The sequence below is a fragment of the Psychrobacter sp. PSi21 genome, from assembly GCF_054960615.1.
In genome coordinates this window covers 1-57,671 of sequence record NZ_JBHNYR010000017.1, presented here as the reverse complement: position 1 = coordinate 57,671, position 57,671 = coordinate 1, and the positions used below count along the sequence as shown (strand labels likewise).

The window sequence follows — 57,671 nt, the reverse complement described above, 5'->3', positions numbered from 1 at the left end:
TGAAGATATACAAGAGCAGTTCCCTTTAGATATCAATATAACTAAGCAAATTGCTGATGATGTAGGAATTAAGCATCCATCTCAAAAAGGTGAGCTCAAAATAATGACTACTGACTTTTACGTTATATCTAAAAACATTAAATCAGTAACGTCTCAATTAGCGCTGCAAGCTAAATATAGCAATCATTTAGATGATAATAGGACTATAGAGAAATTAGAATTAGAACGCAGATACTGGGAACAAAAAGATGTGGATTTCAAAATCATTACTGAAAAAGATATCCCTAGAGCTGTAACTGACAATATAAAATGGTTATATCCCTCTAAAAATACTTATCTGATTGCTATTGAAAAAAATGATTTTACTTTCTATTCAGAACAGATGATTAAAAATCCTACTCTAAAAATCATAGATTTTTGTAAAAAAATTGACTCTGCTTACGACCATCCTCTTGGTACAGCATTAAGCAAATTAAAGAATTTAATAGCCCATGGTTATATCAGCTTTGATATACGAAAAGATTACCGAAAAATCGTTTGTGCTGAACTATCCATAGTAGATAAGGTTTATTCTAATTACATAGACAAGGAGCTCAAACATGCTTCGAATTAATGATGTTTATGAATATAAGCAAACGAAATTCAGGTTATTGCGTGAAATAACATCTGGATATATTTGGATTAATATTGATGATAAATCCGCTCTGCCAGAGTTTATAGACCGACTAAGCTTGAATGTACTCATTGAAGAGGAGGCTTGTACACTGACCCAGGATCCTTATGAGAATTTACGTCTGACTAATGAACCTAGCGCCTCATCACGAGCAATTAAGCGAGATAATAATTATGCATTAATATCTCCCATAATATTAGACCCAGATCACTATGAGGCAAACGTTAGAGGCCCATTAATTAATGATGTCTTAGCTCAAAATAAAACTACTAAACAAACTTTATATCGCTTACTAAGGAATTATTGGCAGAGAGGACAGACTCCTAATGCTTTACTACCTATACGTACAAATAAGCGTAAAGATGGTAAGGAACGTCAAATAAAGAAGAAACTTGGTCGACCTCGTATTTATAGCGAAGGCAAAGGTACGATTATAACTGCTGAAGTTGCAAGGTTATTTAATATAGTCATAAATCGTCACTTACTAAACCAGAGTAAGCATACGATTGGCTATGCATATCGTAAGTTTCAATCAATTTATCGTTCTAAATATCCTCAAATTAATGACACAGAAATCCCTACTATTTGGCAATTTAAATATCATTACGATACTAATTTTAATACATTAGAAAAGCTCAGAAGCCGCACTAATGATAAGATATTTAATAAAGACATACGCCCGCTACACTCAACAGTAAATACACATATTCTAGGCCCTGGTTCAAAGTATGAAATTGATGCAACCATAGCAGACATTTATCTATTATCTGACTCTGATAGAGCTAGCATCGTTGGTAGACCAATTATTTATTTGGTAGCAGATGTGTTTTCCAGAATGGTGACGGGTTTTTATATAGGATTTGAAAACCCATCCTATGTGACAAGTGCACAAGCTATTAAAACTGCCGTGTGCGATAAAACAGACATATGCAAAAAATTTGGTATAGATATTTCTACAGAGGACTGGCCATGTATCGGCTTACCTGAATCTATACTTGCGGATAGAGGAGAGTTATTAGGTTCTCAAATTGAAACGCTTGAAAAAAGCTTTTCTGTAAGGATTGAGAATACACCTGCTTATCGAGGTGATTTGAAAGGTATCGTCGAAAGATATTTCAATACTATTCAAGCAAACTTTAAACCTTATACAACTGGAATGGGTGTAGTACAAGGCAAAAAAGAAGTCCGGAGAGGTGGACATGACTATCGCGTAGATGCCACTTTGACCATTTCAGATTTTACTAGGATTATTCTGAATTCCATTCTCATGCATAATAATTATCATCCCCTCCCTAGCTATGATAGAGAGGCCGATATGCCGCCTGATATGCCACTTGTACCAATCAAAATATGGAATTGGGGATTACAAAACAGATCTGGCCTATTAAGAGCTGTCGATGTAAGTAGCATTCATGTAGCTTTATTACCACGACATACAGCAACTATCTCGAACTTAGGTATAAAGTTGTTCGGTGTTTATTATACATGCTCCGAGATCTTGCAAAATGGCTGGTTACATCGCAAAGGTACTGTTAATAGACCTAAATCTATTCAGGTAGCATATGATTTAATTGATGCCTCAAAAATTTATATTTTTTATGGGGAAAATAGTCTAAATTATTGGGTTGGAACACTTGCTGATCGCTCAAGGGAGTTCAAAAACTGTAGTTGGTGGGAGGTATGGCAGGTTCAAAAGATACAAAAAGTAGCCAATTCAAAACAAGAAATAGAAAGCAGAATTGCTTTGACAGACTTAGAAGACAAAATACAGGCTATTTTAAAAGAGTCTGAAATGAAAAAGAATAACAGTAATGAATCTAAGAACTCCCGAATCTCAAAAATTAGAAGTAATCGAGATACAGAAAAAGCTTCAGAACGCCATCATCAAAAACAATCTCATCACATTAAAAACAAGACTCATTTGAAAGTAATCAAAGATGACTCTCCAAACTCCCGATCTGATGAAGAGCTGGCACTAAGCAATCCGATTTATACATCATTGTTATTTGAGGATGAATGATATGCTATCGCCAAACACTGTTACAGCAGACTATAGAAAAACGGATATACCTCGATACAATGATAATCCATTTATTGAAGCACTACCTCCTATCGCTGAACCGAAAGCTGTTATTGAAGCCCTTAGAAGTCGTGTTGATATCGTATATTCAGATAAAAGTGCAAGCCCTACCAAGAGAGCCCATTTACTCGTAGGACTGATGAATAATTTTTTTCAGCCAATTGTTCGGCATGTCCAACTCGAGAGTAAACTTTCTATCATGCTACGTGAAGGCTACGTTGGGAGAAATTTACGAAGTGGTGACTTAGCTCAGTCTCTACAAGAAGGCTATCGAAGAGTTAAAGATGGTGAATCAGAAAGCTTTCAGTACGGTTCGCTAGAATCCACAGCTAGTAGCTTAGCATTCATAGGTTGCTCAGGCAGTGGAAAAACCACCACAATTAATCGTATCCTTACTACCTATCCCCAGTGTATCTACCATACAAAACATAACTTCACTCAAATCGTATACCTAAAAATCGACTGTCCTCATGATGGCTCTCTAAAAAGCCTCTGCCTACATTTTTTTCGTGCTATTGATAATGCATTGAGCACAAACTACGAAAAAAGATATGGTCAAAAAAGAAACAGTATTGAAACATTAATGAATTTAATGGGGCAACTGTCGAACCATCATGCTATCGGCTTACTAATTATTGATGAAATCCAGCATTTGAGTATCAGTAAATCTGGCGGTGCCGAGAAAATGTTGAATTTTTTTGTCACGCTAGTTAATACAATTAATCTACCAGTTGTCATGATTGGTACACCTAAAGCCCGTTTTATATTTGAACAAGACTTTCGTTCTGCTAGACGTAGTGCTGGAATGGGTGCTGTGTTTTGGGAACAAATGAAACAAGGAAGCGCTGAAAACACTTCTCAGGAATGGCATTCATTTACAAATACGCTGTGGAAATATCAATGGCTAAGTCGAGCTGATACTGAGCTATCTCAAGAGATACGCGATGTATGGTATGAACTATCACAAGGCATTTTAGATATTGTCGTAAAAATATTTGTGTTAGCTCAATTTAGAGCAATAGAATCTGGCATTGAAAAAATTACAGTCAGAGTATTACAAATAACCTATGAAGAAGATCTAAAACCGATTCATCCAATGATAAAAGCCTTACAGTCAGGGGTCGCCAACCGTATCGCAGAGTATTCAGACCTTGTCATTCCAGAAGTTGATCAGAAAATACTACAGTTCCAACAGCGTATTAACGAAAAACTAGATGATATAGACGATGAGGCTGTTTATCAGGGTGATGAGTCAAGCACTAGGTTGCATCGTTTACTCAAGGATATAGGTTATGATTCAGAGCTGCTCCCTACTGTAGTGACACAAATCGTAAAAACACATTCTAGTGCCAAAACGCCACAGCTCCTTACTATAGCGATTCAACAGTTAACAGATTTACAGGCTCGTCCGTCAATACCAGATAAAAGTAATCACAGTAATATGCTAAAAGCACAAAAACCAAATCTTATTAAGAAGAATGAGTGGCAAAAACTTGATAAAAATGACCTTAGATTCCTATACAGCCAAAAGTCTAAAGCATTACCGTTCTATGACTACCTGAAGCATAATAATGAGATAATTTTCGACTTTAATAAGTGGTTAGAGGCTATCTAAAATGCTTAACTTTCCCATGCTTTATGAAGACGAGCTGATTTATAGCGCCATTGCTAGAGCTGGTGTCAGAGCTGGTATTACGAGCCCAAAGCAGCTGCTTGATGAAGTTTTTGATAATCGAAAAGTGATCGCCACAATTGATTTACCTAATCAGATATCTGCTATCGTAAAGTTATATCATAGCCATCAATACAAAATAGAGATCTTAATCTATAGCCACACCCTGTTTCCTATTTACGCATCATTTATTCCTGAAGATAGACGCAGACAATGCTTAGCATGGATGAAAGAAGAGTCACGCGGTTCCGTACATCTAGCAGTAGGACTAAACGCTTCCAGAGTACCTGCACCTAAAAAAGTACGTTACTGCCCTTCTTGTTTTAAGAAACAGCTAGAAATTTTGGGTGAGTGTTACTGGTCAAGACTATGGCAAATACAAGGAGTAAATTGCTGCCTTGAACATGGATCTTTAATAGATTCTGAGCTTGATTTTCGTCCTATTACACGGCATTCATACGTTTCAGCCAATTTTAAAAGTAATGTTGCCATTGTTCAACCGCATGCATCCGAAACAGATATTTTTGTCGCCCGTAAAGCCCTAGAGTTGTTAACCTTATCGCCTTTACCATCTCCTAGCTATGAACAATGGTCTCTGTTTTACAAAAAATTAGCCCTGTCGGCCAATTGTAATAGAGGCTCGGGACATATCGACTTTGATAGTATCGTAAATAAGCTATTAGATAGATGGAGTATCAGTAGTTTACGTCAATTTAACTTGCATGATTTAGATGCAGATAATAGCTGGTTACGTTCAATATTTCGTAAACACAGAAAAAGCTTCAGCTACCTTCAACATCTTATTGTCATTGAAGCATTTATTGGCAAGAACTGGCATTTTAAAAATATTATTTCGCATGTAAGTGCGCTGAATATAGAAAAAGAAGATGAAGTACTAAAACCTAGCGAAAAGTCTCCTTCAAACATCCAACTTAAACGCGACCAATGGCAAAACTTAGTAGTAGAGTGTCAGAAAAGCATCAAGCAAGCTCGACAAGAAGATGGTGGGTTATATGCTTGGCTCTACCGTCATGATAAACCATGGCTGCTTTCTTATAATAGGTCCCATCATAATAAACATATTGAAAACGGACTTAAACATGACTGGGGCAAGCGTGATAGATTGTATGTAAGGCAGCTAATAAACATCAAAAACATCCTAATATGGGATCTAGATAGCCCTAGAAGATCGAGTAACTGGTGGTTAAAGCAAGCCGAGACCTCTTCGACAGTTGAGAAGAATTTGGAAAAACTGCCTTTGGTCTCAAGCTTTCTCATTCGGTATAGTGAGAGTGTAAGCGACTATCAAATTAGGCGACTGACTCGGGTATACATATCTAGAATATCTAGCGGTGAGTCACTGTCAGACTGGATAATACTACGTGAGGCTGGATTAAGTGAGCAAAGGTTAACTGAAGAAGCTAACCGTTTTCAAAGATCAATAAGCCGTTTAATTGAAACAGAAAATTGGAATTTAAATTATGGAAATAGTGGGCCTACCTAGTGATGTGCTTTTGACTAATATAGGCTCTCTATCGAGAGGCGACGGTTACAAGGATTGGTTAATAACGGTAAACTATATCAACAGCAGAAATGAAAACGAATGGAAAGGCATAAAATTTAGCAATGCGCCTGCTCTATGTCGCGGCAGAATATACTCAAATGAATATGACGGTAGCAAAAAAGGACCTATTTTCGAGTTTACTATTGAAGATTTAGAATATTGGTCTAGTTTTGAGTATTTCCATGCTAAATATTTTGAGTCTCCTGCTCCAATTACGTTAAGTGCAGTAGGTACTCGTAATGTTTCAGCGGTATGTCATATCCCAAAATTTGAATTAGCCAGAGTTCTGTTTTTTTATAATGCATACTTAGCAACATCTGCACTTCAGGAGCGAGTTTTAAATGCCGATTTTAAGACCCGTTTTACTGATAAACGTCATGTCATTGAAGTGGAATCGTACTGTTCACTTACCCAAAAAGATTTTAAAGATGATGTGCTGAGAAGTCATTTAGCTTGGTTACTACTAAATAATGAGATGCGCCAAAGCTATGATAGTATCCATTGGCACCTAATGAAAGAAACCAGATCTAATGGTGACTACAAAAACTGGGTTTTTAATTTCACACCACCACCGCTTAAAAATATTAAGATCAGAGCTAAATTTTATGTAGATAAAAACGGTGTGTATCGAGTTAATGAAATTCTGTCTATTACCAATCTAACATCTAAAATTAATGCTGAGGTATACTTCATAGGAGAGCATTTCGTAGATAACAGACAGTCTATCAATCCATCGGCTAAGGAAGTAAAGGTCAAACCTCAAAATAGCGACAACTCACATACTATTGATGATGCCAGCAATGCTGATATTGATAGAAGCAAACAAAATATAATGACACCTCAGGTCGCCTTACAGTTTCAAGACCCTATTAAAACAAACATTGATTATCAAAAAATCAGCTCACGTAACGGTCCTAAACTAGCAGATGAGGAAGGTATTGATGGCGAACCCAAGACAGCTGTTGTATCCACTGATGAAGCAACTGTATTTGGCGACGTTCCTAAAGGCGATTTTAAGAATATCAAAGATATCTCTGATCAGACCGTTAATAATGCAAAAGACTTTGAGGCCATTACTTCTCTTTTAGAACGCTTTAAAGCTAAGCACTCTATCGATGATTTGGCCATACAATATCATGAGCTTCCTAAGGTTAAGTACTGTCGTAGGCACAGAACTAAAAGTGGACTTCCACGTATCATGATGGAAGCTAGGTTTCAGTACGCTAACCAAAGATTTTCTATTTTTGAGGTATATACTGTAGATATTGATAAACGCTTATCGACGCTTATCGTTAAGGTTGACAGCTACGACCAACTTGAACGCAAAATGCCAGAGTTTATGATGAGTATAGTCAAGAGCTCCATCTCTTGGACAGATGCGGCACCGCTATTGGGTAACTACGAAACGCTTAATCATCCTACTGGCTTTTATGAAAAAGAATGCGATGAAACGATGCTACAAAAATGGTTAAGTGGACTGCAAAAAAAATTACTCTCATTCTCTGAGAAAAAAGTAACACTCAAACCTGAATAAGCATCCTATGGTTGGGGTATTTATCACATATTTCGATATTTTATAAACATTAATTTTACAGGATTTTATTATGACCAGTACCCAACAACGTGCCGAACTTCACCGCAAAATTTGGCAAATTGCAAACGAGGTTCGTGGTTCAGTCGATGGCTGGGACTTTAAGCAGTATGTATTGGGAACTTTGTTCTACCGTTTTATCAGTGAGAATTTCTCCAGCTATATTGAAGCAGGTGATGAGAGCGTCAATTACGCTGAACTTCCTGATAGTGTGATTACTGATGATATCAAAGACGATGCGATTAAAACTAAAGGCTACTTTATTTACCCAAGCCAACTGTTTGCCACGATCGCTAAAAGTGCTCACAGAAACGAGAACCTTAATACAGACTTAGCAGCCATATTCAAGGCTATTGAAGGTTCAGCCAATGGTTACCCTTCTGAGCCTGACATCAAAGGCTTGTTTGCTGATTTTGATACCACTAGCAACCGTTTAGGTAATACCGTTGCCGATAAGAATACACGCTTATCAGCGGTGCTTAAAGGAGTCGCTGATCTCAAGCTAGAGCAGTTCTCTGACAATCAAATTGATTTGTTTGGTGATGCTTACGAGTATCTGATTTCTAACTATGCTGCTAATGCTGGTAAATCAGGGGGTGAGTTCTTTACTCCACAAAGCGTCTCTAAGCTGATTGCACAAATTGCCATGCACAAGCAGGAAACGGTTAATAAGATTTATGACCCAGCAGCGGGGTCAGGTTCACTGCTACTACAAGCCAAAAAGCACTTCGACAATCATATCATTGAAGAAGGTTTTTTTGGCCAGGAGATTAACCATACTACTTATAACCTTGCACGAATGAATATGTTTTTGCATAACATCAACTACGACAAGTTTAATATCGTTCTGGGCAATACCCTGTTAAATCCGCATTTTGGTGATGATAAACCTTTTGATGCGATTGTCTCTAATCCTCCTTATTCTGTGAACTGGGTTGGCAGCGACGATCCTACCCTAATTAATGATGAGCGCTTTGCGCCCGCTGGTGTACTTGCGCCCAAATCTAAAGCGGACTTTGCCTTCGTACTCCATGCGCTGAACTATCTGTCCAGTAAAGGTCGCGCAGCAATCGTCTGCTTCCCTGGTATCTTCTATCGGGGCGGTGCTGAGCAAAAAATCCGTCAGTACCTTATAGATAGTAACTATGTAGAATCGGTGATATCCCTTGCGCCCAATTTATTCTTTGGCACCACCATTTCTGTTAATATCTTAGTGCTCTCCAAACACAAAACAGATAATAAAACGCAATTTATCGATGCCAGTAAGTTATTTAAATCAGAGACCAATACCAACATTCTTACTGACGCAAATATCGAACAGATTATGCAGCTGTTTGATGAAAAAACAAATGAGGACTACCTAGCTGTTAGCATTGATAACAGTATTGTGGCTAAGAATGACTATAACTTGTCAGTCAGCGCCTACGTAGAAGCGGAGGACATACGCGAAGTTATTGATATCATGACCCTTAATGCTGAGCTAAAAACGACCGTTGCTAAGATTGACCAGCTCCGCGCTGATATTGATAAAATCGTTGCGGAGATTGAGGCATGAGTGAATTAAGTTATATGGAAAGGTTGCTTGATGGGGTTGAAGTTGAATGGAAGGAAATATCAGAAGTTTTCCAATTAAAAAATGGTTATACACCGTCAAAATCAAAAACTGAGTTTTGGGAAAATGGTGATATCCCTTGGTTTAGAATGGACGATATTCGTGAAAATGGCCAAATCCTTGACGACTCTTTGCAAAAAGTCTCTATGACTGCTATTAAAGGGGGTAATTTATTTCCAGCTCACTCAATTATAATGTCAACTTCTGCAACGATTGGTGAACATGCTTTAGTCACCGTCCCATTTCTAGCAAATCAAAGATTTACTAATTTATCTTTAAAACCTGCTTATATTGATAGGTTTAAAATGAAATTCATCTTTTATTATTGCTTCTTGTTGGCTGATTGGTGCAAAGACAACACCACTATGTCTAGTTTTGCTTCTGTAGATATGAACGGATTTAGAAAATTTCAAATCCCCATCCCGTCCCTCGACATCCAAGCCAAAATCGTCCGAATTTTAGACGCGTTTACGGATCTTACCGCAGAGCTTACCACAGAGCTTGTAGCACGTAAGCAACAATATGCCTACTATCGTGACCAGTTATTAACGTTTGAAAAAGGCAAAGTTGAGTGGAAAACTTTAGATGAGGTAGCTAATTTTTCTAATGGTAAAGGGCATGAAAAAGACATATCAGCTGACGGTAAATATATCGTTGTAAACTCAAAATTCATATCTACAGATGGTAATGTTGCAAAGTATTCTGACAAACAGATTTGCCCGTTATTCTCCAACGACATTCTAATAGTAATGAGCGACTTGCCGAATGGTAAGGCACTTGCAAAGACTTTTTTTGTTGAAGAAGATGGAAAATATACTTTAAATCAACGTATAGGAGGCATTACTGTAAAGGACGACATGACTCTATTACCAAAATTCTTGCACTATTTCTTGAATCGTACTCCACAGTTACTACAACACGATGATGGTGCAAGTCAAACAAACTTGCGAAAAGGTCAAATTTTAGAGGTCAAAATTCCTATTCCGTCCATTGCCAAACAACAACGCATCGTCACCATCTTAGACAAGTTTGACGCTTTAACCAGCTCACTTACCGAAGGCTTACCGCGTGAGATCGAATTGCGTCAGCAACAGTATGAGTATTATCGTGAGCTTTTATTGAGCTTTCCAAAAGTAGAGGATAATGTCTAGCATGAGCCAATCACTAACAGATATCGCTCAGCGACTCAAAGACTCTAATAAAAAAATTCAACTCATTTATGCTTTTAATGGCACAGGTAAAACTCGACTTTCAAGAAGGTTTAAAGAGCTTGTCGTGCCCAAGTCCATCAATGAAGGTGATGATGAGCAAGTAGAACCTGCTCGCACTAAGATTCTCTATTACAGTGCTTTTACGGAAGATTTATTCTATTGGGATAATGATCTAGAGTTAGACGTAAAGCCAAAACTCAAAATTCAGTCCAACACTTTTACTGATTGGTTACTTTGGTTGCTTAAGGAACAAGGACAAGATAGAAACATCACAACTAATTTTCAGCATTATACTAATAGTAAATTAACACCAAATTTCAGTCCAGATTTTTCTGAAGTAGGTTTTTCGATTGAAAGTGGTAATGATCAAAGATTAAAAAAGATTAAAATTTCAAAAGGCGAAGAAAGCAACTTCATTTGGAGTATATTTTACTCCTTGTTAGAACAAGTGCTCTCTGAATTAGATATTGAAGATGTAAGCAATCGCTCCACAGATGCTTTTAATACTTTGGAATACATTTTTATAGATGATCCTGTAAGTTCATTAGATGAAAACCACTTGATTGAGTTGGCAGTTGATCTTGCACTTTTAATTAAATCTGCACCACAACCTCTGAAATTCATCGTTACGACCCATAACCCGCTTTTCTATAACGTTCTGCTTAACGAACTTAATAACAAGCTATACAAAAAACCAGATACTGAAGATAGAGAGTTGATTTATAAACCAAACCAATTTCAGAACTATCGCCTGAGTAAAAATAGTGATGCATCGGCTGAATTAGAAGAACTGTCTAATATTATTCCTTTTTCATATCATTTGTACTTACTTTCCGAAATAAAAAATGCAATCGCAAGCGATCAAATAAGAAAATATCATTTTAATTTCTTAAGAAATATTTTAGAAAAAACAGCAACATTTCTTGGGTATAAAAAATGGCCTGATCTCCTTCTTAAAACTGTTGATGGGAACCCAGATCCATTTGCAAATAGAATTGTTAATATTTCTAGTCATTCCGCACATGCTGGTGAAGAAACTGCTGAAATTGAAGAAAATGATAAAGAGAAGCTAAAACAAATGGTAGATTATTTGATTAATGAGTATGGATTCTGGAAGAAGGAAGAAGAATAAGATGACTGAACACAACAAAACCATAGCTGAATCTAACAACTTTATCGTCCTCAATAAATATACCAAATGTGACCAGCCCGATGGTGGCTATCAAACTGAAGATGATTTAGAGCGCGAATTACTCAAAGACCTACAAAACCAAGGCTATGAGTTTGTCGCTGATTTAACCTCCCCCAAAACAATGCTGGCCAATGTTCGTGTTCAGCTGCAAGCCTTAAATGACATGCAGTTCACGGATGATGAGTGGCAACGCTTTGTGATGGACTATCTAGATAATCCTAGCGATAACAGCACCGATAAAGCGCGTAAGATTCATGATGATCATATTCATGACTTCGTGTTTGATGATGGTCATATCCAAAATATCGCGCTACTCGATAAGAAAAACATCCCACGCAATAAAGTACAGGTGATCAAGCAGTTTGCCCAAACAGGCTCACAGGCGAACCGTTATGACGTTACTGTTTTGGTCAATGGCTTGCCGCTGGTGCAGATTGAGCTAAAAAAGCGTGGCGTTGCCATCCGTGAAGCTTTTAACCAAGTGCATCGTTATAGCAAAGAGAGCTTTAACTCTGATAACTCCCTATATAAATACATTCAGCTGTTTGTGATTTCAAACGGTACAGACACCCGCTACTTTGCCAACACTACTAAGCGCAATAGAAATAGCTTTGACTTCACCATGAACTGGGCGAGATCAGATAACACCCTAATCAAAGACTTAAAAGACTTTACCGCCACCTTCTTTCAAAAAAATACCCTACTCAACGTACTAATGCATTACACCGTCTTTGATGTGAGTGACACCTCATTGGTTATGCGTCCCTACCAGATAGCGGCTACTGAGCGCATTCTGTGGAAGATAAACAGCGCCTATCATTCTAAGAACTGGAGCAGCCTTGAGAGTGGCGGCTTTATCTGGCATACCACAGGCTCAGGGAAGACCTTAACCAGCTTTAAAGCCGCACGCTTGGCCACTGAGCTGCCCTTCATTGATAAAGTTTTCTTTGTGGTAGACCGTAAGGATCTTGATTACCAAACCATGAAAGAGTATCAACGCTTCTCCCCTGATAGCGTCAATGGCTCAGGCAGTACCGCAGGACTTAAACGAAACCTTGAAAAAGACGATAATAAAATCGTTGTTACCACCATCCAAAAACTGAACAACTTGATTAAAGGTGAAGGTCACTTATCCATCTACGATAAGCAAGTAGTGTTCATTTTTGATGAGGCACACCGTAGCCAGTTCGGTGAAGCTCAAAAGAACCTAAAGAAGAAGTTTAGAAAGTTCTATCAGTTTGGCTTTACCGGAACGCCAATCTTCCCTGAGAACGCGTTAGGAGCTGAGACTACCGCTGGAGTGTTTGGTCATGAGCTGCATTCATACGTCATCACTGATGCCATTCGTGATGAAAAGGTATTGAAGTTCAAAGTCGATTACAACGATGTACGGCCCCAGTTTAGCGGCATTGAAAGCGAGCAGGACGAGACGAAGCTCACCGCAGCAGAAAACAAGCAGCTGTTATTGCACCCTGATCGTATCAATGAGATATCGCAGTACATATTAAAGCACTTTAGGCAGAAAACCCATCGTCTAAAGTCTGGTGGTAAAGGCTTTAACGCTATGTTTGCTGTTAGTAGTGTAGACGCTGCTAAAGCCTATTATGAAACCTTGAATCAGTTGCAAAAGGACAGTGACAAGCCGTTAAAGATCGCCACTATCTTCTCTTTTGCCGCCAATGAAGAGCAAGATGCATTGGGGGACATTCCTGATGAAGGTTTTGAACCCACTGCTATGAACAGCAGTGCCAAAGAGTTTTTAAGCAGTGCTATTGGCGACTATAACACGATGTTTAAAACCAATTATGGTGTAGACAGCAAATCCTTCCAAAATTACTACCGCGACCTTGCAGGGCGTGTCATTAATCAAGAAGTGGACTTACTGGTTGTCGTTGGCATGTTCTTGACGGGTTTTGATGCCCCTACCTTGAACACCTTATTCGTGGATAAGAATCTGCGCTACCACGGCCTAATACAAGCTTTCTCACGTACCAACCGTATCTATGATGCTACCAAGACCTTTGGCAATATTGTGACCTTTCGAGACTTAGAAAAAGCGACCATTGACGCCATCACCTTGTTTGGTGATAGAAACACTAAAAACGTGGTGCTAGAGAAGAGCTATAAAGAATACCTAGAAGGCTTTACCGATATCGCCGCAGGTACAGCGCGCCGTGGTTATTTGGAAGTGGTCAAAGAGCTGCAGCAACGCTTCCCTAACCCTGATGAGATTGTGAAAGAGTCTGATAAGAAGGACTTTGCTAAGTTATTTGGGGAGTATTTACGTGTCGAGAACATCTTACAAAACTATGATGAGTTTGCAAGTCTAAAAGCACTGCAAGACTTAGATGTGAGTGACGCTGAGGCAGTTGAGACGTTTAAGGATGAGCATTACCTAAACGATGATGACTTAGCCGCGATGCAAGCTATTAAAGTGCCTGCTGAACGTACCGTACAAGATTATCGCTCTACCTATAACGATATACGTGATTGGCTACGTCGTGAAAAAGCGGGTGACCAGCAAGATGAGTCTTCGATTGATTGGGATGAGGTTGTCTTTGAAATAGACTTGCTCAAATCACAGGAAATCAATCTAGATTATATCCTTGAGCTAATTTTTGAGCATAATAAAAATACTAAGGATAAGTCTGCTTTGGTTGAAGAAGTGCGACGTTTGATTCGAGCAAGCCTTGGCAATCGTGCTAAAGAGAGTTTGGTGGTCGATTTCATTAATCAAACCAACCTAGATAACATTCCTGACAAATCCAGTATCATTGATGCATTCTTTAGCTATGCTCAGATAGAGCAGCAACGTGAAGTGAGAGATATGATTACTGATGAGAATCTGAATGAAGATGCCGCTAAGCGGTATATTACCGCTTCTCTAAAGCGTGAATACGCTAGTGAGAACGGTACAGAGCTGAATGCTATCTTACCTAAGTTGAGCCCACTCAACCCACAATATTTAACCAAGAAGCAAAGTGTTTTACAGAAAATCGCTGCTTTCGTTGAGAAGTTTAAAGGTGTGGGTGGGAAGGTTTGATTGGCAGTATTAGAAAGTGATGCATGTAAATCATATTTGTTTGGAATTCAATATATTCTAGAGTTTTAGAAAAAACAGGAAGTACTAATGAAGAATAAATACCCCAGAGGCTCTGAATGGCGGAAATGGGATCTACATATTCATACACCTGCTTCATTTCATTGGAATGGCCAAAAATTTAATGGTGATCCCTGTTCTTCTCAAAACACGGATTTAGTCGATGAAATGATTCACGCGCTTAATTCGGCAGAGCCAGAAGTGTTTGCAATCATGGATTATTGGACTTTTGATGGTTGGTTCGCCTTAAAACATCGTTTAGCTCAAGATGATGCTCCAAAATTAACTAAAACAGTCTTTCCAGGGATAGAGCTAAGACTTGTAGCACCTATGGAAGGGCGTCTCAATGCTCATGCTATTTTTTCAAATGAAGTAGATGATCAAGTTTTAAATGATTTTCAGGCTGATTTAAAGGTTGCGATTATCGATCGGCCCTTGTCTAATTACGCATTGAGAAATTTAGCAAGAACTGTTGGGGGAGATTTTCTTAAAAGTAAAGGGTATAAAAAAGAAGATGTTGATAGAGATGATGCTATAGCTTTAATGGCTGGTTCTACGATTGCCGAAATAAAGTGTGAGAGTTATAAAGAGGCGCTTAGAAACGTACCAAAAGATTTAGTCCTAGGCTTTATGCCTTTTAGTACTCATGACGGATTGGCTGATGTAGATTGGAAAGATCATTATTCATATGTCCTAGAGCTTTTTGAACATTCTCCTATTTTTGAAACGCGAAATATTGATTTGCGGGCTGCTTTTGTGGGATTAAAAACAGAGGGGAATAAAAGGTGGATAAAAGACTTCCAAAATTCTTTAGGGAATATACCAAGATTAGCTGTTGCTGGTAGTGATGCTCATGAATTTATCGGTATTCCAGGGAATGACAATCGTCGTGGTTATGGTCACTATCCATCAGGAAAAGCTACTTGGATAAAAGCGAATCCGACTTTTCATGGCTTACAGCAGGCGATAAGAGAACCTGAAAAACGTTCTTTTATCGGAGTAATTCCACCAAAACTGCAAATGATCAAAGATAATAAAAGCATATTTATAGATAAAATTAAAGTAGCAAAAGTTTCGCAGTCAACATTTAATGACCGTTGGTTAGAAGATACCGAACTGAATTTAAGTTCTGATCTAGTTGCTATTATTGGTAATAAAGGGAGTGGCAAAAGTGCTTTAGCAGACATCATTGCATTGTTAGGAAACTCAAAGCAAAGTAAACATTTTTCATTCTTAAAAGAGAATCGTTTTAGAGGTAAAATGGGTGAACCAGCGAAGCATTTTATAGGACAAGTAACATGGGGAGATGAAAAAGTTTTAGAAAAAAACTTAAATGAAAATCCAGCAAATGAAAATATGGAGTATGTAAAATACATACCACAAGGACACTTTGAGGAATTATGCAATGCTCATGTTGATGGTCATTCTGACGCTTTTGAACAAGAGCTAAGGTCTGTTATTTTTTCGCATTCTGATGAGACTACTAGATTAGGGGCTCATGATTTTAAACAGCTCATCGAACAACAAGAAAGAGCTTTAAGAGAGCTATTTGATAGTTTAAGAGATGAGCTACATAAGCTTAATCGAAAGATATCATCTATTGAAGTACAAATGTCAGACGAGACTCGTAAAACTATTGAGGAAGAATTGCTTCAGAAAAATAGGTTGCTCGAAGAGCATATAAAGGTTAAACCTGAAGAAGTGCCTGAACCAACTAGTGAAACAACTGAAGAAGAACAAGTAATTTCTGATAAGCTGACAGATATTGAACAACAAATAGAGGCTATTTCTACGCAAAAAGCAAGCCATAGAGTTGAGTTGACTAAACTTGCTATGAAAGAGAAAGCTTCTTCGGATATTAAAGAAGGAATTGAAGTCGTTAAGCGTTCTATTGCTCACTTTAAAGCTGAGTATTTGACTAGTGCTATAACTTTAGATTTAGACATTGAAGCGTTAGTTTCGTTAGAAATAAAAGAGCAAATACTATCAGAAGTAGACGTCTATGTTTCTACTAGAATTGCAGCTATAAAAGTTGATAATGAAACCTTTAATATAAATACAGAAGACTTAATATCCAGAAGAACTCTATTGAATACTAGTCTAAATGGACCACAATTAGCTTATCAACAATATCTAGAGTTATTAAAATCTTGGCAAGTGAAAAAACTGGAAATTGTAGGTACACCAGACTTGCCAGATACAGTAGAGGGTTTAACTCATCGACTTCAACAGTTAAATCAACTACCGTTGGAGAGAGTTAGCTTACAAGCCGAGCGAATGAGTATTACTGAACAGATTTTTGACCTTCTAGATGAGCAACGTGCGAATAGAGAGAACCTTTTCAAACCTGTCCAAGAGTTAATTCAAAATAATGAACTAATACGCGATGAGTATAAACTACAGTTTAAATCAGAAATAATAAGCACCGCTCAGATTATCTACGATAAGCTGTTTGCCCTAGTAAAACAAAATACTGGTAAATTTAGGGGAGAGAGTGAAAGCTTATCATTATTAAAAGATATGATAAATACGTATGATATAGGCAATAAGTCGTCTCTTCTAGCGTTTGTCCAAAAGCTCCATGATGAACTGGATGCAGCTTCTACTTTACCAGGTATAGAATCCTTATTGAGAAAAGGCCGAACAACTAACGAAGTCTATGATTTAATATTTGGATTAGAATATCTAGACCCTAGATACACTTTGATGTTTCAAGATGCTCAAATAAGCCAGCTTTCACCAGGCCAAAGAGGTGCTTTACTCTTGATTTTCTATCTATTGGTAGATAAAGATGATAACCCTATTGTTTTGGATCAACCAGAAGAGAACTTAGACAATGAAACAATTGTTAGTCTATTGGTTCCTGTATTAACAGAGGCAAAACATAGGCGGCAAATAATTATGGTTACTCATAATCCTAATTTAGCAGTAGTTTGTGATGCAGAACAAATTATTCACTGCGAATTCATTCGTTCTGATAGCCATAATATTAGTTATAGTTCAGGAGCAATCGAATGTAGTATCATTAATAACAAAGTGGTTGATGTATTAGAAGGAACTATGCGAGCTTTTGACAATCGTCAAATGAAATATATGAAACCTAGATTGTAAGCATTGAGAACTTTGCTTAACTACAAATCAAATTGATAGATATTTCTGGATGTTTTTGATATGGATAAAATTATTTTAAGTGATGCGGATATTGATAAAGGACTTAAAAATGGATCTATGGTTAATAGCGGAGTTCAAATTAGAGATGTAAAGAGTGGTCGAATAGTCAAAGTCATTCATAAAGAAAATGAAATGAGTCTACGTATACCTTACACTTTAATACAAGTAAACAATAATTATATCTATAAAGCCGACTTGAAACCTATCATTGAAAGCATATTGTTAAATCGCCAAAAGGATACTTATGATGAACTAGAGGAAGCTTATTGCTTAGTTACGGACTACTTCAATACATGTAATACTTATAAAAAGGATGTAGACAAACTTTTTTATATATGTTTAGAAGCTTCTACTAAATTTAATATAAAGATAAAAAATGAAATAAATAATTTAGATATTAGTAAAATTAAAACAGAAGATATAGACAGATTTAAAAAATTCTTATCTGCTTATGTGGACATTTTATTTGTTTATATTGTAAGTTCTTACACATATAATAAAGATAAATTTTCTGAAGATACAGTTATATTGGATAAGCTATTATCTTTTGAAAGTAATGTAAAAAATATTTATGAACAGTTATTAGCAAAGTCTACATGCAAAATATCCAATGAAGGAAAGCGTCTTACAAATTTCAATATGGAAGATTCAGTCTATAGTAGGTATATATTTGATGATAACTATGACATATATGAAATTGAACGTTTAGTTCGTCATGATTCAAGATTTAAATCTGTAACTGATATTTTTAGTTTTTATAAAAAACACTTCAAAGTAGGTAATTTTAGAAATGATGACTACGGCTATGATCATAGGCGCATAAATAATGAAATAAAAATAAGTATTTCAACTAATCGGACTAACGATAATAGAGATGGTTTAATAGGGGTTTTATATTATATATTAGAAGCTATTGAAAATTTAAAAAATATAAGAAATGAAGTGGTTAGTTTAGATGATGAATTAAGCTTAGAGCTATTTGATAAGTAAGGTATACCCTCACCCTAACGGGACCAGTTATTTCACCCTCCAAGCTTATCAATAGACTACTTAAGATAGACTGATATAATAAAACTATTTATAACATGCTATTTTATTAGGTGTTTATGTTTATTAGAGTGTATTCAAGGGCGTCAAATAAAAGTTTATATACCCAGCTCTTTCTTACAACTAAATCAATTTCTGGAAGTATCTAATTTCATGAGATTTAGTCAGAACCTCAGACTAAATCTTGTATTCCAATATCCAACGCATCGCATATCTCGTAAGCTTTTTTCAACGTAATATTTTTCTCACCACGCTCGATGTTTCCCATATAGCTACGATCAATACCTGCCATCTCTGCTAGCCTCTCCTGAGATATTCCTTTGCTTTTACGCATCTCACGGACACGCTTTCCAAAGGCAATCATGCGATCATCTGTTGTCATTTCATTAACCACTGCTAAAGATAGCAATACTCACAGTGGTAAGCTACAATATCCACGGGATATAGTCGGTATTGAGAGGTAAGCGTGAAAACTAAACTAGAGTATCAATCAGATATAACAGAAACTAATAAGCTTATCTGTGAGAAGTACTGGTTAAGAGAAGCCGATAAACGAAGTGGTTTTATATATACCTGTAAAGAGATAGGTCAAGAGTTTGGTTTTAAGCATCAAGATATACCTAGTATCGTTAAAATAAATGCTCATCTTGTCGTACTAGACTGCCAATGCATAGACTGCGGTACAACTAAGATTTGCTATACTCGTTCACAGCTAATTCGATTGGACCCTATTAGATGGCGGTGTGATGATTGCTGGGAAGCGCTTCAAAAAAGAAGGGATCAAGAGTACTTAGAGTATCGTCTTAAACAAGACCGCTTAGCAGAAGAGAGAAGACAGACCGCTCTAGAGTACATTAATCAATACAGAAGCATTCAATTAAGCAGTATTCCTTCAGTCACTGAACTTGAAGATGTGGATAAGCTTCTACTCGCAGCGACTGTAGAGAGTATAGGGACAGATAATTTAAGGAATACAGTCTCTCTACGTGACAATTTATCATTGCCTTTATCACCGTTCTCTAAATTAGATGAAGAGATACTACATCATCTCTTTAACCGAAATCTGCTCATATTAGCTCCCGAAAATAGCTACGAATACGTAACTATCAACGAAGAACAAGAGTTAGAAATAGATTTCTATCAAGCGATCTTTGAGTTTACTTATAGTATTGAGCATCTTACTAGGATCATGATAAACGCTAAATCTAGGAAAGATGTCAGTGCTCTAGTAGCAGATAATCAATTCAAGAACTGGTGTGAACAGGTGCAGCTGGGAGAGTGTCTTAGCTACTTAATTACTAGATCAAGACTGAATGATCTAGCACCGCCTATTGGTGACAAGCTAGTTAGTATTTTCAGAGCATGTTTGGCCGAATGTTCTGTATCAACGATGCATTATATAATTTGGAAGTCTGTTGAAAATGCTGCTGCATACATGCAAAAACCAGGTATTACTCGAAGACATGCTTCAAACTCTATTGCTGGTAATATAGAAAGGGTTTTCGGTAAAATATATAGTGGTAGTTGGTCTCACAATAGCGCTTATCGCGACTCCAGTCATCCTCAGTCTGCGATGGCCAAAATATTTTTTGATTATGTATTTGGAGTAGCTGATGGTGGTTTTCACTACACTATTGATGAGTTATTTAGTCCATATAAGTTCCAGGGAGCTTTAGAGCAAGTAAGTTATGCAGTTCTCGGAAATGCTAGAAGCACTAATTATTCGGTCACAATAGCTTTTGATATCAAATAATCATAATTTATCAATGTTTAAATCCTTAATACAATTAAGTTAGCCAAATAAGGTATATCAGTAAGAGAAAGATTGTCTAGATAGAAAACTATATAACTTGCTGAGCAAATTTGTTATTAATAATAGGAGCTAGTATGGAAGATTCTAAATTTGAAACATCAATTACTGATGATCGTCCTATCCTCGTTAGCCAACAAGAAATAGAAAAACGACGCCGTATTAGCGCTATTACTTCGGCCAGTTTCGCAGTAGACAACCTTCCTATTAACCCAGATACTCAGCATATTTTCAAAGACTTTGTGGAAGGTAAAATTGCAACTAACGAAGAAGTAACAGCGCTACTACACGCTCACTATACTAAGGTAATACTTGAAGATAATTGACCAACGCTTCTTCTAATGTTCAGACATCAATTGTAGAAAGTCGAATTATAGACATAGTTAGTATGATAAGTAATTACTATATTTGCTAAATAGGATGCTCGCTGAGCTTACTCAGTATGATAAGTAATTATTTTTATAACGCTCTCACTATTAATAAAATCAACAACTTAGAAAAAAAATTAGTATGATAGGTAATTACTCTATGACAATTTATATATTTATTTTATAAAAATATTGTTGTATCACGTGAGATCCTTTGCTATCTTTTTATTAGGTAGCAGAGGATTTTTTATGTTTGCTAATATATAGGTACATATTTGAATGGGTAAGTTTACACAGATGGGTTCATGGCAGGATAGAACCAGTCCGATAATACTTAATAAACATTCAACAAAATGAACTGGAATCAGTAAACGTTATGAAAAACAAACACGCCAGCAGTTATGAAAAAGACAAAGAGACCTATGAAAAAGGGCATTTATACAAAGATTTAGAACGCCAAGAACAACATAGAAAAGCCGCTATTGAAGCTCATCCATGGTATGAGCCATGGTCAGACTGCCTAAAACGGGAAGCTGACTTTGAGGTTGAATATCATTATACCAGTACGCACTACCCTATTTATATTGGTATGCAGAGTCACTTCAAATACAGCAAAGAAGACAAAAACGTATGGATGATTTTTCCTGACTTTTTAGATGCAGACGGCATTGTCATGATGGATAGAAGAGTGACGCCAGATTTGCAAGGAAAAGCCGAGATGTGGATTCTAAATAAAAATAATGTTGAGCTGCACAGAGCTAAACTCTCAGTGGGCTTGACCGCTTATATGACTTTTTATAACAATATTTTAGCAGAATTAAAAGTTACTAAAGTAAATAACTATGATATTAATAGATAAAAACATTTATACAATAGCACTATTATGAGTGTAAATCGTACCAGATTCAAAACGTATCTGCCTTATTTAAATTAAATCCTTGATATTGATGATAAACTCTAATATTTAGCCTCTGATGGTTGTAAATGATATGGAAATAAAAGTAAGTAAAGAGCGAATAAAAGAGCTGGTTGAAGAGCAAAGAGTACTACATAATAACTTTTTGTCTTGTATTGATAGAGGGATACAACCTGACTTTGAGGTGGAGTATGAGGCTGTGCATGGAATAAAACTTATAGCTGGTGCTCTTACCGACTTTAAATACCTTGACGAGCCAGATAAGGTTTGGATTATTTACCCAGAGTATATTGATGAACTCGGCTGTACGATAACCCGTCGGGATGCTTTGGTTGCCTCAAAGGGAAAGGCACATATTTATATTCCCAATAGAGACAATATAGAAACGCATAAGCAAATAGCCTCATTAGGCGCACAGGGTCTGATGATATTTGGTGGTACTACTCTTGCTGACATCACTATCACAAATATGTATTTTTGATTTTATTGCTATTTAGCACTAGAACTAAAATCAACCGCTTTCCATCATATATTGTTGCTTACTTCTATCATACGACATTTCAGTATACTTACTCCCTCATTATCTAAATTCCAAGATAATGAGGGATTTTTTTGCGTGATAAGGTAGAAAGCGGCCAACCTGTATACAATAACAACATAGACAGCACGGACACAGAGAATATGGAAACCCAAAGTAGTACCGCAAGCCACATAGACATCATCTATGAAGACGAGCACTTGGTCGCGATTAACAAAGAAGCGGGGCTGCTGGTGCATCGCAGCTGGCTGGATAAAGGCGAGACGCGTTTTGCCATGCAGCTCACCCGTAATGCAGTCGGGTGCCACGTCTTTCCTGTACATCGCTTGGATAGGCCAACATCAGGCGTATTATTATTTGCCAAAAGCTCCGCTGTGGCGCGCACCTTGAGCGAAGCCTTTACTGCCCATGAGGTGACCAAGCAATATTTGGCGGTCGTGCGCGGTTTTATGCCAGAGCAAGGGACGATTGATTATGCGCTCAACTTTAAGCCTGACGCCATCGCCGATAAGTTTGCTAATGTGGACAAGCCTGCTTGTAAAGACTAAAGTCATACACAGATGTTTCTGACCTCTGTGGTAGTCTCTTTGATATTTTTTGATTGATTAGATAATTAAGGCGCAAAATCTATCTCATAATCATTATCCTTTAGAAATCTTACAAACTTTCATCTAAAGAGTATTTTAATAAAAAATCGCAGAACTCTACAGCCTTATCTTTATGATTTTCTATGGTTTGCTGATCTAGCTTAAATACTTTTTTCTTCCAGTCATAGTATTGATCAAAAACTTGCTCTTGCTTAGATATCATTAATGGTAATTTTGGATGATCCACTAGCTTTGCTATCAACAATACATTGATACGGCGATCAATAAAATCAGGATCTTTTTTATAAAAAAACTCACCCCAAAGGTAGTTATGCCATTCACTACTGGCATCCCAGAACTTATCAAGAATCTGTGATAAACAAGGCTGACTGCATATCAATTTAGTTAGCATAGATAAGTCTGACTTAAGCTGTTTTTCTAAAAAATCAAAATTCATGATGGCACTTCTATCACCTTTCATCTTCTCATTGACATGAAAATCTAAGAGCAATGCTAACTCATCATCTACCATATTAACTAAATCTCGTTGAAATATACCTGCCATGCGTTTAGATTTTAATAGATCAGTAATTGGTTTAATACGAATAGTCGGTCGGAGCTTTACTCCTGAATTCAGCCCACCATTGCCTCTAGCTACTAATACATCAAAATATACCTCACTGTCTGGTAGTTTGAAAATGAATTGTATACTGTTCTTAATTTGGGTGACCGACAATTGATAATCTATTTTATTTTCATCTAAATAATGACAAAGTAATAACTTAACGACTGATACCAATTTTTTATTGAAATTACCTAAATGTGCATCACTACGACCATAGCTAATTTTACGATGCTTATAACAGTGATAGACCTCTTCTATGCTGTAAAAATTTTCAGGTTGTTCATAGTATGATTTGTATTCAGGTTGACTAACCCCATTGGGAAAATAAAACTTATCAGACCATGTATCATGAACCATCAACTTATATTTTGAAGCGGCCGTTAAAATAATATTCAAAAAACTACTAAAGTCTTCTCTAGGTAAATGAGTGACTATCAAACAGCCTGCTGGGTTTTCGATAAAAAAATCACTATAATTTTTAAGACCTTCAATATCATCCCATTCATCTTTATTTTTTTTATTCTCTTTCTGCTGATTTGCCCAAAACTCTATAGACTTTGCTACCGCAATGAGTCCTTCATTGTCTTCTGGCGACCGTCGTTTAATACTATAAAACCCTAAATAACCCTCTTTATTTATATTTCTTACCGCGAGATCTTCTGAGCGCCATACATAGACGGAAAAGTTTTTCATATTGGAATCTCATATAAATGTTTATTAGAAAGCGATATTAATATTATCTTTGGCTAGCTAATCATTAATAGGTAATACTAGATTAGAATTATATTGCCTACTTTCCTAAAATACTAGAACATGTCATCAATCAGCACATTTTTAAATGTAGTCGCCTTAAAACTACTAATAATAAGGTTTGTCATGTTTTTCTGTGAAAATAGTGGTTTGAAGTCACTCTGTCGGTATCTTCATCAAGCCCATTACCCGTCTTCATGCTTTTAGCAATCTTAGCCAAGACTGCACATAACTCATCATGCACTGACTCATGAATATACAGCCGTTTTAGGACAGCGCTTTTCATGATGGCTTTGTCCGTTGGAGTTGAAGCTGTAAAGACAATTTTTTGAATTTCTACATGTTCAGACGCTAGCGCTCAATCATCCGACTACTGTTGAACTATTTAAATCCAAAGATAATGAGAGATTTTTTTGCGTGATAAGGTAGAAAGCGGCCAACCTGTATACAATAGCAACATAGACAGCACGGACACAGAGAATATGGAAACCCAAAGCAGTACCGCAAGCCAAATCGACATTATTTACGAAGATGAGCATCTGGTCGCAATTAATAAAGAAGCGGGACTACTGGTGCATCGCAGCTGGCTGGATAAAGGCGAGACGCGCTTTGCCATGCAGCTGACCCGTGATGCGGTCGGTTGTCATGTGTTTCCCGTGCATCGCTTGGATAGGCCAACATCGGGTGTATTATTATTTGCCAAAAGCTCCGCTGTGGCGCGCACCTTGAGTGAAGCCTTTACTGCACACGAGGTAACCAAGCAATATTTGGCGGTCGTGCGCGGTTTTATGCCAGAGCATGGCACGATCGATTATGCGCTCAGCTTTAAGCCTGACGCCATCGCCGATAAGTTTGCCAATGTGGACAAACCCGCTCAAGAGGCGGTAACTCATTGGCAAAGTTTGGCACAAATTGAGCTGCCATTTGCAGTGTCAAAAAAGCATCCCACCAGCCGCTATAGCCTTGTGCGCCTAATACCTGAGACGGGACGCAAGCATCAACTGCGTCGGCACATGAGACATGTATTTCATCATATCGTGGGTGATACCAGCCACGGTGATATACGGCACACGCGCTTTTTTCGCACCCAGTATGACTGTACGCGGATGCTGCTACATGCTCAGACGTTGGCGCTCAATCATCCCGTCACTGGTGAGCCACTGCTGCTAAAGGCAGGACTGGACGATCAATGGATGGGTATCTTGGAAGCGTTTTCTTGGGTGGAGCGTGCTAAAGCTTAAATTTATCTAAAATAATCAGTGAAAGAAGCCAAAATATGATTGCTCAAGGTTTGGTTCCCTATACAGGCATCGAACTATGCGTTGTATGCCTAATATATATAGTATTTTATTAACAACTAAGATAGCTAGCAGAACTAAGTTAAGGTATAAGCAAACTTTTCTTCCAAGTTGAATTGCTCGTCCTGGTTTTTAACTTTTTCGAGAATAAAAACTATCTTTTCAAAGCAACTCAGCTTTTCTTTTGAAGTAGTCGAATTGAACCATATTAAATTAATTGGTCTCTCTACACCCCCGCTTAATAGATCCCATAATGCATCAAGATTCTTACCATAGTAGAGCTCCACATCAAACTGACGCGCAATTTCGTTATGAAATTCTAACTCAGTCAATATTTTATCGCCGTGAATTTCAATATTCATAATTGTTTCCGATATACGTTACTCAGTACAGAGGTATCATTAAAAAGCTCTCGGCATCTATTATAAGAGTTTTTTTAATTAGAATATAAGAATGTATAGGCGGTCTATTTCAGGTATACCCCAGTAGAACCAGTTACCTTACCACTCAAACTTATCAATAAACCACCCAAAATAGACCAAATCAATAAAACCACTTATATCAGAGTACTAAGCGATACATGATTTACAGCCTTAGACACTATAACCCTGTGAATGAGCTTTATCCTTTAGACACACCAATCCAGACCCTCAAAAAAGCCCTTTATAAAGAAAGTAAAACCCTACAATGGTCAACAGCACCGCAAAGCATTTTTTTAGTAGCGCTGGTGATAAGATATGCGCAACCTTTGCGCCCAGCTTGGCGGTAAAAAAGCTCATGATACTGATACCTAAAAAGGCATAGATATGCACAAAGCCAATCGCATTAGGTACATTGATATTGGCCTGCATCCCAAAAATCATAAAACCCAGCGCGCCTGCGATGGCAATTGGCAGACCGCAGGCTGCAGATGTGCCCACCGCTTTTTGCATCACCACACCATAACGCGTGAGATAGGGCACGGTTAAACTGCCACCGCCAATACCAAAAATAGCGGAGGCAATACCAATACCTGCGCCTGCTGCCAGTTGCTTCGGTTTTGATGGCAACGCGGCATCGGTATGCTGGGCGCTGCTCTTTGTTTTCTTTTTGCCGCCCGTAAACATCTTATAGGCAACCCACAGCAAAAACACGCCCACAATCAGCTGAAGGTACAATCCTGATATTTGCCCTGCAATCCCTGCCCCCAAAAAGCAGCCGATGGCTAAACCTGGGGTTAGGTTTTTAAAGACCGGCCACATGACCCCGCCTTTTTTGTTGTGCGCCATGAGCGAGCTGATAGAGGTGATGATAATGGTGGCAAGCGAGGTGCCCAGCGCCAAATGCATCACGGTATCAGGACTGTAGTCCATTTGGGTAAAAACGATAAACAACAGCGGCACGATGATGGTGCCGCCGCCGACGCCGAACAGCCCCGCCGCAAAGCCTGCTAAGGCCCCAATGATTAAAAATATGATAAGTTCCACAGAATCGTTACTTTTGGTTGGAGGATAGAAGGATACGGTTAAGCCATGTCTATTTGACGGACTTGACCGACTGGATGATAGCGACGGTTGAAATAAACCAGACTCTCGCCTGACCCATCTCCACCCTCAGCATGTCTGTCAGTTTGGCTAATCGCGACGACGCGGCACATAAATACGCTATGCGTACCCACCGCTTGCACTTGCTCAATCTCGCAATCAAAGCTGACCAGCGCATCGTCTAACACAGGCGCGCCTGTGACCAAGGTATGCCATGCGCCGTGGGTAAAGCGCTCATCTGACTCAAGCTTGGAGGCAAAGACATTAGATAGGTGCTCATGATGTGCGCCAAGCACATTGACACTCAAGACGTTATTGTCCACAAAGTGCGTGTGCGAGCGCGAGGATTGGTTCATACAGACCAGCAAGGTCGGCGGGCTATCACTGACACTGCACACCGCTGAAGCGGTAAACCCATGCTCGCCTGCCGCGCCTGCGGTAGTGACCACGTTGACTGCCGTCGTCAGCAGTGACATGGCATCTCTAAAATTGCTTGCTTCACTCATCACTGATCCCTCAACTTTCAATAGTCGCTTGTCGTACGCTTAGCCTGCCAGCTCTTGGCGAATGATGTCAGCACCTGCGCTCAGCGCTTGCAATTTACCTTTTGCCACTTGGCGTGATAGTGGTGCCATGCCGCAATTGGTTGAAGGATACAGCTTGTCGGCATCGACAAATTGTAGCGCTTTACGTAAGGTATCCGCGACCGCTTCAGGCGTTTCAATGTCGTTGGTCGCCACATCAATCGCGCCAACCATGACCTTTTTACCACGAATCAGCTCAATCAAATCCATCGGTACACGCGAGTTCTGACACTCAAGCGACACGATATCAATTTTAGACTGCTGCAATTTGGGAAAGGCTTTTTCGTATTGACGCCATTCTGAGCCAAGGGTTTTTTTCCAATCGTTATTGGCTTTGATGCCGTAGCCGTAGCAGATGTGTACCGCCGTTTCACACTTTAGCCCTTCAATCGCGCGCTCAAGGGTGGCAATACCCCAGTCGTTGACATCATCAAAGAACACATTAAAGGCGGGCTCATCAAACTGAATGATATCGACGCCAGCTGCTTCCAATTCTTTGGCTTCTTGATTGAGGATGGTGGCAAATTCCCACGCCAGCTTTTCGCGGCTTTTATAATGGTCGTCATAAAGCGTATCAATCATGGTCATCGGCCCAGGCAGCGCCCATTTGATCGGCTTGTCGGTATGCTGACGTAAAAACTTGGCATCATCAACGAACACAGACTTTTGGCGGCTCACGCCGCCCACGACCGTTGGCACACTAGCATCATAGCGATTGCGGATACGTACGGTTTCGCGCTGATTGAAATCCACACCGTCTAAATGCTCAATAAACGTGGTGACAAAGTGCTGACGGGTCTGCTCGCCATCACTGACGATATCAATCCCTGCCTGTACCTGCTCTTGTAGCGACACCAATAGCGCATCTTGTTTGGCTTGGATTAAATCCTCACCGTCCAGCTGCCACGGTGACCAAATTTTTTCAGGTTCCGCCAGCCAAGTGGGTTTTGGCAAGCTGCCAGCGGTCGAGGTGGGTAGTAATAGGCTCATAATGATTCTTCTTTCTTATCAATTTTTTATAGATGCGTTGTTATCGTTATTAGGCAATCGGCTAGGCAACGTTTTGGTTGACCGCATAGTTGGCTGCCCACGCTTCCAAAATGGTTTGATACGGCTTGATAAAATGCGTTTCGGTAAATTTGCCTTGCTTGACCGCCATCTGGCTGCGCTCAACACGATCATACACCACTTGCGTCAATGAATAATCTTGATAGTTGAGGCTGGGCTGATAGACCTGACCCGCGCTAGAGTTGGCATTATAAATCTCAGGGCGGTAGATTTTTTGAAAGGTCTCCATGGTGCTGATGGCGCTGATCAGCTCAAGGTCGGTATAGTCGCGGGTCAGATCGCCAGCAAAATAAAATGCGAGTGGCGCCGCGCTACCCTCAGGCTTAAAGTAACGTACAACCAAGCCCATTTTATAAAAATAGTCATCGGTCAACGAGTACTCATCTTGCTTGTATTCCACACCCAATACGGGATGCACATTGGTGGTACGGTAATAGGTCTTGCTGGTCGAGACGCTCAGGCAGATCACTGGCTGTTTGTCAAAGTTGGCTTTATAAGCCTCTGAGTTCAATAAATACTGAAACAATTTACCGTGCAGCTCACCAAAATTATCAGGGGTGAGCGAGTCTAACTGCTGGTCGCGGTGCTCTGGCAATACCACGCTAAAATCATAATCACGCACGTAAGAGGAGAAGCTGTTGCCAATCATGCCGTCGATACGTTTGTTTTCTTTGTGATCGACGATGGTGGTTTTCAGTGTTTCGATAATGGGGAACGCTTCGCCATTGCCTTCAATATCCATGTCGGCAGAGATGATGTCGATTTCGACCGAATAACGATCGGCATTTGGATTGTCCCAATGCGCGAGGGCATTGAAACGGTTGTTAATCATGGTCAACGTTTTGCGTAGGTTGTCTTCACGCTGCTCGCCGCGCGCCAAGTTGGCAAAATTGGTGGTTAGGCGTGTGCTGTCAGCAGGATGATAGTTTTCATCAAAACGGATGCTTTTAATCGAACAGCTAAACTCTTTACTCATAATGACTCACCACTTTTATATTTAAAATAGAACAAAATGTCGGTATGGGTGAATCATACCCAAAACTAGACATGAATAAAAACGATACTATTTTAATATAAGATGAATTTTATTCATGTATTATTAATATAGGTATGGCTCAGAAAAGGCGGTGATGCTAAATGATGCTTTTCTCCCCAACCACAAACTCAGAGGGGCACTGACCAAAAAATCGTTTAAAAGCGGTACTATAAGCACTGTGACTGCTATAGCCAAACTGAAAAGCGATCTCGATAATAGGTACGCCCTCGCTCAGCGGCTCCAAAGAATAAAGCAGGCGCGCTTGCTGTCGCCACTTGCCAAAAGAGAGCCCCGTTAATTGTAAAAACTGCCGCTCAAACGTTTTGGCAGAAATATGCAGCTCATCGGCCCACTCAGGGATAGTGCGCGCATCGCTGGGGTGATGGGTCAGGTATTCGCAGACATTGTGATAACGCGCCTCATCAGGCCACGGCAGCAATAAATTTAGCGCGTTACTCCGTTTTAACTCTTCTAATAACAAGCCTACCAGTAAATTGGCATGGGTATCTGCCTGATAATCCACAGGCAGCAGCGTGGCGGCCAAAATCAATTCTTTGAGTAAGGCAGAAACGTTCATCACATAGCTGACTTTGGGCAAGTCCGCTCTGCTGTCTGACTTAACCAGCAAGCTACGTACCTTGGCATGGCTACGCATGACCACGGTATGCGGCGTTTGCGCGGCGATCCATACGGCGCGATTGGGCGGAATCAGCCATCTTCCTGCCTGCGTTTCAACCAGCAAGGTGCCAGAGATGGCATAGAGCAGCTGGGCGCTACCCTCGTGGCTATGCGGCATGATGACGTGTCCTTTGTCATAGTCCACCGCGATGGCATGTAGCGGCAAGGGTGAGGACTCAAACTGTTTGAGTTTGCGGATATCTTCGGCAGTTTTGCTCATCATTGTCCTTTTTGCTATATATATCGCTCTATTATAGATAGTGAGACACCACTGTAAATCGTTACCCTATCCATCTGTCTTTGATTGTTAGGAGAGTTACCATGTTAGCTGATCCCAGCCGTAAATATGTCCCTGCCCCTCGTGTCCAGCTCAGTTCGCGCCGCTGGCCTGATAACACCATTACCAAAGCGCCCATTTGGTTGTCTACCGATTTGCGCGATGGCAATCAGGCGTTGTTTGAACCGATGAATCTGACAAAAAAGCATCGGCTGTTTCAAGAGCTGGTTCGGGTAGGGTTTAAAGAAATAGAAGTTGGCTTTCCTGCAGGCTCGCAAATAGATTTTGATCTTTGTCGTCAACTCATTGCGCAAGATTTGATACCGACGGATGTCACGCCCATGGTCATGACCCAAATGCGCCGTGATTTGATTGACCGCACGGTAGAGAGTATGCGCGGAGCGCGGCGCGTGATCGTGCATTTGTATAACGCCATTGCCCCCGCGTGGCGCGAAATGGTATTTGGATTGTCTGTTACACAAATTGAGCAGTTGGTACGCGAGCATGTCCGTTACCTCAAAGCGCGCGTGGCCGCGTTTCAAGAGACCGAATGGATATTACAGTATTCGCCAGAAACCTTTTGTATGGCGGAGCTGGACGTGTCGTTGCAAATGTGTCATGCGGCAATGGACGAATGGCTTGAGAACGAGACACAAACCATGATTATCAATTTGCCCATCACTGTGGAGGTCAGCACTGCCAATGTCTTTGCCGATCAGATTGAATGGATGCACCGCCATTTACACAACCGTCAGCAAGTCATTTTATCGGTACATCCGCACAATGATCGCGGTACTGGGGTGGCTTGTGCTGAGCAAGCATTACTGGCAGGCGCTGATCGCGTCGAGGGCTGCTTGTTTGGTAATGGTGAGCGTAGTGGTAATTTGGACTTGGTGACCGTCGCCTTAAATATGTATACCCAAGGTGTGCACCCACAGTTGGATTTTTCGGACATTGCGGGTTTAGCTGCCGCTGTGGAAGACTGCACCGCGATTGCGTTGCATCCTCGTCATCCTTATGCTGGCGATTTGGTTTTTACCGCTTTTTCTGGCTCTCATCAAGATGCCATTGCCAAAGGCTTTAAAGCGCAGCAAGAGGATGCCCTATGGCGTGTGCCATACTTGCCAATAGACCCAAAAGACATTGGCCGTACTTATGATGGCATCGTGCGGGTCAACAGTCAGTCAGGAAAAGGTGGTATCGCCTATTTGTTGGCACAAGATTATGGTGTTCAAATGCCGCGCCGTATGCAGATTGAGCTTAGCTCAGCAGTACAAAAACAAGCCGATAGCGCTGAAACCGAGCTATCAAGCGCGCAGCTTTGGCAAGTGTTTGCGCATTTGTATTTGCGCCCTGAAACGGCACTGGGCATATACGGCTATCAGCGGCACTCACTGTTTGAAACCTCATCAGGTCAAGAAGTGGTGCTGGATTTGCAATCGGTACGTGGTGAGCACCGACAAATCAAAGGTAGAGGCAACGGCCCTATTGCCGCGACTTTAGATGCTTTGTCGATGCCAGCTGCCGTCATGTCTTATAAAGAACGTAATTTAAATCAAGGCAATGATGCAGAAGCGATCGCGATTATCGAGCTGTCCGTTGCCAATGTCGCGGGCGTCTGTTTTGGTGTGGGCATTCATACCAACAGTACCACCGCCGCTATTTTAGCGGTGCTAAGCGCGGCGGCGCGTATTGACGCATTAAGGTCATAGACGTTTTTATGATCTAGAAAGCGGAGACAAGCCATGACTTGTCTCGCTTTTTTTGCCAGTTATCGAAACCATCTGAACTATCTGGCCGCACCTGTCCTCATTTACCAGAACGCTGCACCACAAACACCGAAAGCAATACCAAGATAAAGCCTGCCGATTGTAATAGCGATAATTGCTCACTCAGTACCAGCCAACCAATAACCGTCGCAGTAATAGGGCTGAGCGCGCCCAAAATAGAGACCGCAACAGAGGGCAGCTTTTCAATCCCGCGAAACCATAAGCTATAAGCAATCAGCGAGCCAAATACCGCCAAATAAGCATATCCTGCAAGCTCACTCAGCGTCAGTGACGTCGGTACAGTCTCTATCGTCAACACCATTGGTAACAGCATCAAACCACCAAATAGCAGCTGCCAGCCCGTAAAGGTCAGGTTACTCACCGCAGGTTTCCAGCGCTTGGTCAAATAAACACCAACACCCATCGATACCGCGCCCAAAAGCGCCGCAAGCAGGCCAATGCTGTCCCATGTGGCAGCAGGCGTGACCAGTAGCATCGCCATCCCTACGATTGCGCCGCATACTGCCAGTAACGTTACCGGGCGCGGCGCGATACGATCCACTTGCCACAGCAAGACCATGATAATCAATGGCTGCACCGCGCCAATCACCGCGGCAATGCCCCCAGGCAAACGGTAAGCAGAGACAAATAACAAGGCTTGAAAACAGCAAATATTCAAAAACGATAAGATCATCATACGTCCCCACTGACCAGACTGCGGCAGTCTGCGGGTAAACAGCAGCAGCAATACTCCAGCTGGCAGTACCCGCATCAGCGCCGCAAACAGTGGTTTATCAGGCGACAAAAACTGCGTGGTAACGATATACGTTGTGCCCCAAAATATGGGCGCGAGCATGGTGAGCAATACATCCAGACCGTAGGCGGAGACCCGTTTGTTTTGAGTGATGGTAGGAGTTAAAACAGACATGATTATTTATCTCTATGTTAAGATAAAATAAGCATAGCATAAACTATCTTTATATCAAGATAAATTGTTATGATAACTACTATAATGATTATAAAATAGGAAGAAGGAAATGACGGATACAGACCATGATGCGGTAGGACTGATCATCGCGCAGTGGCAAGCCGAAGGATTTGCGGCGGATCAATTGCAGACGATGGAAACCATCGGTCGCCTAAAGCGTTTAGAGGTGATGCTGATGCGGCAACTGTCAGCTAATTACAAAGCCAATTATCAGTTGAGCCACTGGGAGTTTGATGTGCTGGCTACCTTACGGCGATCAGGCGCGCCTTTTACCCTCAGTCCTACCGCGCTTTTTGACAGTATGATGGTCAGCTCAGGTACGATGACCAATCGTTTACAGCATTTGGAAAAAAAGCAGTTGATCACCCGTATCGACAACCCTGACGACAAACGCAGCTCACTGGTTCAGCTTACCGATGCGGGCGTGAGTCTAATTGATGAAGTGATGATTTCCCACATTCAATTGGAAAATCAGCTGTTGGGCGATATGAGTGCCGAAGAGCTGTCTATTTTAAATGTACTGCTCAAAAAACTGGAACATCAGCTACCCAAGCCTTAAATCACGACTCTAAACACCTCTTTTTATCTCTATATAAAGATTTATAAAATATGCTTATAAAAAAAAGCGCTAACATTGATCAGCGCTTTTTTTCGTTCTTGAGTGGGTACTTTCTGAAACGGCTATGGTTACCTTGGGGTTAAGTCTTTAGCTTTGAGCATCTGAGCGGGCTTTGCCGTGTGGTATCAACCATTTGGCAAACCATGCGGACAGATCATCAACCAAGGTATAAACCACAGGAATCACCACCAAGCTGAGCAAGGTTGAGGTGACCAAGCCACCGAGCACCGCCGCGGCCATGGGTCTGCGGAAGGTTGGGTCGGCTTCGCCCCAGCCAAAGACCAATGGCAACATGCCAGCCCCCATCGCAATGGTGGTCATGATGATCGGTCGCGCGCGCTTATGACAGGCATCAATGATGGCATCAAAACGCGGTAGGCCGCGATGCTGGGCAATCAGCGCATAATCCACCAGCAAAATAGAGTTTTTGGTGGCGATACCCATCAGCATGATAAAGCCAATCATCGACGGCATCGACAAGCTACTGCCTGTGATGACCAAGCCCACAAACGCCCCGCCAATAGACAGCGGCAACGCCATCAAAATAGTAAACGGCTGCAACAGGCGACCAAAGAGCAAGATCAGCACGCCCAAAATACAAATGATGCCCACCGACATGGCGATCACAAAGCCCTTAAACAGCTCGGCCATATTCTCCGCTTGGCCTTGGTCAATAACGGTAATAGAGCTTGGCAGTTGCTGTAGCGTTGGCGTATTTTTGACGGCTGCTACCAGCTGACCCAGCTCGCCGTTGGCAGGCTGGACGGTGATGCTGATCGCCCGTTCACGGTCAAGACGGCGGATTTGCGCAGGCCCTGTACCAAAGCTTAAACTGGCCACTTCGCCCACTTTAACACCTTGACCTGAAGGCGCTGAGCTGGGTACATACAAGCCTTCTAACTGATTGGTGCTTTGCTTGGCTGCATCTGGCAAGCGCACCACAATGGGAATCTGGCGACTGTCTAAGTTCAGCTTAGATAAGCGCTGCTCATAATCGCCCACAGTTGCAATACGCAAGGTCTCTGCGATACTTTGCGTGGTCACGCCTTTATCGGCCATTGCCAGTCGATTGGGGGTAACGGTCAGCTCTTGGCGCGGCAGACTGCGATCACTGGTGACCGCACCTGCAACGGGCAGCGCACGGATTTCACTCATGATTTGTTGTACGGTTTGCTCGAGGACTTTGGGGTTGGTGCTGGTCAACGAAAAGGTATAACCGCTCTCACCACCACTGGATAAACCCACCGTAAAGCGCGCACTAGGTACTTCACTCAATAAGGCACTGATTTTTCTCTCAACGTCGGTCTTAAACGCACGCTCGGCTCGCGGCGCAAGGACGATGTCTAAACTGGCCGTATTTTCTGCCATCGCACTGCCCGAGTTGTTTTTATCCATCGCTTGCTGCGGCTGACCAACAGCGGTAAATACATGCGTCACATCTGGCAGTTGCAAAATGCGCTCGCGTGCCATCGCCGCTACCCGCTCCGTATCAGCCAGCTTAGCATCTGGCGTCAGCTCAATGGCAACGCGAGTTTGATTGATATCATTGTCAGGAATAAAGGCTGTGGGCAGCAGTTTGACCAGTCCTAATGAGGCGACAAACAGCACGAGAGTGGCACCCATGGTTAGCCAGCGATGGCGAAGCGTCCACGTCACCACGCGCAAATAATAGCCCATGGTTTTGCTTTGTTTTTCGACCTGCTTTTTTTCAGGGCGCAAGATATAGGCTGCCATCATCGGGGTGATCAGCCGCGCCACCATAAGCGAGACAAAAATCGCCATCGCAGCAGTCCAACCAAACTGGCGAAAAAACTGCCCCACCACGCCGCCCATAAAGGCGGTCGGCAAAAACACCGCAATCAAGGTAAACGTGGTGGCAACCACTGCCAGACCAATCTCGTCTGCCGCTTCCATCGCCGCCTCATAAGGCGTTTTGCCCATGCGCAGATGGCGCATGATATTCTCAACCTCAACGATTGCATCATCAACCAATACACCGATCACCAATGATAATGCCAACAAGGAGATGATGTTTAAGCTAAAGTCGAACAAATACATGCCCAAAAAAGTCGGGATCACAGACAGCGGCAAGGCCACGGCTGCCACGATGGTGGCGCGAATATTGCGTAAAAATAAGAACACCACAATCACGGCCAAAATACCGCCTTCGATCAGCATGCGCAGCGAGGCGTCATAATCTTCTGCCACAGGCGTGGCGCGGTCGTATACTTTTTCGACCGTGATATTGCTCATATCGGCGCTTAACTCGGCGAGCGCCGCATCAACGCGTTCAGTGATTTCCACCTCACTGGCACCGCGTGAACGGATGACGTTAAACGCCACCACGGTGTGCCCATCGAGCTTGGCAATGGAGCTGGGGTCTGCCGCGCCATCGGTCACTTCTGCCATCCGCCCAAGCGCTTGCGTACCACCTGTGGGCACAGCGATTTGCAACTCATTAAGCTCTCGGGCGCGCTCAACCGCACCCAACACGCGAATGGTTTGCACGCTATTACCCACCTCGGCTTCACCACCTGAGCTGTCTTGCTGAATGCCGGCAACCTGCTGCGACAACTGAGAAATGGGAAACTGTAAACCGCTTAGGGTAATCGGGTCGGCAGCAACGGTAATCTCACGCTGTAGGCCACCGATGCGGCTGATTGAGCTGACCCCTTGGATATCAGACAAGCGCTTAGTGATGGTGTCATCGACAAACCATGACAAATCTTGCGCGTTCATATTGTCCGCACTGACCGAATACGTGACCACAGGAAAGCCTGCGGTAGAGACCTTGGTAATGATCGGGTCATTGGCAGCCGCGGGCAAATCACCACGTACCTCGCCGACTGCGGAGCGCACATCATCAACCGCTTCTTGAATATCTTTATCCAAGATAAATTCAGTAGAAATGGTCGCCGCGCCAGTCTGCAAGGTTGAGCGAATGTGTTTGACTCCTTCAATACTGGTCAGACGGTTTTCGATCTTTTTGGCCACGTCATTTTCAAGCTGGGCAGGTGCCGCCCCCGGTAAGGTGACGGTGACCACCACCGCAGGCAAGTCAATATCAGGAAACTGCTGCACCTTCATCTGCATAAAACCATACCAACCGCCAAGGGTTAGCAGGACAAACAATAAAATCGCGACCAGCGGATTTTTGATCGAATAGGAGGAGAGGTTCATAGTCATGAGCTGGCCTGCGTACTTGGGGCGGTCTGGCTATCCACAACGCGTACCAAGTCGCCATCATTTAAAAAGCTGCCGCCTTGTTTGACCACTTGGCTGCCGACAGGCAAGGTGTCTGTCACCACCACATTTGCGCCCAACCGTTCACCGAGGTTGACGCGCTGCTGCTGAATGCGGCCTGTGGTTTTGCCATCTTGGGTGCTGATATCCGTGACCAACATCACATAGTCATAGCCGTCATTGCTGACGATGGCGCTGTTTGGCAGCGTCTGCATGCGGGTACGCCCAAGCAAAAACTCACCTGATTGGTACATGCCAGCCCGCGCCGTGCGGTTGTCGTTTAACGTGGCGTAGATGGTGATTTGACGGTTGTTGTCCGCAGTCGGCGCGATACGCCGCACTGTGCCCATCACCGATTGATCCTGCGGCAAATTAACGCTGACTGGCGTACCAATATTGATGTCGGTAACCAGTTTGGGGTCGATGTCCGCGCGCCATTCCAAAACGCCGTTTTTGATGATGGTAAATAAAGGATCATTCCCCGCCACCATACCGACATCGACCAGTTTTTCACTGATGATGCCGCTGACTGGCGCAGTCACCTTGGCATTACTCACCGTCAAGCGCTGACTGCTCAGCCGCGCTTTGGCCGATTGCAGCGCCGCGCGCGCGCGTACCTCAGCCGTGCGGTAGCGGTCGGCTTCTTGTTTGCTAATGGCATCAATATCGATCAAGGGCAGGATGCGCGCCGCATCAGCACTGGCATTGGCTAAGGTAGCCTGCGCTTCGGCCACATCCGCTTCGGCCTGCACGACTTGCTGCTGCATGGCGTCGGTATCAAAGATGGCCAGTACTTGCCCTGCCTTGACCTGCGAGCCTTCATCGACCAGTATCCGCTCTATCGCCACGCCATTGACTTTGGCACTGACATTAGCGATGTCTTTGGCATTGATGGTGCCGTCTGCGGTTAAGGTATTGCCCACATCCTCTTGGCTTGGGGCAATGGTCTCGACCGACAGTACTGACGGTTCGGCTGCCACGCTATCGGTGCTATCTGTCGTATCTATACCACTTGAGGCATCGATGCCGCTTGATGTCAGCGCTGATTGGTCGTAGTTGCCCCAGTATTTGCCCAGCAAGATGCCAGCCACCAATACTACAGCCAAGACAGGGATCAGCCACAGCCATATTTTGGTGTCTTTTGGGCGTGGCGTCTCTGGTTGGCGATAAGGCGGCAGATTGGAGGGCGGGTTGGTATTTGGCTCGTTAGGATCACTCATAATCGGTCTCTGTTTATCAGTGCAGTTCTCAAAAAGGATACAACACCGCGTGCGGCAATGGTGTTAATGATTGTGGGGTGGCAGTCACACGGATGGTCAGTTGGGGTTTACTGAATAAAATGCTGGGCGCACGGGCATATAAGCGGTCTGTATTGGCTGGTTGTTCGCCTATGTTACGTTGTTACGTTGTTACGCCTGAGTCCTTGATACTTCTTACCCATGTCATAACGTGATCGGCTCACTTTATGACTACGCATTATGACTAGGCATTGGTATAGCGACTGGCCTCAGGCATCCAGCGGTGGATCAGCTGACTGACATCCTGCTTGCGCGCTGGATCTGCAATCAAGTGCTTCGCCAAACGCTGCGCAATGGCAAACAGCTGCTCATCACGTATCAAGTCAGCCACGTAATAGCCCACGTTACCTGTTTGGCGTTTACCAAGCAGCTCACCGGGGCCACGCAGCGCTAAATCTTTTTGGGCAATCACAAAGCCGTCGGTACTGTCACGCAGCACTTTTAACCGCTCTGTACCTGTTTCAGACAATGGTTTTTGGTACAGCAGCACACAGTAACTTTTGGTCGCACCGCGTCCCACACGGCCGCGCAGCTGATGCAGTTGTGACAAGCCCAAACGTTCAGCATTTTCGATCACCATTAGCGATGCATTGGGCACATCGACCCCAACCTCAATCACCGTGGTCGCCACCAACAGCGCCAGCTCTCCTGTTTTAAAGGCCTGCATCACCGCTTGTTTTTCTGCCGCTTTCATTTTGCCGTGTACCAAACCAATGCGGATGTCTAGGCGCTCACTCAAATCAGCATAAGTGGCTTCAGCTGCTTGGGCATCCAGCGCAGTGGACATCTCTACCAGCGAACAGACCCAATACGCTTGCCGCCCTTCACTACAGTTGATGGCAATACGCTCGATCACCTCATCGCGGCGGTCACGGTCGATGGTGACGGTGGTGATAGGCGTGCGCCCAGGAGGCAGCTCATCGATGATTGAGGTGTCCATATCACCATAGACACTCATCGCCAGCGTACGCGGTATGGGTGTTGCGGTCATCACCAACTGGTGCGGCGTACTGCCCGCAACGCCCTTGTTGGTCAGCGCCATCCGCTGCTCAACCCCAAAGCGGTGCTGCTCGTCAATAATCACCAGTCCCAGCTTGGCAAACACCACTTGCTCTTGAAATAGCGCATGCGTGCCCACCACAATCTGTACGGTATTCTCGCTCACCGCTTCAAGGGCAGCGCGGCGCTGCTTGGCCGTTTGCTTACCTGCCAGCCAACCGACACCGATACCGAGCGGCTCAAACCACTGCTTAAAATTCGTCAGATGCTGCTCTGCCAAAATCTCGGTCGGCGCCATCACCGCTACCTGCCAGCCACTATCGAGCGCATAGCCTGCTGCGCCTGCCGCCACCAAGGTTTTACCCGCGCCCACATCACCTTGCACCAGTCTGAGCATCGGCACTGAGGTTGCCATATCGCTGACAAGCTCAGTCATAACGCGAGCTTGCGCCTTAGTGAGGCTAAAGGGCAAGCTGTCAAACAGCTGCGTGGTCAGTGTGCTGTGCGGCTCGCATTTGGGCGCTTTGTGCTGATGTAGCTGCTGACGACGATACAAGAGGCTCAGCTGATGCGCAGTCAGCTCTTCAATGATTAAGCGCTGACAAGCCGCATGAGTGCGCGCGCTGAGCTGGGTGAGCAAATGCTGCTGCTGACCCATATCGGTATAGGTCGGCGGTGTGTGCAGCAACACCAATGCCTCAAAAATCGTCAAGCTATAAACATTATCAGGATGTGCCGTATATGCTGAGGCGGTAGCCTTGACAGATAAGTCAGACGTGAACATATCACTAGCTGCAGCATAACCGTTGTCATTTTTGCCACTTTTTTCGGATACATGCTGAGTGACAAAGGGTACTAACGGCAAGTCTACCACCACCGCAAAATCTGCAGCGGTAAATAGTGTCATCGGCAGCCCTTGACTGCGCACAGTTTGTAGCGCCATTTTAATTAAAGTACGCAGCTTATTTTGATGTAGACCTTTGACCGTCGGATAAATCGGCTGTAGTCCCGTACGGGTAATGGCGGTACTGTCGGTGATGAGCTGATATTCAGGGTGGTGCAGCTGCTTACCGTAACGGCTGACCTTAACCTCTCCGAACAGCTGCAGGCGATTGCCCACGCTCATGGTCTGATCAAGCCCGCGATACACCTTAAAAAAGCGCAGCGATATCGTGTCGCTGCCATCATCGATCACCACGGTCATGCCGCTGCGCTTGGTGTCAACATGCACCACGCGGCCACAGATCAGCGCTGACTGTCCATGCGTAAGCTCAGCGATTGATACCAAGCGACTGCGATCCTCATAAGCTCGCGGCAAATGCAGCAACAAGTCAAAAATCCGCACAATATCCAACTGCGCCAGTTGCTCTGCTACTTTTGGCCCCACACCAGCCAGCGCCGTCACAGGCATGTCAATGGCGGATGGCAGATGATTGGCAGGTGGGTAAGGCGCTGGACTACTGGTACTTGACATCAAAAATCCCTAATGACCATGTCTCTTATGTGGTAAATACGATAAGCCACCATTTTTTTGACCATATCGCGTAATGACTCAAAGCAACTTGATAACAATCAATGACTTACCTCCTGTCATTATAACGGAGAAAAGACTTGATTATGCCAGGCAATTTGGTGAAGATGCGTCTACGTTATTATCGCCCGCATTGTGGGCTACTACGATAAGGCTTGGTTATGCTGGCACGCTTTTTATTTTCATCTCGACGTTATACCCATACGGCAAGCTTGTTAGCAGTAGCAGGACTGATCAGTAGTTGTGCGACGATCTCGCCTGCCACTAACACGCTTACTACTCCTAAAGCAAAAGCACCCACTGTGGCCTTAGTTCTAGGCGGCGGCGGCGCGCGCGGCTTCGCTCATGTGGGCGTAATAAAGGCATTGGAGGAAAATGGCATCAAACCAACCATGGTCGTCGGCACCAGTGTCGGCAGCTTAATCGGTAGCCTGTATGCCAGTGGTTACACGCCTACCGATCTTGAGCAACTGGCATTAACCACCACCGATAGCCAGTTGACCGACTTTACCTTGTCCAATCAAGGCTTTATCGAAGGCATCAAGCTCAAAAACTTTATCAATGAAAAAGTTCATGGACAAACCATAGAAGATTTCCCAATTGCCTTTGCTGCCATCGCCGCGGAAAAACACACGCTAAAAAAGGCGGTTTTTACCACAGGTGATGCAGGCCTTGCTGTGCAAGCCTCCTGTAGTGTACCCAATATTTTCATCCCGCCGCGCATCCCTGAAAAAGTGGGCAAGAAATACGTCGACGGCGGTGTGGTCAGCTTAGTACCTGTCGACAGTGCGCGCGATTTGGGTGCAGACATCGTTATCGCTGTTGACGTGACTGGCACACCAAATAACAATACTACTAAAAATAGACGCATCACGCTCAGCTCATTAAGCGACTTTTGGGGCTTTCTTGAAACCAAGGTCGTCTCATCAGCCAACCACTCTTCATCAGTAAACAGTGAGCGCGAGCGCGCGGATATTGTCATTACCCCGAATACTGCACACGTCAGCTCAATAGATACCAGCAACCGTCGCTCGCTTATCGAAGCAGGCGCGCAAGCCACGACGCAACAGATTGGCGCTATCAAGCGATTAATTACAGAAAAATCCACCAGCAAATATAAGACGCTCGCTGTAAAACAATAAAGACGAGCATAAAAATCCCCAAAAACGGGAGAGTTTTTGGGGATCTTTTGCATACAGTGGTGATCTACGCTGATAATCTTAGGACATCATCGCGCTTTGAGATGCGCCATAAAGTTTGATCGGTGCGCGCTACGAGAACGCCAATTCAAACAAGCGTGAGCTACCACTGACTTCAAAGCCTACTAGCAGCAGCGGCTTGCCCGTTGGGGAATCATCACTAGAGATAAAGGTTAAGCCCTCAGGCCCCAAGTCGCCATCGGCATTTGCGGCGCTACTGCCCGCTTTTGCTGCCGCTAACTTAGCATCATCAAAGGTACGGGTATTGATCTCACCCATCAAGGTGACATTGGTTGGATCGGTCACATCAAAGGCCATGATGCTCGAAATGCGCTCAAGTCCTACAAAGGCAATGGTTTGCATCCCCACCTGCCCGATGACCACGCCTTCAGGCTCCACCCCTTTATTGTCACTGCGGTTGTCGAAGTCGTTTTTGTCATTACTAGCGTTAAAGTTATCAGGGTATTTATCTGCGATAACCTTGGCCATTAGGCTGCTGCTGTCATAGACAGGAGTACTCATGTTGGCAGTGTCCCAAATACTAAACGAGCGCGCGCCAAAACTATATAGCGTGTCGTAAACTCCATCTTTATTAACATCACCCATGACGGAAGAAAAATCTATTTTACCCAGCGCCTTATCATCAGCGCAATCGAGATTGTGACAGGCAAGCGTGTTGTATCGACTGCCATCAACGGACACATCGTTAAAGCCAATCTCTTCATTAAAGTCGCCCCACTCGCGCGCATCGCCCTCATTGGCGGTGACCAGATAGGTTTTATTGCCAATCGTATAGGTGTCAATCGCATCTGGCATATACATGCCCATGATTGGCCATGTATTGATATTGATGCCGCCATCTTTGTTGCTCACGTCCAGCTCATTGCCGCGCTTTGAGTGGTCTTTGGCACCGAGCGCTTGGATATCCGTCACCATAGCACTGGCAATATCGATAACGGCGATCGCGTTATTTTCTTGCAGGCTGACATACGCCGTATCGCCGTCTTCACTCACCGCGATATATTCAGGCTCCACGTCTTCTGCCACCGTACTCATACTGCCATCGGCTTTTTGACCAAAAATGCGCACGCCTGCATCCATAAGCGCCTGCTTCTGGGCGTTATACGCGGTAAACGTCGCCGTCTTTACGATAGGGCGGTTAATATCGCTAATATTGATGACACTCACTGAGCCTTCAGGGTCAATTTGGTAGCGATCATCAGGCTCGCCTTCGTTTGCCACCAAGAGCGTGTTGCCATCAGGGGTGAACGTGACCATATCAGGCAGCGCGCCCACCTCGATGCTGCTGATGCGCGTCAGTGTATCCGCCTCATACAAGACGACATGCCCGTTATCGGTTTTGTTCTGTCCTTGTACCGCCAGCGCGACAATATCGCCATGCACCGCCACGCTGTTGACCGTACTGCCAATGTCGGACACATCCAGCGACTGTAGCCATACGGGGTTCTGGATGTCTTCGATATTCAGCACATCGACCTTTTCGTTTTGAGCATTGACCACAAACGCACGCTTAGTTTCTGGATGAAAGGCGGTAATCTCAGCGGCAGACTCATCAAAGCCGCCATGCACATAACTGCCTGCGGGCGTAAAGGCCACTGCCTGATAGTTCGTGGGCGTAGGCGTTGTGATAGGCGGCGTGCTGATGTCATTACTACCATCACTTTGACAGCCGCTCATGCCCATTGCGAATAATGTTGGCAGTGCCACTATCGCCCCCAAACGACTGAGACGATGACCATGTTGAAGCAGTGTTGAGTGAGGCAAAAAAGAGCGGCGAGCGCGAGTCATGAGCGAATCCTTTTATTATAGATGAGGCATCAATGGTGATGAGTGCTGGCATGACTCGCTATAGTAAGGCACAAATATGAACAGACGATGACGCGCGGCGTGATGACGCCTTGAGGCTGTTAACTGAGCTGCTTTTAACTGACGGACATAAAAAAAGCATACCAAAAGGTATGCTTTTTTATGCGCTCATAAACGTCAGTAACGGTTTATTTTACTTTCGCACGATACTTAACCATTACCGTATCATTTAAGCCAATACCTTCTAGATCCCAACGCACTGCTTGATAATATTTCAAAGGAATTTCTTGCGTTTTGCCATCAATCTTACCGCGTAGTGGCATACGGGCAAAGCGCTCGCCATCCACGCTACCATAAGGGAAGTCTGGTGACACGCCACCAAGCAGCTCAACCTGCTCAGGGATCGAAATCGTTACCGTCATTTTGCGCACACGATCACTGTTGGTATTGGTAAAAAAGCCCTGATATTCAAGCACATTGCCTGACTGCAACCGCGTGTTGGCAGTCACAGGTACCAGCGTCTCTTCACCATTCGCATCGACACTGACCAATGAGGCAGTGATTTTGCTATTGACAGCTTGCGCTGATGGCATGCTGTTGCCATTTGATGCTTGCATCGCGGCGCTGTTGTCCAGCGCAGGCTCTGGCGTTGGTAGCATCGCGGAGGCTTGTGTGACTGCCATCACCCCAACGAGCGTGCCTGCAACGACGTGAAACAAACGATGACCAGTCCAGGCGGCAAACGGATTGGCAAAATGGTTGCTTTTTTTCATGGTGTTTATTATTCCTAGTTAATGTATCGGTAAAACGGTACTCACTCAAACCTATGACGCGAACGCATCATGTGGCAAGGCAATCATGGCAGTGGTGATCAAGACATACATAACACAATAGCACTTAGCATAACAAAAAGTATTTAACCCGACACTAACCCCGTGTTGCGGTTATGTATATCGTAGCGCTGCATAAATAGTATGCCGATCACTCAAATAAAAGATAGCTCATACTGATGTTTTTTGCTATGGTAAATCTTTAGTATTCGACAACTTTTTGTCACCTCTCTTTTTCTCTTTCTACGATTATTTATTACGCCTACTATGACTACTAGCGCCATGCCACAGATAAACCCTGAATACGTCCATTGGTTCCGTAATTCTGCGCCCTACATCAACACGCATCGCGGCAAAACGTTCGTGATCATGTTCGGCGGCGAAGCGGTCAACCACCCCAACTTTAGCACTTTGATTCACGATTTTGCCTTGCTGCACAGCCTAGGTATCAAGCTGGTGTTGGTACATGGGGCTCGACCACAAATCGAAAAAAACCTCAAAGAAGCCGATATCGCCTCACCGCTGCATCAAGACATTCGTATCACGCCGCGCATCGCCATGCCTGCTATCCTACAAGCCGTAGGCGCGATTCGCTTGCAAATCGAAGCGCAGCTGTCGATGGGTCTGGCCAACTCACCCATGTATGGCTCACGCATTGATGCCGTATCTGGCAACTTTGTCACCGCACGTCCTTACGGCGTACGCGATGGCGTTGATTACCAAATGACGGGCGAAGTGCGCTCTATCGACGTTGATGCCATCAAAAACAACCTACTACACAATCATATCGTGATTTTGGGTTCTATGGGCTATTCAGCCACTGGCGAGGTCTTTAACCTATTGGCAGAAGACGTGGCACTCAGCGCAGCCGTTGAGTTGGGCGCTGACAAGCTGATTTTCTTAGGCGAAGAAGCAGGCATCAATGATGGCGATCGCCTCCTTCACGAAATGATTCCCAATGAAGTCGATCGTTTCTTACGTGGTCGCGACCTCAACTGCGAGCTGAACTACTTCTTAAACTGTGCCAGCAGCGCCTGCCGCCAAGGTGTGCACCGCACCCATATCATCTCTTACGCCAAAGACGGCGCGTTATTAGAAGAGCTGTTCACCCGTGATGGCTCAGGAACGCTTATCAGCCACGACCCATATGAAGAGATTCGCCGTGCCAATATCGATGACGTGGTCGGCTTGGTAGAGCTATTGACCCCGCTTGAAGAGCAAGGCATTTTGGTCAGTCGTTCACGTGAACGCTTAGAGCAAGAAATCGATAACTATAGCGTCATCGAGCGCGATGGCATGATTTTGGGCTGTGCCGCACTGCATACGCTAGATGATCAATCCGCCGAAGTCGCTTGCGTTGCTGTACGCCCAGAATATCGCAATGGTAGCCGCGGTACTGATTTGCTGGCTTTTTTAGAACAGCAGGCGCGTAGCCACGGCCTATATAAGCTGTTTGTCTTGACCACCCGCACTGCGCATTGGTTTGTTGAGCAAGGTTTTGCCGAAGTGGATGCCTCATCTTTGCCTGAGCCGCGCCAAGAGCAGTACCACAATGGCCGCAACTCTAAGGTATTCCAGAAAAATCTGTAATAAGCGATTCAAACAATACCTAAGTACCATTCATAAAAAAGCCCTGACATTATATGTCAGGGCTTTTTTAATCTGTGCCAGCAGCGCGTCATGTCACTGATGGCTCATTATGTATGTGTTATTTAACTTCAAGCAGCTCAACAGTAAAGATCAAGGTGCTGTTTGGCTCGATACCTGCGTTGCCCGCTTCGCCATAAGCAATGTCAGCTGGGATATAAAATTCGTATTTGCCGCCTTCTTTCATCAGTTGCACGCCTTCAGTCCAACCTGCGATGACTTGGTTCAATGGAAACTCGATAGGCTGACCGCGCTCATATGAGCTGTCAAACACAGTACCGTCTAGCAACTTGCCTTCATAGTTCACTTCTACCACATCAGTGGCTTTTGGCGACTTGCCTATCCCTTCTTTCAGTACTTTATACTGTAGGCCAGATTCGGTTTCTTGTACGCCTTCTTTTTTCGCATTTTCTGCTAAGAATGCTTCACCTTTGGTTTTATTTTCTTCCGCTTTGGCTTGCATCTCTTTAGCAAAATTTTCTTCTTGCTCTTTTTGATAATCTGTCAATACTTTCTGCATTTGTTCTTGCGTCAATGCTGCATCATTACCTTCGTAACCGTCACGGAAACCTTTTTCAAAGGTATCAAGGTTCAAGTCTTTGATGGCTTCTTTATTGCCTTCAGCCATCATAAAACCCAAACTGTAGCCGACTTTTTCAGGAGCCGTGCTTTGCTCAGTGATCGCCACAGTAGAAGCAGCCGATTCTTGGTTGCCATTGTTAGTGCTACAGCCTGTTGCTAAAAGCATCGCACCAGTTAAGGCACTGACGGTCAAAGTAGTGATTTTTTTCATAGAGTACTCTCAAGTTGTCAAAATAGTGGCGAGATGTCACGTGGATGACATCATACCAAATCTTGGTTTTTTGAGCTACGATTGCGATGAAATTATCGGGCTAATGTACGATCTTTGTTAATATTTACTATTAAATTAACAACTTATCACACAATTATGGTTTCAGGTTAAGCTTTCTGTCTTTAATCTAAAGGATATATCCGCTAAGCTAAAAACAGCTCAGTCAACAAACACCAAGCGTAAGTATTTTATAATGTCGTGTCCAATCATCAACAGTAACGTCATAAGTACCTAACTGGTAGGTTATCATCGTCTGATTGCGGCATATATTCATCTATAAAATCGTCCGCTTTTTATGACCACAATAAAACTCGTCACAATTAAGCCGTACTCCATGATAACCACCACTACACACGTAGCATGGCACATCGCTTGATTAGAGTAGGACAGGATGAACGCTCATGGATACCACTGATGGATTCTTAGACGGACCGTTCGGGTCGGTTATTGGCGCTTTTTTTATTTTATTAATTGGTTTTTTGATCGCGCTTGGACTCAAAATTCTGATACGTAAAGTACTTGCCAAAATTAACCTAAACCAGCGCATGAACACCTCTACAGGTAAAAACCACGATATTGAAAATATCATTGCTAACGTTGTGTTTTGGTTTATCCTAGTGATTGCCATTTCAGGCACGCTCAACCAACTTAACCTCAATTCTATTTCAGCACCATTTGCCAATATGGTAAACCAAGTGATGCTCTTTATTCCTAATTTTGTTGGCGCTATCGCCATCGGTATCGTCGGTTGGGTGGTCGCCACCGCAGCCCGCACCGCGATCAACACGGCACTATCAAAAACCTCAATAGATGAACGCCTCAGCACTCAAGCGGGCATCAAGCCCATGAGCGGTACCATCGCCGATATGGTGTATTGGTTTATTCTATTGGTTGTACTGACCATTGCGCTTGGTAAAGTCGGTCTTGATGGCTTGTTTGCGCCGCTCACCCACATGGTGAATGACATCCTAAACGCGGTGCCTAACCTCTTAAAAGCAGGCTTGGTCTTTGTAGTTGGCTATGTGATTGCCAAGGTTGTACGCGGCATCGTTACCAACTTGGTCTCTACATTTAACGTACAAGGCCTTGCCTCTAAAGCAGGTTTAAGCGAGCAAAATAGCATCCCCAATATCGCGGGGTCATTGGCATTTTTGGTGGTGATTATTCCCACCATCATCGCGGCATTAGAAGCACTACGCATTGATGTGATTGCCCGTCCTGCGACCAACATGCTCAACAAAATCCTAGAAGCCTTACCAGTCATCTTTACCGCCATCGCCGTTTTGGTAGTGACGTTTTATATTGCACGCTTGGTGGCCAACATCGTCAAAAGCTTGATTGACAATACACAAATCAACCAGTTGCCAGCCAAAGTCGGTTTAGAAGAAACCATGGGTAACCAGAACGTATCAGATTTGGTTGGTCATGCGATCATCTTCTTTGCCATGCTATTTGCCACCGTTGCCGCCGCTGACCTACTTGGTTTTGAGCCGATCTCAGCCATTATCACCATGTTTATCGCCTTTGGTGCCAATATCATCTTGGGCGCGATCATCCTATTTATCGGCTTTTGGCTTGCCAATATCATCGCGGGTGTCGTTGAGCGCTCAGAGCAAGGCTCGCAGTTTCTTGCCAATATCGTTCGCGTCTTAATCATGGGCTTAGTGTTGGCCATGGGGCTAAAAGCCATGGGCATCGCTGACTCTATCGTCAACCTTGCCTTTGGTCTGACCCTTGGCGCCGTTGCCGTTGCCTTTGCGCTATCGTTCGGTCTCGGTGGTCAAGAAGCTGCCGCCCGCTTTTTGCGCAAAATGCAGGACAAAATGGACGAAGAACGCACGGGGTTAAAAGTAGACACCACACGTCATACCACAACCACTTCAGACACAGCGAATAAGGTTGCTGACTCAGTACGTGACCATACTCCTGACACTAAAGACGCTCCAGATGCGAGTGCTGATGACAACACACGCACCGCTGATGCCTTGAACACCCTTGCCAGCAACAGCACTGCAAGCCATACAGAGCGCCTACATACTGACAACGCCACGCACCCAGCGACTGGCGATGACAATAACAATGTCGATAGCAATCATGACGTAAAATAAGTACCCATCGTTATTGACTGCCCTAAAAAAGACAGCCTAGGCTGTCTTTTTTATATGTGGTTTTTGACTGCTGTCTTGCTGCTTCAGTCACTATCTATAGATTATAGACACGATGTATGAACACCATCTAAAGACAAAACGATGATAAATAGCAACGCTATTTGCGCCGCGCAGGTACAGATAAATTCAGCTGTATGCTTGGCAGCGATTGCACAGCGGTTTGCTTGCCTTCAGTACTTGCCAGCGGTTTCTGCTGATATTGCTGCGTCATCTGTTGTAGCTGCTTGGTCAACTGACGTTCTCTTGGCGTCATGGCAGCAACGGGCTGTATCCAAATGTCCATATCGACAAAGGTCTCATCACCCTCAGTCACAAACTCAATGCCCAGTACCACCACATGATGCAGCTCAGCCAATGGTAAGCGCAGCGCAACGTCAGTGGCTATCTGCTGTAAGCTTGGCTGAATAGCGACTCTACGGTGCTGGCTATCCTCAGCATCCCCATAAAATATCATCACATAATGCCGACCCAAGCTGGTATAAGAATGCTGATGGATCACATAGCCTGCCGCCCTAAGCTCGGCCGATTGTGCAGGATACCGATATAACGTACGTACCAGCTCATGGCGTGAAAACAACGACTCATCAAGCAGCTGCTGCTGCCATAGCCTTGACTGTTCATCGACTGTCTCAGCTGGCACAGTGGCGGTGTCAGTACGTCGGGTGAGCACTTGTGTCATCAGCTGCGTCCACAGCTGCGCGGCTTGCTGCATTTCAACGACATAGCGCGCACCATTTTGTTGTCGCAGTGCCACACTCATATGTACCGCAGCACGGTTTGGCTGTTCTTGCATACCGTATTTTATCAGCGCATTATCGATACTCAGTGCTGGTATCAATAACTGCTCACTGTTTAAAAACTGCTCAAGCAGCGTTTGCTCACGTGCAAATAATGGCTGACCACTGATAATGGATTGTTGCATCTGCTCGCGGTGGTATCGTAAAAACTGCCAGACGTCATCAGGCGTTTGCAGCGCTTGTAGTACCAAATTCCAATCGTACCAGCTAAATACTTGTAACACCGCCTTGTTATCATGCACCTCAATAATCAAATCTTCCAGAAAATAACGCGCGCCAAAGTCATGTGATACACGCGCGGCTAAGGTTTCAGTTGCCGCTGTTTGCGCTGTACCATAACGCTGTATGTCCACGTGACACACATCACAACTAGCCATCTGCATAGCCGCATTTTGGCTGGTATGGCGCTTTTGCCACAGTAGCCCCGCTTTGATCACGCTTTGACGCGCCTGCTCAATGGCTGCCTTATCTGCCTCCATCGCAACCCAGCAGGTGATGTCCAAAACAGACAGCCTGCCACGCGGCAAATCATAGACACGATATGCGGCGCTATAAGGCACTGTCACCGAGGCGGCCAGTACCGTATCCGTAGCCACGTGCTCTGGTTTCAAATACGGTTCAAGTACCGATCGTGTTGACTGGGTATCCAAAAACAGACTCGTTTTCTCAGGCACAGCCTTGATCCTTTATGATTAGCATGATTGGTCAGATACACTGGGCGGCTTTGTATCTCTACTGTTGACATATTGGCAGGTTTATTATCATTGCGCGCGCACATATCGCTTTCGCTGTAATGACTTGTTATGATGACAGCATACGCTACGCACTGATATAAGTTTACCATTACAAGAAATAAGGACAAAACATATGAAACGCTTTAGAGAAAAAACGGTGATTGTCACTGGTGCAGGCTCAGGTATTGGCCGAGCAACCGCTATTCGCTTTGCCAATGAAGGCGCCAGCGTGGTACTGGTCGGCCGCACTGCCAAAACATTGGAGGAGACGACGGAGGAGTTTCCGCAAGATCATACGTGGATTCATACCGACAATTATCTGACCGTCACCTGTGACATCAGCGTCCAAAGCCAAGTCCAAGAAATGGTCGAGCAAGCCGTAGAAAAATTTGGCAAGATTGACGTCTTAGTTAACAATGCTGGCAAAGCGGTTCAAGGTAAAATCACTGACTTGTCCAACACAGATTGGCAAACAGCGCTGGACATCAACTTAAGTGGTACTTTTTATGTCTGTCAGGCTGCCATGCCGCATTTGATAGAAACCAAAGGCAACATCGTCAATGTTTCCTCATTATCGGGTATTGGTGGGGACTGGAACATGCCAGCATACAATGCTGCTAAAGCTGGCGTCACCAACCTGACACGCACATTGGCGCTCGATCATGGCCCTGATGGCGTACGTGTCAATGCCGTTAATCCCAGCGTCACCAAGACCAACATGACCACCGCCATTCAAGACAATGACAGCAAAATCGACAAATTTCTAGCGCGCTGCCCACTGGGACGACTGGCAACTCCTGAAAACATTGCCGCAGCCATTACCTTTTTGGCCAGTGAAGATGCAGCGATGATTACTGGGGTAAATTTACCTGTCGATGGCGGCGTAAATGCCTCCAACGGTCAACCGCAGTTTTGAGCAATGAGCGCCTGAGATAGTGTTACTTTTTAGCAGACACTATCTTTCTTCTGCCTCACGATTCACATCCTGTAGCGGCTGCGACAAGCGCTCAGGGTGCTTTGGCATCACCCCTTTAAACTGCTGATAGATTTTTGGCAAATCCGTGTCGATATCGCCTGTGGGGTATATCGGGGTCAAAAAGCGCATCTCTTTACTTTTATAATCAAGTGCCACTGGCAAGATCGGCACACCTGCCCCCAGTGCCAAATAATAAAACCCTGTCTTCCAGTTCTCGGTATATTGCCGCGTGCCCTCTGGTGCCAAACCCAAAAACAGTGGATCACCCGCTTTAAAGCGATCAATACTCGCTTGTAGCACTGAGCCTTTTTTATCACGATTGACTGGCACTACTCCCATCCAGCGTAGCAACTGCGCAAAAATGGGCACTTTAAACAACGTGTGTTTTCCCATAATACTGATATTCAAATCCAGCGCAAACAACCCCGGCAGGGCGTATACCCCATCAAAATTAGAGGTATGCGGTATTCCTAGCACCACTGCCTGCGAAATATTTGGCACCGTGCCCACCGCTCGCCACCCTAAGCTTTTAAACAAGCAAGCACCAATCGTCGAGGACAACTGGTTGCCACGTCGAGGCACCAGCTTGCCAATATCTTGTTTGCCAAGTGTTGGTAGCTTGGTTCGCTTTTGGGTGCTGCCGATATCAGCAGTATGATCTGGCACGGGATCAGAGCGGCGCTTGGGCATGGACATCATAGTGGTACCATATTGGACAATATCTTCATCATAGCAGCATATGAGGTGGTGTTATCAGTTTTTCTTACCCGTTTATCTAAGTGATGACCACTGCGCAGCCGATCGCTATAGTGGTACATCCGCCAAGTTGCCTTTGTGCTCCAGCCATGATTTACGATCAGCCGAGCGTTTTTTTGCCAGTAGCATGTCCATCACGCTATTGGTCAACACCATATCGTCCATATCAAGCTGCACAAGGCGGCGCGTGTCACGGTTCATGGTTGTCTCACGCAACTGCTCCGCACTCATTTCACCAAGTCCTTTAAAGCGGGTGATTTGCGCTTTTTTATTGCCTGCCACGCCTTTTAAGATATGCTCAAGCTCTGCTTCATCAAGCGCGTAATGGACTTCTTTACCCACATCAATACGATATAGCGGCGGCATCGCCACAAATAAGTGACCGGCATCAACGAGTGCGGGGAAATGTTTGACAAACAGCGCACAGATCAGTGTAGCAATGTGCAAGCCGTCCGAGTCAGCATCGGCTAAAATACAGATTTTATCGTAACGCAGTTCAGACAAGTCATCAGAGGCAGGATCAACCCCGATCGCAATGGCAATATCATGAATCTCTTGGCTGGATAACACCGTATCTGATGACACCTCCCACGTATTCAAAATCTTACCACGTAGCGGCAATATCGCTTGATAGTGACGATCACGCGCCTGTTTGGCGCTGCCCCCTGCCGAATCCCCTTCTACCAAAAACAGCTCAGCACCGTCGCGCAAATCGCCGCGACAATCAGCCAGCTTACCGGGTAGTGCGGGGCCTTGAGTGATTTTTTTACGGGCTACTTTCTTGGCTGATTTCAGGCGTCGACCTGCTTTGTTAATCGCCAACTCAGCGAGCTGGGTGCCAAGCTCCGCATGCTGGTTTAACCACAAGCTAAACGCATCTTTTGCCAAAGTCTGTACCGCACTGGCCGCCTCGCGGCTGGACAATCGCTCTTTGGTCTGGCCTGAGAACTGCGGCTCTGAAAACTTTAGGGACAAGATATAATTCACTCCATCCCACACATCTTCCGCCGTCAGCTTCACATTGCGCGGTAGCAAACTATGAATATCACAAAACTCACGCAGCGCCTCTAGTATGCCCGTACGCAAGCCATTGACATGCGTACCACCCTGCGCCGTTGGAATCAGATTGACATAGCTCTCTTGTATCGGTGTGCCCCCATCAGGCAACCAAGACACCGCAAAGGTCACACCCGCACGCTCACCTTGCGCCGCATCATAATGATAATAAAATGGTGCAGGCGGCAGCGTTTCAAGCCCATCCAACTGCTCGCTTAGATACTCAACTACCCCATCGGCAAACTGCCACACCACTTTTTCATTATTGATTTCATCAACAAACTCAATGGTCAGCCCCGCTGCCAATACCGCTTTGGCTTTTAAATTGTGCTTGAGCTGCTTCACGTTAAATTTAGGTGTGTCAAAAAAGCTACTATCCGCCCAAAAGCGTACTTTCGTACCGCGCTTACGTTTATTCGAGCTGACCGATTCGGTCAATGCCGTGACAGGCGTACCACTCTCAAACGCAATATCAAATTGTGTACTGTCGCGCCATACCGTCACCTCAACCCGTGTTGATAGCGCATTGACCACCGAGATACCCACACCATGCAGGCCACCTGACACCTGATAATTGGAAGTCGAAAACTTACCACCTGCATGCAAACGGGTCAAAATCAGCTCGACGCCTGACTGCCCAAACTCAGGGTGGATATCGGTTGGCATGCCGCGCCCATCATCCTCTACCGATAATGACCCATCACTGTGCAGCTGTACCTTGATGGTTTTGGCATAACCCGCCAACGCCTCATCCACCGAGTTATCAATGACCTCCTGCGCCAAATGATTGGGGCGCGTGGTTTCTGTATACATTCCAGGGCGGCGACGTACAGGTTCAAGCCCTTCTAAGACCTCTAGCGACTGTGCATTATATTGACTCACAAAAGCATCCTTGGATATTCATAAATAATTGATTCTATTGAGCCATTATAACGAAAAATCAGCCAGCTGAGGATAAGCGTCACTTTTTCACGTCATATAATGTCGTTTGCTTATACTTGAGCGAGTTGCTGTACCAGTACCATCACCTGCGGCAAGTGCTCAGCAAAATCGCTGAATCTATGATCCCCGCCTGCTTGTACTGTCACTGATGCACCCTGCTCCTGATAAAAGACCTCGGATAGCTCAGCATCTAACAGCTCATCGCCTGATTTGATCAATGCTGCTACTTTATGTGGATGATTCAGGGTTGAAAGCTGATGATCAGCAAACCACTGCACATCAGCCATCGTCATCTGCCAACCGCCTGCAGTAGTATGCAAAACCGTATCATTCGAGAAGTCCATCTTTTGGTTAAGTTGGGAAGTATCAGCAAAGCGCTGCAAAGTGATGTGCGGTTGCGTACTGGGATTGAGTAGCAACGCGGGACAGCCCGTTTCATTACTGATCAAGGTTGAAAAATAGCCGCCTAATGAACTGCCTATCAATACCGTGCTAGACTGCGGATTATGTTTATTACCAGTATCGTTAAGACCACTAATCAATGCTAACAGCTGCTCGCGGATCTTCTCAGGTGACTTGTTCAGATCGGGGCGCAGCACTGTAATCTCGGGGTGATGACGCTGGCAGTATTGTTCAAGCAATTGGCCTTTGGTAGAGCTAGCATCACTATTTAGACCATGGATATAGATAAGGTTCATGCGGTGTCTCACTGATTTATTATGATTGTCTGATGTGGGCTATTCATATTTAGCATAGCATCCACAAAACCAGAATAATAATAGTAAAACGGCACATTGTTAGTCAGCATTTGCGACATAATAGCGTTTATATATTCGTTTTATGCTAATTAAAAGGATGACGATAATAGCATGGAGCCGCCATGAGTCAATAGTTTGAGCTGTTCGACATTGACAACCTGTGTATCAGTACCTGTCAAAGCAATAAAAGAGGCTATTGCTTTGGTTGCCTGCGTAGTCGAGCCGAGCGCCAACGGTGGCATCATATGACGACAGAGCAGCAACACGAGGTGCTAAGACTTATCGCTGGACGTAAGCTGCGTATTGAGCTTATGCGGCTACGTAAAAACGAGCAGTTGGGATTTGATTTTGAAGAAGAGTTTGAGGTGGGTGAGTTGTTTTGAGAGAAAATAGGTAGAATAAGTAGGTGCTGTAGACAGAAATAAATAAAGGGTAAAATCTTGGATTTAATGAATTTCAGGAAAAAAATTTATTCACAAACCCTATTACAAATTTATTTTTGACAATGTCGAAAATAAATTTGGTAGTAGCTTCTAAAGTCTTCTAACTCCCAATACAACCCTATTCTTTGAATCAACGAGTGTTCTAAGAGAATCATCTCTATAGATTGACCCATTTGAATCATAGCAATCCTTTGTAGTCCATATTGGCCCTGTCAAAGCATTTTTTACTTGCAATGGGGTTGGATCAATTATATCCACCACTTTACTAATATAATGCTCTATACGGACATTAAATTTTGGAAGTACTGCGTACTGACTATTTGCTAGAACAAGTGCACGCTCACATTGGATATTTTTTGACGCGTTGGGATCACTATCATAAGTGTCAATCACTGCCATTACTGCAGTTTGTAATAAACTTACAGGATTATCTTCTCTCGCTAAACCTGAGATTAGATCTACATCTTTGAGATACTTTGATAGACAGATTATTAGCGAACTGTATTCACCTTCGAATACAAAAGGAGTTAGACAATCACCTTCGGATAGCCAAAAGTCGACCTGTCCTTCAGGTATAAGTCCTTCGTAAGGATGCAACGTCCCAAAATTTGGAAGATCAGCCTTAAAATCATCCCATTTTAAACCATGAATGCTTACATGATCTACAGAGTTTGCACCCAGAAAATTATCGTATTCACTAGGTAGGAATACAGTAACTTCTGTTTCTCCAGCGATGTAATGATCCCATGCACAAATCCAAAATACTCTAGTCGTAGCTACTCGAATGTAAAAACCAACTCGACCAATAGCAGCGATTACAATATCCTCAACAGCTAACTTTAAGTTCTCAAGCATTACTTTAACTTGGAGTATGCTTATGACACTATTTGGATCATGTTTAGCAGCATTATATGCAAGCCTTATATTATGAATGAAATCGATTTTATCTTGGCTTATAGAGTGTATTTTTAATTCTTCGACAAATGAGTAAAAATTATTCCTGTTGCTTTTTGCAGGAAATACGTCCCTTTTAAGAAAAAGCTCTGTTGCTGAAGCTATCTTTGAAAGTAAGTCTTTAATATCTGATTCTTCATAACCTTTTATTATATATTTATTCAGCGCACATAAGGCTTCGTCTGTTTCAGTAATCATTGCTTGTCCATAAGTACTCAAATTTCAGCTCCTAACTAAATTATACAAGAATTGATTTTATATAAATTTATATACTCATATCATAAGCCAAAAATCTAAATTCATAAACAGCGCG

The 57,671-nt window shown here is 43.5% G+C and carries 45 protein-coding genes (1 of these 45 running past the window's edge); 24 read left to right on the top strand and 21 right to left on the bottom strand.

What is annotated here, in order from left to right; all coding sequences use genetic code 11:
• The 11 genes from ACFI32_RS11745 to ACFI32_RS11695 form a co-directional block, all read left to right on the top strand.
• On the top strand, positions 1–613 hold the 3' portion of the coding sequence (locus tag ACFI32_RS11745; RefSeq protein ID WP_462626779.1) for a TnsA endonuclease N-terminal domain-containing protein. 194 nt of this gene lie to the left of the window's left edge; the window shows 613 of its 807 coding nt (coding positions 195–807); the start codon falls outside the window, past its left edge; the stop codon is at positions 611–613.
• The gene (locus tag ACFI32_RS11740; protein ID WP_462626778.1) at positions 600–2,693 is read left to right on the top strand and encodes a Mu transposase C-terminal domain-containing protein; all 2,094 of its coding nucleotides are present in this window, start codon (positions 600–602) and stop codon (positions 2,691–2,693) included. The genes ACFI32_RS11745 and ACFI32_RS11740 overlap by 14 nt, the downstream gene beginning before the upstream one ends.
• A gap of 1 nt (position 2,694) precedes the next feature.
• Complete coding sequence (locus tag ACFI32_RS11735; protein WP_462626777.1) at positions 2,695–4,368, top strand: AAA family ATPase; 1,674 nt, start codon at positions 2,695–2,697, stop codon at positions 4,366–4,368.
• Position 4,369: 1 nt separating this feature from the next.
• A complete protein-coding gene (locus ACFI32_RS11730; protein WP_462626776.1) occupies positions 4,370–5,929 on the top strand; it encodes a TnsD family Tn7-like transposition protein in 1,560 nt (519 codons plus the stop codon).
• Complete coding sequence (locus ACFI32_RS11725) at positions 5,907–7,523, top strand: Tn7-like element transposition protein TnsE (protein ID WP_462626775.1); 1,617 nt, start codon at positions 5,907–5,909, stop codon at positions 7,521–7,523. The genes ACFI32_RS11730 and ACFI32_RS11725 overlap by 23 nt, the downstream gene beginning before the upstream one ends.
• Positions 7,524–7,593: 70 nt before the next feature.
• Positions 7,594–9,135, top strand: a complete 1,542-nt coding sequence (locus ACFI32_RS11720; protein ID WP_462626774.1) for a type I restriction-modification system subunit M — start codon at positions 7,594–7,596, stop codon at positions 9,133–9,135.
• Positions 9,132–10,343, top strand: a complete 1,212-nt coding sequence (locus tag ACFI32_RS11715; RefSeq protein ID WP_462626773.1) for a restriction endonuclease subunit S — start codon at positions 9,132–9,134, stop codon at positions 10,341–10,343. The genes ACFI32_RS11720 and ACFI32_RS11715 overlap by 4 nt, the downstream gene beginning before the upstream one ends.
• 1 nt (position 10,344) lies before the next feature.
• Positions 10,345–11,535, top strand: a complete 1,191-nt coding sequence (locus tag ACFI32_RS11710) for an AAA family ATPase (protein WP_462626772.1) — start codon at positions 10,345–10,347, stop codon at positions 11,533–11,535.
• A gap of 1 nt (position 11,536) precedes the next feature.
• On the top strand, positions 11,537–14,638 hold the full coding sequence (locus ACFI32_RS11705; RefSeq protein ID WP_462626771.1) for a type I restriction endonuclease subunit R: 3,102 nt from the start codon (positions 11,537–11,539) through the stop codon (positions 14,636–14,638).
• An 87-nt stretch (positions 14,639–14,725) separates the two neighbouring features.
• A complete protein-coding gene (locus ACFI32_RS11700) occupies positions 14,726–17,806 on the top strand; it encodes a TrlF family AAA-like ATPase (protein WP_462626770.1) in 3,081 nt (1,026 codons plus the stop codon).
• A gap of 60 nt (positions 17,807–17,866) precedes the next feature.
• Positions 17,867–18,856, top strand: a complete 990-nt coding sequence (locus tag ACFI32_RS11695) for a hypothetical protein (RefSeq protein ID WP_462626769.1) — start codon at positions 17,867–17,869, stop codon at positions 18,854–18,856.
• 229 nt (positions 18,857–19,085) lie between these two features.
• Here ACFI32_RS11695 and ACFI32_RS11690 read toward each other — a convergent pair whose 3' ends face one another.
• Complete coding sequence (locus tag ACFI32_RS11690; RefSeq protein ID WP_462626768.1) at positions 19,086–19,295, bottom strand: helix-turn-helix domain-containing protein; 210 nt, start codon at positions 19,293–19,295, stop codon at positions 19,086–19,088.
• A gap of 84 nt (positions 19,296–19,379) precedes the next feature.
• Between ACFI32_RS11690 and ACFI32_RS11685 the strand changes: the two genes are divergently transcribed.
• The 5 genes from ACFI32_RS11685 to ACFI32_RS11665 all read left to right on the top strand — a co-directional run bounded on the left by ACFI32_RS11685 (position 19,380) and on the right by ACFI32_RS11665 (position 23,093).
• Positions 19,380–20,666 (top strand): hypothetical protein, encoded by a 1,287-nt coding sequence (locus ACFI32_RS11685; protein WP_462626767.1) that lies wholly within the window; start codon positions 19,380–19,382, stop codon positions 20,664–20,666.
• 134 nt (positions 20,667–20,800) lie between these two features.
• Positions 20,801–21,049 (top strand): antitoxin VbhA family protein, encoded by a 249-nt coding sequence (locus ACFI32_RS11680; protein WP_462626766.1) that lies wholly within the window; start codon positions 20,801–20,803, stop codon positions 21,047–21,049.
• A gap of 418 nt (positions 21,050–21,467) precedes the next feature.
• On the top strand, positions 21,468–21,950 hold the full coding sequence (locus ACFI32_RS11675; RefSeq protein ID WP_462626765.1) for a hypothetical protein: 483 nt from the start codon (positions 21,468–21,470) through the stop codon (positions 21,948–21,950).
• 130 nt (positions 21,951–22,080) lie between these two features.
• Entirely contained in the window at positions 22,081–22,488 is a 408-nt protein-coding gene (locus ACFI32_RS11670; RefSeq protein ID WP_462626764.1) for a hypothetical protein, read from the top strand.
• Positions 22,489–22,619: 131 nt separating this feature from the next.
• The gene (locus ACFI32_RS11665; RefSeq protein ID WP_462626763.1) at positions 22,620–23,093 is read left to right on the top strand and encodes a pseudouridine synthase; all 474 of its coding nucleotides are present in this window, start codon (positions 22,620–22,622) and stop codon (positions 23,091–23,093) included.
• 109 nt (positions 23,094–23,202) lie between these two features.
• On the opposite strand, the gene ACFI32_RS11660 is transcribed toward ACFI32_RS11665, so the two are convergent.
• Positions 23,203–24,450 carry a hypothetical protein gene (locus ACFI32_RS11660; RefSeq protein WP_462626762.1) on the bottom strand — a complete coding sequence of 416 codons (1,248 nt, stop codon included), beginning with the start codon at positions 24,448–24,450 and terminating at the stop codon, positions 23,203–23,205.
• Between the two features lie 539 nt (positions 24,451–24,989).
• Here ACFI32_RS11660 and truC point away from each other — a divergent pair.
• Positions 24,990–25,748: a tRNA pseudouridine(65) synthase TruC gene (gene truC / locus ACFI32_RS11655; protein WP_462626805.1), complete on the top strand. Its 759-nt coding sequence runs from the start codon at positions 24,990–24,992 to the stop codon at positions 25,746–25,748.
• 134 nt (positions 25,749–25,882) lie between these two features.
• Here truC and ACFI32_RS11650 read toward each other — a convergent pair whose 3' ends face one another.
• From ACFI32_RS11650 to ACFI32_RS11625, 6 genes are all read right to left on the bottom strand, one after another.
• Complete coding sequence (locus tag ACFI32_RS11650) at positions 25,883–26,167, bottom strand: barstar family protein (protein WP_462626761.1); 285 nt, start codon at positions 26,165–26,167, stop codon at positions 25,883–25,885.
• A gap of 288 nt (positions 26,168–26,455) precedes the next feature.
• Positions 26,456–27,271, bottom strand: a complete 816-nt coding sequence (locus tag ACFI32_RS11645; RefSeq protein WP_462626760.1) for a sulfite exporter TauE/SafE family protein — start codon at positions 27,269–27,271, stop codon at positions 26,456–26,458.
• Positions 27,272–27,309: 38 nt separating this feature from the next.
• Positions 27,310–27,834: a flavin reductase gene (locus ACFI32_RS11640; RefSeq protein ID WP_462626759.1), complete on the bottom strand. Its 525-nt coding sequence runs from the start codon at positions 27,832–27,834 to the stop codon at positions 27,310–27,312.
• Positions 27,835–27,873: 39 nt separating this feature from the next.
• Entirely contained in the window at positions 27,874–28,902 is a 1,029-nt protein-coding gene (locus tag ACFI32_RS11635; RefSeq protein WP_462626758.1) for a methionine synthase, read from the bottom strand.
• Between the two features lie 61 nt (positions 28,903–28,963).
• Entirely contained in the window at positions 28,964–29,956 is a 993-nt protein-coding gene (locus tag ACFI32_RS11630; protein WP_462626757.1) for a DUF1852 domain-containing protein, read from the bottom strand.
• 157 nt (positions 29,957–30,113) lie between these two features.
• Positions 30,114–30,914, bottom strand: a complete 801-nt coding sequence (locus ACFI32_RS11625; RefSeq protein WP_462626756.1) for an AraC family transcriptional regulator — start codon at positions 30,912–30,914, stop codon at positions 30,114–30,116.
• A 101-nt stretch (positions 30,915–31,015) separates the two neighbouring features.
• Here ACFI32_RS11625 and ACFI32_RS11620 point away from each other — a divergent pair, with 101 nt between their 5' ends.
• Positions 31,016–32,683: a 2-isopropylmalate synthase gene (locus ACFI32_RS11620; protein ID WP_462626755.1), complete on the top strand. Its 1,668-nt coding sequence runs from the start codon at positions 31,016–31,018 to the stop codon at positions 32,681–32,683.
• A gap of 97 nt (positions 32,684–32,780) precedes the next feature.
• On the opposite strand, the gene ACFI32_RS11615 is transcribed toward ACFI32_RS11620, so the two are convergent.
• Positions 32,781–33,668, bottom strand: coding sequence for an EamA family transporter (locus ACFI32_RS11615; RefSeq protein ID WP_462626754.1), 888 nt, complete (start codon positions 33,666–33,668; stop codon positions 32,781–32,783).
• Between the two features lie 109 nt (positions 33,669–33,777).
• Between ACFI32_RS11615 and ACFI32_RS11610 the strand changes: the two genes are divergently transcribed.
• Positions 33,778–34,287 carry a MarR family winged helix-turn-helix transcriptional regulator gene (locus ACFI32_RS11610; RefSeq protein ID WP_462626753.1) on the top strand — a complete coding sequence of 170 codons (510 nt, stop codon included), beginning with the start codon at positions 33,778–33,780 and terminating at the stop codon, positions 34,285–34,287.
• Between the two features lie 147 nt (positions 34,288–34,434).
• Here ACFI32_RS11610 and ACFI32_RS11605 read toward each other — a convergent pair whose 3' ends face one another.
• The 3 genes from ACFI32_RS11605 to recG all read right to left on the bottom strand — a co-directional run bounded on the left by ACFI32_RS11605 (position 34,435) and on the right by recG (position 41,361).
• On the bottom strand, positions 34,435–37,533 hold the full coding sequence (locus ACFI32_RS11605) for an efflux RND transporter permease subunit (RefSeq protein ID WP_462626752.1): 3,099 nt from the start codon (positions 37,531–37,533) through the stop codon (positions 34,435–34,437).
• The gene (locus ACFI32_RS11600; RefSeq protein WP_462626751.1) at positions 37,530–38,810 is read right to left on the bottom strand and encodes an efflux RND transporter periplasmic adaptor subunit; all 1,281 of its coding nucleotides are present in this window, start codon (positions 38,808–38,810) and stop codon (positions 37,530–37,532) included. The genes ACFI32_RS11605 and ACFI32_RS11600 overlap by 4 nt, the downstream gene beginning before the upstream one ends.
• Positions 38,811–39,072: 262 nt before the next feature.
• Positions 39,073–41,361, bottom strand: a complete 2,289-nt coding sequence (gene recG, locus ACFI32_RS11595; RefSeq protein WP_462626750.1) for an ATP-dependent DNA helicase RecG — start codon at positions 41,359–41,361, stop codon at positions 39,073–39,075.
• 218 nt (positions 41,362–41,579) lie between these two features.
• On the opposite strand from recG, the gene ACFI32_RS11590 reads away from it, so the two are divergent.
• Positions 41,580–42,560 carry a patatin-like phospholipase family protein gene (locus ACFI32_RS11590; RefSeq protein WP_462626749.1) on the top strand — a complete coding sequence of 327 codons (981 nt, stop codon included), beginning with the start codon at positions 41,580–41,582 and terminating at the stop codon, positions 42,558–42,560.
• Positions 42,561–42,689: 129 nt separating this feature from the next.
• Here the strand turns inward: ACFI32_RS11590 and ACFI32_RS11585 are convergent, their stop codons facing one another.
• Both ACFI32_RS11585 and ACFI32_RS11580 read right to left on the bottom strand, forming a co-directional pair.
• Entirely contained in the window at positions 42,690–44,426 is a 1,737-nt protein-coding gene (locus ACFI32_RS11585) for a choice-of-anchor I family protein (protein ID WP_462626748.1), read from the bottom strand.
• 206 nt (positions 44,427–44,632) lie between these two features.
• The gene (locus ACFI32_RS11580) at positions 44,633–45,217 is read right to left on the bottom strand and encodes a hypothetical protein (protein ID WP_462626747.1); all 585 of its coding nucleotides are present in this window, start codon (positions 45,215–45,217) and stop codon (positions 44,633–44,635) included.
• 324 nt (positions 45,218–45,541) lie between these two features.
• Between ACFI32_RS11580 and argA the strand changes: the two genes are divergently transcribed.
• A complete protein-coding gene (gene argA / locus ACFI32_RS11575) occupies positions 45,542–46,864 on the top strand; it encodes an amino-acid N-acetyltransferase (RefSeq protein ID WP_462626746.1) in 1,323 nt (440 codons plus the stop codon).
• Between the two features lie 118 nt (positions 46,865–46,982).
• Here the strand turns inward: argA and ACFI32_RS11570 are convergent, their stop codons facing one another.
• On the bottom strand, positions 46,983–47,714 hold the full coding sequence (locus tag ACFI32_RS11570) for an FKBP-type peptidyl-prolyl cis-trans isomerase (RefSeq protein WP_462626745.1): 732 nt from the start codon (positions 47,712–47,714) through the stop codon (positions 46,983–46,985).
• Positions 47,715–48,175: 461 nt separating this feature from the next.
• Between ACFI32_RS11570 and ACFI32_RS11565 the strand changes: the two genes are divergently transcribed.
• Complete coding sequence (locus ACFI32_RS11565) at positions 48,176–49,882, top strand: mechanosensitive ion channel (RefSeq protein WP_462626744.1); 1,707 nt, start codon at positions 48,176–48,178, stop codon at positions 49,880–49,882.
• Between the two features lie 157 nt (positions 49,883–50,039).
• Here ACFI32_RS11565 and ACFI32_RS11560 read toward each other — a convergent pair whose 3' ends face one another.
• Positions 50,040–51,413 (bottom strand): hypothetical protein, encoded by a 1,374-nt coding sequence (locus ACFI32_RS11560; protein WP_462626743.1) that lies wholly within the window; start codon positions 51,411–51,413, stop codon positions 50,040–50,042.
• A gap of 193 nt (positions 51,414–51,606) precedes the next feature.
• Between ACFI32_RS11560 and budC the strand changes: the two genes are divergently transcribed.
• Entirely contained in the window at positions 51,607–52,389 is a 783-nt protein-coding gene (gene budC, locus ACFI32_RS11555) for a meso-2,3-butanediol dehydrogenase (protein ID WP_462626742.1), read from the top strand.
• 39 nt (positions 52,390–52,428) lie between these two features.
• Here the strand turns inward: budC and ACFI32_RS11550 are convergent, their stop codons facing one another.
• The 4 genes from ACFI32_RS11550 to ACFI32_RS11535 form a co-directional block, all read right to left on the bottom strand.
• Complete coding sequence (locus ACFI32_RS11550) at positions 52,429–53,139, bottom strand: lysophospholipid acyltransferase family protein (protein WP_462626804.1); 711 nt, start codon at positions 53,137–53,139, stop codon at positions 52,429–52,431.
• 114 nt (positions 53,140–53,253) lie between these two features.
• Positions 53,254–55,143: a DNA topoisomerase IV subunit B gene (gene parE, locus ACFI32_RS11545; protein WP_462626741.1), complete on the bottom strand. Its 1,890-nt coding sequence runs from the start codon at positions 55,141–55,143 to the stop codon at positions 53,254–53,256.
• Between the two features lie 110 nt (positions 55,144–55,253).
• Entirely contained in the window at positions 55,254–55,901 is a 648-nt protein-coding gene (locus ACFI32_RS11540) for a YqiA/YcfP family alpha/beta fold hydrolase (protein ID WP_462626740.1), read from the bottom strand.
• A gap of 149 nt (positions 55,902–56,050) precedes the next feature.
• On the bottom strand, positions 56,051–56,206 hold the full coding sequence (locus ACFI32_RS11535) for a hypothetical protein (protein WP_462626739.1): 156 nt from the start codon (positions 56,204–56,206) through the stop codon (positions 56,051–56,053).
• On the opposite strand from ACFI32_RS11535, the gene ACFI32_RS11530 reads away from it, so the two are divergent.
• Positions 56,171–56,344 carry a hypothetical protein gene (locus ACFI32_RS11530; protein WP_462626803.1) on the top strand — a complete coding sequence of 58 codons (174 nt, stop codon included), beginning with the start codon at positions 56,171–56,173 and terminating at the stop codon, positions 56,342–56,344. The genes ACFI32_RS11535 and ACFI32_RS11530 overlap by 36 nt on opposite strands.
• Positions 56,345–56,494: 150 nt before the next feature.
• Here ACFI32_RS11530 and ACFI32_RS11525 read toward each other — a convergent pair whose 3' ends face one another.
• The gene (locus ACFI32_RS11525; protein ID WP_462626738.1) at positions 56,495–57,577 is read right to left on the bottom strand and encodes a hypothetical protein; all 1,083 of its coding nucleotides are present in this window, start codon (positions 57,575–57,577) and stop codon (positions 56,495–56,497) included.
• Positions 57,578–57,671 lie beyond the last annotated feature (94 nt).

Excerpts from the sequence above, each read along its gene's own strand:
- ACFI32_RS11740 (WP_462626778.1), top strand. The coding sequence starts at position 600 with ATGCTTCGAATTAATGATGTTTATGAATATAAGCAAACGAAATTCAGG.
- ACFI32_RS11735 (WP_462626777.1), top strand. The coding sequence starts at position 2,695 with ATGCTATCGCCAAACACTGTTACAGCAGACTATAGAAAAACGGATATA.
- ACFI32_RS11730 (WP_462626776.1), top strand. The coding sequence starts at position 4,370 with ATGCTTAACTTTCCCATGCTTTATGAAGACGAGCTGATTTATAGCGCC.
- ACFI32_RS11725 (WP_462626775.1), top strand. The coding sequence starts at position 5,907 with ATGGAAATAGTGGGCCTACCTAGTGATGTGCTTTTGACTAATATAGGC.
- ACFI32_RS11720 (WP_462626774.1), top strand. The coding sequence starts at position 7,594 with ATGACCAGTACCCAACAACGTGCCGAACTTCACCGCAAAATTTGGCAA.
- ACFI32_RS11715 (WP_462626773.1), top strand. The coding sequence starts at position 9,132 with ATGAGTGAATTAAGTTATATGGAAAGGTTGCTTGATGGGGTTGAAGTT.
- ACFI32_RS11710 (WP_462626772.1), top strand. The coding sequence starts at position 10,345 with ATGAGCCAATCACTAACAGATATCGCTCAGCGACTCAAAGACTCTAAT.
- ACFI32_RS11705 (WP_462626771.1), top strand. The coding sequence starts at position 11,537 with ATGACTGAACACAACAAAACCATAGCTGAATCTAACAACTTTATCGTC.
- ACFI32_RS11700 (WP_462626770.1), top strand. The coding sequence starts at position 14,726 with ATGAAGAATAAATACCCCAGAGGCTCTGAATGGCGGAAATGGGATCTA.
- ACFI32_RS11695 (WP_462626769.1), top strand. The coding sequence starts at position 17,867 with ATGGATAAAATTATTTTAAGTGATGCGGATATTGATAAAGGACTTAAA.
- ACFI32_RS11690 (WP_462626768.1), bottom strand. The coding sequence starts at position 19,295 with ATGACAACAGATGATCGCATGATTGCCTTTGGAAAGCGTGTCCGTGAG.
- ACFI32_RS11680 (WP_462626766.1), top strand. The coding sequence starts at position 20,801 with ATGGAAGATTCTAAATTTGAAACATCAATTACTGATGATCGTCCTATC.
- ACFI32_RS11675 (WP_462626765.1), top strand. The coding sequence starts at position 21,468 with ATGAAAAACAAACACGCCAGCAGTTATGAAAAAGACAAAGAGACCTAT.
- ACFI32_RS11670 (WP_462626764.1), top strand. The coding sequence starts at position 22,081 with ATGGAAATAAAAGTAAGTAAAGAGCGAATAAAAGAGCTGGTTGAAGAG.
- ACFI32_RS11660 (WP_462626762.1), bottom strand. The coding sequence starts at position 24,450 with ATGAAAAACTTTTCCGTCTATGTATGGCGCTCAGAAGATCTCGCGGTA.
- truC (WP_462626805.1), top strand. The coding sequence starts at position 24,990 with ATGGAAACCCAAAGCAGTACCGCAAGCCAAATCGACATTATTTACGAA.
- ACFI32_RS11650 (WP_462626761.1), bottom strand. The coding sequence starts at position 26,167 with ATGAATATTGAAATTCACGGCGATAAAATATTGACTGAGTTAGAATTT.
- ACFI32_RS11640 (WP_462626759.1), bottom strand. The coding sequence starts at position 27,834 with ATGAGTGAAGCAAGCAATTTTAGAGATGCCATGTCACTGCTGACGACG.
- ACFI32_RS11635 (WP_462626758.1), bottom strand. The coding sequence starts at position 28,902 with ATGAGCCTATTACTACCCACCTCGACCGCTGGCAGCTTGCCAAAACCC.
- ACFI32_RS11630 (WP_462626757.1), bottom strand. The coding sequence starts at position 29,956 with ATGAGTAAAGAGTTTAGCTGTTCGATTAAAAGCATCCGTTTTGATGAA.
- ACFI32_RS11625 (WP_462626756.1), bottom strand. The coding sequence starts at position 30,914 with ATGAGCAAAACTGCCGAAGATATCCGCAAACTCAAACAGTTTGAGTCC.
- ACFI32_RS11620 (WP_462626755.1), top strand. The coding sequence starts at position 31,016 with ATGTTAGCTGATCCCAGCCGTAAATATGTCCCTGCCCCTCGTGTCCAG.
- ACFI32_RS11615 (WP_462626754.1), bottom strand. The coding sequence starts at position 33,668 with ATGTCTGTTTTAACTCCTACCATCACTCAAAACAAACGGGTCTCCGCC.
- ACFI32_RS11610 (WP_462626753.1), top strand. The coding sequence starts at position 33,778 with ATGACGGATACAGACCATGATGCGGTAGGACTGATCATCGCGCAGTGG.
- ACFI32_RS11605 (WP_462626752.1), bottom strand. The coding sequence starts at position 37,533 with ATGACTATGAACCTCTCCTCCTATTCGATCAAAAATCCGCTGGTCGCG.
- ACFI32_RS11600 (WP_462626751.1), bottom strand. The coding sequence starts at position 38,810 with ATGAGTGATCCTAACGAGCCAAATACCAACCCGCCCTCCAATCTGCCG.
- recG (WP_462626750.1), bottom strand. The coding sequence starts at position 41,361 with ATGTCAAGTACCAGTAGTCCAGCGCCTTACCCACCTGCCAATCATCTG.
- ACFI32_RS11590 (WP_462626749.1), top strand. The coding sequence starts at position 41,580 with ATGCTGGCACGCTTTTTATTTTCATCTCGACGTTATACCCATACGGCA.
- ACFI32_RS11585 (WP_462626748.1), bottom strand. The coding sequence starts at position 44,426 with ATGACTCGCGCTCGCCGCTCTTTTTTGCCTCACTCAACACTGCTTCAA.
- ACFI32_RS11580 (WP_462626747.1), bottom strand. The coding sequence starts at position 45,217 with ATGAAAAAAAGCAACCATTTTGCCAATCCGTTTGCCGCCTGGACTGGT.
- argA (WP_462626746.1), top strand. The coding sequence starts at position 45,542 with ATGACTACTAGCGCCATGCCACAGATAAACCCTGAATACGTCCATTGG.
- ACFI32_RS11570 (WP_462626745.1), bottom strand. The coding sequence starts at position 47,714 with ATGAAAAAAATCACTACTTTGACCGTCAGTGCCTTAACTGGTGCGATG.
- ACFI32_RS11565 (WP_462626744.1), top strand. The coding sequence starts at position 48,176 with ATGGATACCACTGATGGATTCTTAGACGGACCGTTCGGGTCGGTTATT.
- budC (WP_462626742.1), top strand. The coding sequence starts at position 51,607 with ATGAAACGCTTTAGAGAAAAAACGGTGATTGTCACTGGTGCAGGCTCA.
- ACFI32_RS11550 (WP_462626804.1), bottom strand. The coding sequence starts at position 53,139 with ATGCCCAAGCGCCGCTCTGATCCCGTGCCAGATCATACTGCTGATATC.
- ACFI32_RS11540 (WP_462626740.1), bottom strand. The coding sequence starts at position 55,901 with ATGAACCTTATCTATATCCATGGTCTAAATAGTGATGCTAGCTCTACC.
- ACFI32_RS11535 (WP_462626739.1), bottom strand. The coding sequence starts at position 56,206 with ATGATGCCACCGTTGGCGCTCGGCTCGACTACGCAGGCAACCAAAGCA.